This is a genomic window from Thermodesulfobacteriota bacterium, from assembly GCA_040753795.1.
Lineage (GTDB): Bacteria > Desulfobacterota > Desulfobacteria > Desulfobacterales > Desulfosudaceae > JBFMDX01.
Map to the genome: position 1 here is coordinate 1 of JBFMDX010000016.1, position 57,671 is coordinate 57,671.

47 protein-coding genes (1 of these 47 running past the window's edge) are annotated in these 57,671 nt (G+C 58.9%); 21 read left to right on the forward strand and 26 right to left on the reverse strand.

Annotation, left to right across the window (positions count from 1 at the left end; genetic code table 11):
* The 7 genes from AB1724_15790 to AB1724_15820 all read left to right on the forward strand — a co-directional run.
* The coding region (locus AB1724_15790) for an IS3 family transposase (GenBank protein MEW6079269.1) at nucleotides 1–122 on the forward strand (122 nt) is incomplete at its 5' end.
* A 402-nt stretch (nucleotides 123–524) separates the two neighbouring features.
* The gene (locus AB1724_15795; GenBank protein ID MEW6079270.1) at nucleotides 525–938 is read left to right on the forward strand and encodes a DUF6794 domain-containing protein; all 414 of its coding nucleotides are present in this window, start codon (nucleotides 525–527) and stop codon (nucleotides 936–938) included.
* 203 nt (nucleotides 939–1,141) lie between these two features.
* Complete coding sequence (locus AB1724_15800; GenBank protein MEW6079271.1) at nucleotides 1,142–1,384, forward strand: type II toxin-antitoxin system Phd/YefM family antitoxin; 243 nt, start codon at nucleotides 1,142–1,144, stop codon at nucleotides 1,382–1,384.
* On the forward strand, nucleotides 1,384–1,644 hold the full coding sequence (locus AB1724_15805) for a Txe/YoeB family addiction module toxin (GenBank protein ID MEW6079272.1): 261 nt from the start codon (nucleotides 1,384–1,386) through the stop codon (nucleotides 1,642–1,644). The genes AB1724_15800 and AB1724_15805 overlap by 1 nt, the downstream gene beginning before the upstream one ends.
* 125 nt (nucleotides 1,645–1,769) lie before the next feature.
* Entirely contained in the window at nucleotides 1,770–2,114 is a 345-nt protein-coding gene (locus AB1724_15810) for a toxin HicA (protein ID MEW6079273.1), read from the forward strand.
* Nucleotides 2,089–2,427, forward strand: a complete 339-nt coding sequence (locus AB1724_15815; protein MEW6079274.1) for a toxin-antitoxin system HicB family antitoxin — start codon at nucleotides 2,089–2,091, stop codon at nucleotides 2,425–2,427. Before AB1724_15810 ends, AB1724_15815 begins: the two co-directional genes overlap by 26 nt.
* Nucleotides 2,428–2,579: 152 nt before the next feature.
* A complete protein-coding gene (locus AB1724_15820; GenBank protein MEW6079275.1) occupies nucleotides 2,580–3,083 on the forward strand; it encodes a hypothetical protein in 504 nt (167 codons plus the stop codon).
* A gap of 41 nt (nucleotides 3,084–3,124) precedes the next feature.
* Here AB1724_15820 and AB1724_15825 read toward each other — a convergent pair whose 3' ends face one another.
* From AB1724_15825 to AB1724_15840, 4 genes are all read right to left on the reverse strand, one after another.
* A complete protein-coding gene (locus AB1724_15825; GenBank protein ID MEW6079276.1) occupies nucleotides 3,125–4,645 on the reverse strand; it encodes a hypothetical protein in 1,521 nt (506 codons plus the stop codon).
* A 12-nt stretch (nucleotides 4,646–4,657) separates the two neighbouring features.
* Nucleotides 4,658–5,566, reverse strand: coding sequence for a hypothetical protein (locus AB1724_15830; protein MEW6079277.1), 909 nt, complete (start codon nucleotides 5,564–5,566; stop codon nucleotides 4,658–4,660).
* A 6-nt stretch (nucleotides 5,567–5,572) separates the two neighbouring features.
* Complete coding sequence (locus tag AB1724_15835; GenBank protein MEW6079278.1) at nucleotides 5,573–5,968, reverse strand: hypothetical protein; 396 nt, start codon at nucleotides 5,966–5,968, stop codon at nucleotides 5,573–5,575.
* Between the two features lie 89 nt (nucleotides 5,969–6,057).
* Nucleotides 6,058–7,038: a BtrH N-terminal domain-containing protein gene (locus AB1724_15840; protein ID MEW6079279.1), complete on the reverse strand. Its 981-nt coding sequence runs from the start codon at nucleotides 7,036–7,038 to the stop codon at nucleotides 6,058–6,060.
* Between the two features lie 261 nt (nucleotides 7,039–7,299).
* Between AB1724_15840 and AB1724_15845 the strand changes: the two genes are divergently transcribed.
* From AB1724_15845 to AB1724_15855, 3 genes are all read left to right on the forward strand, one after another.
* Nucleotides 7,300–7,590, forward strand: a complete 291-nt coding sequence (locus tag AB1724_15845) for a putative quinol monooxygenase (protein MEW6079280.1) — start codon at nucleotides 7,300–7,302, stop codon at nucleotides 7,588–7,590.
* A 110-nt stretch (nucleotides 7,591–7,700) separates the two neighbouring features.
* Nucleotides 7,701–10,577 carry an insulinase family protein gene (locus AB1724_15850; protein ID MEW6079281.1) on the forward strand — a complete coding sequence of 959 codons (2,877 nt, stop codon included), beginning with the start codon at nucleotides 7,701–7,703 and terminating at the stop codon, nucleotides 10,575–10,577.
* A gap of 99 nt (nucleotides 10,578–10,676) precedes the next feature.
* A complete protein-coding gene (locus tag AB1724_15855; GenBank protein ID MEW6079282.1) occupies nucleotides 10,677–11,870 on the forward strand; it encodes a PLP-dependent aspartate aminotransferase family protein in 1,194 nt (397 codons plus the stop codon).
* Between the two features lie 15 nt (nucleotides 11,871–11,885).
* Here the strand turns inward: AB1724_15855 and AB1724_15860 are convergent, their stop codons facing one another.
* The 8 genes from AB1724_15860 to mnmG all read right to left on the reverse strand — a co-directional run bounded on the left by AB1724_15860 (nucleotide 11,886) and on the right by mnmG (nucleotide 21,545).
* Nucleotides 11,886–12,884: an oligopeptide/dipeptide ABC transporter ATP-binding protein gene (locus AB1724_15860; protein ID MEW6079283.1), complete on the reverse strand. Its 999-nt coding sequence runs from the start codon at nucleotides 12,882–12,884 to the stop codon at nucleotides 11,886–11,888.
* Nucleotides 12,868–13,875, reverse strand: coding sequence for an ABC transporter ATP-binding protein (locus AB1724_15865; protein ID MEW6079284.1), 1,008 nt, complete (start codon nucleotides 13,873–13,875; stop codon nucleotides 12,868–12,870). The genes AB1724_15860 and AB1724_15865 overlap by 17 nt, the downstream gene beginning before the upstream one ends.
* A gap of 5 nt (nucleotides 13,876–13,880) precedes the next feature.
* Entirely contained in the window at nucleotides 13,881–15,779 is a 1,899-nt protein-coding gene (locus tag AB1724_15870) for an extracellular solute-binding protein (protein ID MEW6079285.1), read from the reverse strand.
* Between the two features lie 497 nt (nucleotides 15,780–16,276).
* The gene (locus AB1724_15875; GenBank protein MEW6079286.1) at nucleotides 16,277–17,323 is read right to left on the reverse strand and encodes an ABC transporter permease subunit; all 1,047 of its coding nucleotides are present in this window, start codon (nucleotides 17,321–17,323) and stop codon (nucleotides 16,277–16,279) included.
* A complete protein-coding gene (locus AB1724_15880; GenBank protein MEW6079287.1) occupies nucleotides 17,320–18,339 on the reverse strand; it encodes an ABC transporter permease subunit in 1,020 nt (339 codons plus the stop codon). Before AB1724_15880 ends, AB1724_15875 begins: the two co-directional genes overlap by 4 nt.
* Nucleotides 18,340–18,622: 283 nt before the next feature.
* Nucleotides 18,623–19,015, reverse strand: coding sequence for a 30S ribosomal protein S9 (gene rpsI / locus AB1724_15885; protein MEW6079288.1), 393 nt, complete (start codon nucleotides 19,013–19,015; stop codon nucleotides 18,623–18,625).
* Nucleotides 19,016–19,044: 29 nt separating this feature from the next.
* Nucleotides 19,045–19,479, reverse strand: a complete 435-nt coding sequence (gene rplM, locus AB1724_15890) for a 50S ribosomal protein L13 (protein ID MEW6079289.1) — start codon at nucleotides 19,477–19,479, stop codon at nucleotides 19,045–19,047.
* Nucleotides 19,480–19,634: 155 nt separating this feature from the next.
* Nucleotides 19,635–21,545, reverse strand: coding sequence for a tRNA uridine-5-carboxymethylaminomethyl(34) synthesis enzyme MnmG (mnmG, locus tag AB1724_15895; GenBank protein MEW6079290.1), 1,911 nt, complete (start codon nucleotides 21,543–21,545; stop codon nucleotides 19,635–19,637).
* 153 nt (nucleotides 21,546–21,698) lie between these two features.
* On the opposite strand from mnmG, the gene AB1724_15900 reads away from it, so the two are divergent.
* Entirely contained in the window at nucleotides 21,699–22,688 is a 990-nt protein-coding gene (locus AB1724_15900) for a TIGR01212 family radical SAM protein (protein MEW6079291.1), read from the forward strand.
* A gap of 93 nt (nucleotides 22,689–22,781) precedes the next feature.
* On the opposite strand, the gene AB1724_15905 is transcribed toward AB1724_15900, so the two are convergent.
* Complete coding sequence (locus AB1724_15905; GenBank protein MEW6079292.1) at nucleotides 22,782–22,991, reverse strand: dodecin family protein; 210 nt, start codon at nucleotides 22,989–22,991, stop codon at nucleotides 22,782–22,784.
* Nucleotides 22,992–23,359: 368 nt separating this feature from the next.
* On the opposite strand from AB1724_15905, the gene guaA reads away from it, so the two are divergent.
* The gene (gene guaA, locus AB1724_15910) at nucleotides 23,360–24,889 is read left to right on the forward strand and encodes a glutamine-hydrolyzing GMP synthase (protein MEW6079293.1); all 1,530 of its coding nucleotides are present in this window, start codon (nucleotides 23,360–23,362) and stop codon (nucleotides 24,887–24,889) included.
* A gap of 3 nt (nucleotides 24,890–24,892) precedes the next feature.
* Nucleotides 24,893–25,789, forward strand: coding sequence for a hypothetical protein (locus AB1724_15915; protein MEW6079294.1), 897 nt, complete (start codon nucleotides 24,893–24,895; stop codon nucleotides 25,787–25,789).
* 59 nt (nucleotides 25,790–25,848) lie between these two features.
* On the opposite strand, the gene kdsB is transcribed toward AB1724_15915, so the two are convergent.
* Nucleotides 25,849–26,586 (reverse strand): 3-deoxy-manno-octulosonate cytidylyltransferase, encoded by a 738-nt coding sequence (gene kdsB, locus AB1724_15920; protein MEW6079295.1) that lies wholly within the window; start codon nucleotides 26,584–26,586, stop codon nucleotides 25,849–25,851.
* Between the two features lie 345 nt (nucleotides 26,587–26,931).
* Between kdsB and larB the strand changes: the two genes are divergently transcribed.
* From larB to AB1724_15935, 3 genes are all read left to right on the forward strand, one after another.
* On the forward strand, nucleotides 26,932–27,681 hold the full coding sequence (larB, locus tag AB1724_15925; GenBank protein MEW6079296.1) for a nickel pincer cofactor biosynthesis protein LarB: 750 nt from the start codon (nucleotides 26,932–26,934) through the stop codon (nucleotides 27,679–27,681).
* A gap of 332 nt (nucleotides 27,682–28,013) precedes the next feature.
* On the forward strand, nucleotides 28,014–29,618 hold the full coding sequence (locus AB1724_15930; GenBank protein MEW6079297.1) for a hypothetical protein: 1,605 nt from the start codon (nucleotides 28,014–28,016) through the stop codon (nucleotides 29,616–29,618).
* Nucleotides 29,600–30,238, forward strand: a complete 639-nt coding sequence (locus tag AB1724_15935) for a CPBP family intramembrane glutamic endopeptidase (protein ID MEW6079298.1) — start codon at nucleotides 29,600–29,602, stop codon at nucleotides 30,236–30,238. The genes AB1724_15930 and AB1724_15935 overlap by 19 nt, the downstream gene beginning before the upstream one ends.
* Nucleotides 30,239–30,554: 316 nt before the next feature.
* Here the strand turns inward: AB1724_15935 and AB1724_15940 are convergent, their stop codons facing one another.
* The 12 genes from AB1724_15940 to AB1724_15995 form a co-directional block, all read right to left on the reverse strand.
* Nucleotides 30,555–31,415 carry a TIGR00266 family protein gene (locus tag AB1724_15940; GenBank protein ID MEW6079299.1) on the reverse strand — a complete coding sequence of 287 codons (861 nt, stop codon included), beginning with the start codon at nucleotides 31,413–31,415 and terminating at the stop codon, nucleotides 30,555–30,557.
* 216 nt (nucleotides 31,416–31,631) lie between these two features.
* Complete coding sequence (locus tag AB1724_15945; protein ID MEW6079300.1) at nucleotides 31,632–32,864, reverse strand: HD domain-containing phosphohydrolase; 1,233 nt, start codon at nucleotides 32,862–32,864, stop codon at nucleotides 31,632–31,634.
* Nucleotides 32,865–32,986: 122 nt separating this feature from the next.
* Nucleotides 32,987–34,117 (reverse strand): ABC transporter permease, encoded by a 1,131-nt coding sequence (locus AB1724_15950; protein MEW6079301.1) that lies wholly within the window; start codon nucleotides 34,115–34,117, stop codon nucleotides 32,987–32,989.
* A gap of 12 nt (nucleotides 34,118–34,129) precedes the next feature.
* Nucleotides 34,130–35,233: an ABC transporter permease gene (locus tag AB1724_15955; protein ID MEW6079302.1), complete on the reverse strand. Its 1,104-nt coding sequence runs from the start codon at nucleotides 35,231–35,233 to the stop codon at nucleotides 34,130–34,132.
* Nucleotides 35,233–36,003: an ABC transporter ATP-binding protein gene (locus AB1724_15960; protein MEW6079303.1), complete on the reverse strand. Its 771-nt coding sequence runs from the start codon at nucleotides 36,001–36,003 to the stop codon at nucleotides 35,233–35,235. Before AB1724_15960 ends, AB1724_15955 begins: the two co-directional genes overlap by 1 nt.
* The gene (locus AB1724_15965; GenBank protein MEW6079304.1) at nucleotides 35,984–36,937 is read right to left on the reverse strand and encodes an ABC transporter ATP-binding protein; all 954 of its coding nucleotides are present in this window, start codon (nucleotides 36,935–36,937) and stop codon (nucleotides 35,984–35,986) included. Before AB1724_15965 ends, AB1724_15960 begins: the two co-directional genes overlap by 20 nt.
* Nucleotides 36,938–37,046: 109 nt before the next feature.
* Nucleotides 37,047–37,949 carry an HlyD family efflux transporter periplasmic adaptor subunit gene (locus tag AB1724_15970; protein MEW6079305.1) on the reverse strand — a complete coding sequence of 301 codons (903 nt, stop codon included), beginning with the start codon at nucleotides 37,947–37,949 and terminating at the stop codon, nucleotides 37,047–37,049.
* A gap of 210 nt (nucleotides 37,950–38,159) precedes the next feature.
* Nucleotides 38,160–39,542, reverse strand: a complete 1,383-nt coding sequence (locus AB1724_15975) for a TolC family protein (protein MEW6079306.1) — start codon at nucleotides 39,540–39,542, stop codon at nucleotides 38,160–38,162.
* Nucleotides 39,539–40,168 carry a TetR/AcrR family transcriptional regulator gene (locus tag AB1724_15980; GenBank protein MEW6079307.1) on the reverse strand — a complete coding sequence of 210 codons (630 nt, stop codon included), beginning with the start codon at nucleotides 40,166–40,168 and terminating at the stop codon, nucleotides 39,539–39,541. Before AB1724_15980 ends, AB1724_15975 begins: the two co-directional genes overlap by 4 nt.
* Before the next feature lie 154 nt (nucleotides 40,169–40,322).
* Entirely contained in the window at nucleotides 40,323–41,768 is a 1,446-nt protein-coding gene (locus AB1724_15985; protein MEW6079308.1) for an HD domain-containing protein, read from the reverse strand.
* 18 nt (nucleotides 41,769–41,786) lie between these two features.
* Nucleotides 41,787–42,146, reverse strand: coding sequence for a DMT family protein (locus AB1724_15990; protein MEW6079309.1), 360 nt, complete (start codon nucleotides 42,144–42,146; stop codon nucleotides 41,787–41,789).
* Nucleotides 42,147–42,419: 273 nt separating this feature from the next.
* Nucleotides 42,420–42,656, reverse strand: a complete 237-nt coding sequence (locus tag AB1724_15995) for a type II toxin-antitoxin system prevent-host-death family antitoxin (GenBank protein ID MEW6079310.1) — start codon at nucleotides 42,654–42,656, stop codon at nucleotides 42,420–42,422.
* 414 nt (nucleotides 42,657–43,070) lie between these two features.
* On the opposite strand from AB1724_15995, the gene AB1724_16000 reads away from it, so the two are divergent.
* The 5 genes from AB1724_16000 to AB1724_16020 all read left to right on the forward strand — a co-directional run.
* Nucleotides 43,071–43,523 carry a GspH/FimT family pseudopilin gene (locus tag AB1724_16000; GenBank protein ID MEW6079311.1) on the forward strand — a complete coding sequence of 151 codons (453 nt, stop codon included), beginning with the start codon at nucleotides 43,071–43,073 and terminating at the stop codon, nucleotides 43,521–43,523.
* Nucleotide 43,524: 1 nt separating this feature from the next.
* A complete protein-coding gene (locus AB1724_16005; protein MEW6079312.1) occupies nucleotides 43,525–44,277 on the forward strand; it encodes a PilW family protein in 753 nt (250 codons plus the stop codon).
* Nucleotides 44,278–44,306: 29 nt separating this feature from the next.
* Nucleotides 44,307–44,870: a prepilin-type N-terminal cleavage/methylation domain-containing protein gene (locus AB1724_16010; protein ID MEW6079313.1), complete on the forward strand. Its 564-nt coding sequence runs from the start codon at nucleotides 44,307–44,309 to the stop codon at nucleotides 44,868–44,870.
* Between the two features lie 24 nt (nucleotides 44,871–44,894).
* A complete protein-coding gene (locus AB1724_16015) occupies nucleotides 44,895–45,443 on the forward strand; it encodes a pilus assembly PilX N-terminal domain-containing protein (protein MEW6079314.1) in 549 nt (182 codons plus the stop codon).
* 71 nt (nucleotides 45,444–45,514) lie between these two features.
* Nucleotides 45,515–57,671, forward strand: partial view of a PilC/PilY family type IV pilus protein gene (locus AB1724_16020; GenBank protein MEW6079315.1) — the 5' portion only. 1,139 nt of this gene lie beyond the right edge of the window; the window shows 12,157 of its 13,296 coding nt (coding positions 1–12,157); its start codon is at nucleotides 45,515–45,517; the stop codon falls past the right edge of the window.

Genomic DNA, 57,671 nt, shown 5'->3' on the forward strand with positions numbered 1-57,671 from the left:
TATTTGAATATATCGAAATGTTCTACAACAGGCAGCGGCGCCATTCTGCCATTGGCTATGTCAGCCCGCATGAATATGAACAACGATACAACCAATTAACCGTGTCCACTTTTTGTGGGTAAGACCAACCTTTAAAGAATGTAGGATATGGTGCCAATAAACATCTCGATGATACTATTTTTTATGGGTGGCATAATTTATTATGTGCTTATTTACACAACTTATAAATACTTGAAAAAACAAGGCTACAAACCGCCAGGTTTATTAGACCCGCCCAGATTTGCATTTTTTAAATTTTGTTCTGAGCAATACAAGTCAACGGGGGATAAAAAATTAAAAAAATTATACTTCTCAATCAATATTTGCTTTGCATTTTGTGTTGTCATTTTGTTGTTAGGCGTACTCTAACTGGTATAACATGTCATTGGTGTGGGACCGCCGGGGCCGGCGGTCTTCGTTATTATTCAGTGGAGCGCCCGGCGGCCCCACAATTCCGGCGTTAACCCTCGGTATAGCGAATGCACATGCATAGAACGAAATTTAGTATTTTGTTTCTTTTGATCATATTTACAGGTTGTGCTGCTTCGACAACGCCGACTAAAGAACTTGCACAACCGGCCGATACAATGAAACAAACAAAATTGAGTGCGGAGAAACAGACACTCGGTCCAGACAATTGGCCGACCACAGTTGATGCAACTGTGAAAGATATCATTTCGTCCCTGTCCGACAAAGACAAGGAAACCGTGCGCAACACTAAAAAAGATGATCTTATTCTGTTTCATCATGGATGGGGAACGGGAATCAGAAACCACTATGGTCTTTGGCGGGGAAATGATCAGTTGCGAGAAGATGCCTGTGGAAATAGATGCCACCCGGATGATGCTTCAATGGTAATCATTGAAAAAGTCTGGGAGGCGTTGCAAAATGAGGGCTAACAAAGAAGCTCAAAGGGACAACCAGGGTCGGCTTTTTTGTACAACCGGTGGGATTGAACAATAAACATCTTTAAGGAAGTCGGTGGAAACCCTGGTCGCCCCTGGCAGCCGACGTTATACCAGCATCTTAAAAAAGCTTGACAAAGCGTACGCAATAACGTACATATGGATAGGCTCGAAAATTTTATTATAAGAGGTAAATCATGCCGACATTAACTGCCACAGAAGCAAGGTCAAAACTCTATGGCCTGATCGATGAAACCACTGCGTCCCATGAGCCAATAATTATTAAAGGCAAACGCGGTAATGCAGTGCTTATCTCTGAGGATGACTGGCGCTCTATACAAGAAACAATTTATCTCCTGAATATTTCAGGTATGCGGGAATCAATACGAGACGGTTTAGCCACCCCCGTCGAGGAGTGTACAGAGGAACTTGATTGGTAATGTGGCTGATCGTTTACACAAAGCAAGCGCAAAAAGATGCAAAAAAAATTTCCTCTGCTGGTTTAAGACCAAAAGCAGAGATGTTGATTGAGGTTTTGCGTGAAAATCCTTTTATGACACCTCCTCCCTATGAAAAGTTATTGGGTGATTTATCAGGGGCGTATTCCCGGCGCATCAATATTCAACATCGTCTTGTCTATCAAGTTCTTGAGGCTGAAAAAACAGTTAAGATTATACGAATGTGGACTCATTACGAATAATTTTTTGGCATAACAACGCCACTCACACGGACTCGCAGGGGCGGGCCGCCTTGGTTTTGGCATAGTTTGTTGTTGAACTCACTTTAGCGAAGTCCGCAAACCCTGCTCGCCGGTGGTGGCCGCCGTTGTGTGGAAAACAAGTACCGTCCCCAAATCAATCAACTCTTGACAATGATATCAATAGTGATACTTTAATAGAAATGACAAAAATAGATGACATACTGAAGCAAATGCAACAGAACCCGAAAGATGTTCGATTTTCGGAACTATGCAAAATTTGGGATCATTATTTCGGTGAGGCGCGGCAGAAGAAAAGTAGCCATCGAATTTATCGAACACCATGGCAAGGTAATCCAGGGATAAATATTCAAAACGATAAAGGTAAAGCCAAAGCCTACCAGGTTAAGCAGGTGCTTTTGGCTCTTGAAATGCTGGAGGTGAATTATGGCACAAAAAGCACCAAAGAATGATAAATATACATATCGAGTGACATGGTCCGAAGATGACGGTGAGTATGTCGGCTTATGTGTTGAATTTCCAGGTTTAAGCTGGCTTGAAGATACACCTGAAAAGGCTCTGAAAGGGATTAGGAACCTGGTATCTGATGTTATACTGGATATGAGCGGAAATAATGAACCCGTTCCTGAACCTATCGCAAATAAACATTTCAGTGGGAAGTTCATGGTCAGAATTCCGCCAGATGTCCATCGGAAGTTGGCTATTCAAGCAGCCGAATCCGGCGTCAGCCTTAATCGTGTTGTCAGTTCTAAGCTAAGTCAATAATCGAAGACGTACGCCACACAAGCAGTCAGCCCAAAGGACAGTCAGGACAGTCGGATTTTGAAAAGTAGGGGGAACCCGCACATTAATCATCTTTAAGAAAGTCAATGGAAGCCCTGGCTCCCATTGGCGGTCGCCCTTCGACCGGCAGGACGATGAAGATAAAAATAACCGTCAATGATCTGATGCAGAAAGATTATTCGTATGACCTGACGGCTCCTGCCGGGGACAATTTTCATCCGGATTTTCTTCCCCAGTTGACGCCGAAGCAGATGCTGGCAATGGGGGTTTTCGGCGGCAAATACATGACCGATTGCGGAGAAGAGTTCCCGAAAGACTGGTTCATCCATGCCAGACTGTGCCGTGAGCGTCATGACCCCCGGTTGAATTTCTTTGGCGTCAATGCTTCTCAGCCGCTGTCCGTCTGGCGGGAAAAAGGCTGGATCTATCATGAAGATCCCCGCGGCTGGTTTCAATGGTATTGCCGGTACTACATGGGCAGAAGGTGCCCGGATGATGACCGCCAGATAAAACGGTGGAAGGCAATGAAGCGGCATGTGGCTCAGATTACCAGACATTGCGGCCCGGGAGATTCAGACTGCCGGCCGAAGCAGAGACAGGCGTTACTGAACTGGGCCTACGACAGCAGAAAAATTTAGCGGAACACGAATCGGGTGCCGCCTGCCGGCCGCTTCCGGCGCTAAACCTCCATTGACTGGAGATCCTGCGCAAATGCCTCCATGCCGGCTGATATCAGGTGCCGGAATTCGTCGAAGGTTTTTTCATCCATCAGGAACATGCGGGCGAAGAACTTCATGCCGATGCGGATGAAATCATTGTCCGGCAGTTCCGTCTGCGCCTTCCAGCAGAGGCGGCCGCTCTGCGGTTCCCGCATATCCCACTGGGCCTCGAACAACGTCCCCTGACCCCGGTTGGCCTGGAACATGACCGTGTTAAAATCATTGGCCAGTCCATTCACCGTTTCCGGAATGACCAGGTCGATGACGCTGATGGGGATGATCCCCAGCACGGCGCCGGATATCTCGACCTCCGGTTTGTTGATCATTTTATGCGCCAGGCGCATGGTCGATCCGTCGGTGGCGTATTCGCCGCTGATGATCTGGTCGGAAATGGCGATTTTCAACCCCAGGGCCCGGCCGGTCATGTTGAGGCGGGGCTCCCAGGCATAGTTCGCCAACTGGTGGACGGCAAAAGCCTCGGCCGGGAAGGGCGCGTCCGCGGCTGTGTCCACGGGGATGACCATGCCGCCGCGGGTACGGACCCGGAGCCGGAAGAAGTCCCGCTGGGCCCCCAGGAAAAGCTCCAGCAGGGTCCGGCCCTGCTTGTCTTTCAGGACCAGTTCGGCGTATCCGTGCTTGTTCATTTTTTCCATGAATTTGGCCACCAGGGGAAAGCGGGCCTCGATGCCGTCGGGGTCCGAGCCGACATTAAGGGTGAAGTCCGTGTAGCGGCAGCCGTCCGCGGTTTTGACGACCGCCGAACTGGACAGTTCCAGCACTTTCATGTCGACGAACAGTCGGGGAAAGGTTTCCCGGAACACGTCCGTCACATCAAACGACGCGCCCGGTTTGATCCCCCGCTGCCGCCTCAGCAGGTCCAGGTTGTCCGGATCGATGACCATCATCAGGTTGTCCAGCAGCCGGGTGATGTGGACCCAGCTGATATCACCGGAAAGCCAGGTCCCATTGGCGGTAATGGTATCCGACAGGCGGCCGGCGGGCGGATTGAGATTCTTCCGGATGGCGAATTCGCCGGTAAAGCTGCCGAAACCCTTGCCGTCCAGGCAGGCGTCCCCCATTTGTTCATGGGGGATGGCGGCCAGATCGATCCGCTCCGGACAGATGTCCCCCAGGACGGAGATGCCGTAAAACCCGTTTTCCCACTGGGTGAAATAATCGCTTTTATAGAGCCGGGACAGGTCAAAGTTCATGAAGGCTTCGCGGATCAGATGAAAAACGGCCCGGGCGTTTTCATCCTTGTCGGCCAGGCTGACAAACCGCTGCAGGAAATGGATGTACCGGATGGAAACGTCCCGGCCTTTCCCTTCCGGGTCCAGGTCCCGGACGGCATCGGCAAAATCGTAGGCCATGGCCTGGCCGGCCAGCAGCATGCCCAGAATCAACAGGGCGGCGACATGAATGACGCCGCTTTTCAAACCGGCGGCGTTGAAATGGCGTCTGTCAGTAACCTCTGTGATCATAATCTTTCCCCCTTATCTTTCCAGGGCCGCTGCCGCGGCGTCGGCCATCCGGTTCAGCAGGACCTCGGCCTGTCTTAAGGCCGCCAGGCCGGGCAAGGCCGACCAGAGGGCGGTCAGCACCGGCGCCCAGGGCGAGCCGTCTACGCCCAGCCCTTTGAAATCGATGGCCGGCGGCTGATAATCTTTCTTGTCGAAAAAGAAGTTGGCCGCGCGGAACCGGTCGGGATCACGGAAGGGCCAGGTGGCTTTGACCGCCAGGAATTCTCTGATCCGGCCGCAGGCGTCGGATTCCGGCCTGGAATCGGCGTCGTCCAGCGGCCTGCCCAGCCGGTTTTCCACCTGGTCGAAAAAAGCGTCCAGCAGGTCGGTCTCGGTGATCATCAGCCCGTAGTCGTACCAGTTGTCGGCCGCCTGCCGGATCAGCCGTTTACGGGCCGGGGCCAGATCACGGCAGGCGGGGCAGAAATAGGTGGCGCAGGCATAGGCCCCGTAGTAGCTCAAGCCCCGCCAGTCGATGCCGGCATTACCGTCGGCCAGGGGGTGGAGCAGGCAGCCCACGGTGCCCTTTTCAGAGCCGATCAGACCCAGGAAAGGACAATGGTGGAAGTCTTTCATGGGCCGCCTTTCATCTTCGGCGTGAAGCATGTCACCCCCGAACCGGTCAATGGCCTCGATGGTCCGCGGCACCTGGGAAAACCGTTCGGTCCGCTCGGCGAGCATCCGGGTCAGGCTTTCCCGGGACAGGTCCCTGACATTGTAAAGACCGCAGCAGGCCCCGCAGGAAACCGCCGGGCCGACCTGGCAGAGGTAGACGCCCCCCGGTGTGCGGTCGTCAAGGCCGGCCGCTTCGGGGGGGATTTCTCCCGGGGCCTCTTCCATTCTACTGTATCTGCCCACGGACGCTGCCGCTTTTCCGTTCAAATCCGTTCATCCTTCCTGCCGGTCGGGGGCCCGCAGCATCAGGATAGCGCCGGCGCACAGGCCCGCGTACATGGCCATGACGATCCAGAAGGAAAGCGCTTTTTCCACCGGCCCGTCGCCGGCATATTCAAATAATTTCAGGACATACCAGTTGGCTGTTTCGCCGGCCAGGAAGAACAGGAAGGCCAGGGCGATTGGCGCCGGGGCCGGGCGGTTTTTGAGCACCCGCTCACAGGCCAGAAGCCACAGGAAGCCGGCCAGGTGCACGGGCAGGCTCCACTTCCAGGCGGCAATTTTTTCAAAATACCAGACATTCAGCGGAAAGGCGCGATTGCCGAAGGTCAGCTCGCCGGCGGCGACCGCCAGCCCGAAGAGGACAGCGGTGACGATTATCCGTTTCAACGAGGGCGCTGCTTGATTAACCGGCATGACGTCCATTTTGAGAGGTGGCCTAAAGTCAAAAAGGTTTTAATACACGGAATCGGATGGCATCATTGCAGTCTGACGGCGGATTCATGATAAGCCGCTTCACATTCCCGCACCTGGCTTAGTCGTTCATTGACCTCCGAAAAATCCGGGGCCTCTTTTTCCGAAGACGCTTTCAGGGCAGCGGCCAGGGCCGTCCAGGCCAGGGCTGTCTGTTCCATCCGCTCGACCAGTTCGGACGTTATGACACCCGGAAGCAGGGCCCGGGCGGCGGCCAGAAAATCCCGGTACATCAGCCGGAAACCGCCGCCGCCGGTACCCCGTTTTTCGATGATCTGGTAGGCCAGACGGGCGGTCCACTGCCAGTCGTCAAAGCCGGGCCAGTGGTCAAGGTCTTCCTGCCAGGCGGCCAGTGCCCGCAGCCCCTGCAGGTCACTGCCGTCATCCAGGAGCACGCGGCTGTTGAAAACAATGGCCCGGCGGATAACATCCGGCAGGTCGGCCGGCGGGGCGATCGTTTCCGGCGCGAACAGGTTTCCCCGCAGATCAAAAATGCCGCCGCCGGAAAAGCGGGCCTCCTTCATGTTGTCAAAGGGAACCTCCTGGATTTCCGGACGCTCCGTGTCGGTAACGAAAAAAAGACGCCGACCGTCATCATACCCCCAGGCGGTTATCAGGTGCCCGGGAAAGTGAGTACTGGAGCCGTAGTAGGGCAGATGAAAGATGTCGGTCTGAATGATCGCCGGCAGTCCCCTGTCCAGGCATGAGCGCAGGGCGGTTTCGCTTTCAGCCCCGTCGGCATAATACTGCCACTCAAAAGGCGTCCCGATACGGGTGAAAAACTGGTTTTCCAGATCCAGGGAGCGGACATGGATCATGCGGGAGGCCGGCAGACGGCCGCTTTTGAGATACCACAATCCCATGCCGGCGCCGATGCCGAAACAGAGGGGTTCATCATAATCAAGGCCGTGAAAATTGACCAGGTCGCGGATGCCGGTGCTGCCGCAGTGTCTGCCGGGGGTGTGTCTGACCGGGAGCATTATCATAAGACGTGATCCGTACGGGCGCCGCTGAATTTTCAGCTTTTCATGAGGCCCTTAGGTGTAACCGTTGGATGGTGGTTGTTTTTCCCTGTTCTTGTCATATATTATGAATTATCTTTCAAAAAGGTTACGGTATCGCATCGTGACCGGAACCTTTTTATAATGGTATTATTGAATGATACAGACAAAAAGGCAAGTTGGATCATCACCGGCTTAAGGACGGTGTTGATTAACCGCAAGAAAACCGGAAAGGGAGGTTGTCCAATGGTCGTTATCGCGAAACTGAAGGCTCAGGCGGGAAAAGCGGAAGAAGTGGCCGGGATTTTGAAGGGGTTGATCCCGAAGGTGAAGAATGAAGAGGGTACGCTGGTCTATACCCTGAACCGGAGCCAGCAGGATCCGTCCGTGTTCCTGTTTTATGAAAAATACACCGGGGTCGAGGCCCTGGTGGCCCACAGCTCCACCGATTATTTCAAACAGGCTTTCAAGGCACTGGCGCCCCTGCTGGACGGGCCCGCCGCTATTGAGATGTATGATGAAGTGGACGCGATTTAACGACAAGGGGCAAGGTCCAAGGTGTAAGGTTTAAGGTACAAGGTTTAAGGTGTAAGGTGCGATAAGATGCCGGGTTTGTTGCCATGAAACAATTGACTGACCTAAGACAAATGACTGCCAGGCGGGTTGCCCTGGTTTTTCTGCTGGTGATGTGGGGCGCGGGTTATGTCGCTGTTCCCGGCTGCTGTCCGGATCTCTGTCGGGTTGACCGGTCAGCCGCTCCCGAGGCGGAGCCCGGTGATCTGCCGCCGGATCCGGCGCTGGTTACCGGAGCGCTGGAGAATGGTTTCCGCTACGTACTGATGAAAAACAGCCGGCCCGAAAACCGGGTTATTCTGCACCTGATGATTGAGGCCGGTTCCATGCACGAAGCCGATGATCAGCAGGGCCTGGCCCACTACCTGGAACACATGCTGTTTAATGGGACGACGCATTTCCCGCCCGGCGAACTGGTCAAGTATTTTCAGTCCATCGGCATGGGGTTCGGCAACGATGCCAACGCCCAGACCGGGTTTTTCCGGACGGTGTATGATCTGAATCTGCCCTCCGGAGACGTGGAACATTTGCGGCAGGCCATGCGGGTCATGGTCGACTATGCCCAGGGCGCCCTGCTTCTGGAGTCCGAGGTGGAAAAGGAGCGCGGCGTCATTCTGGCGGAAAAGCGTGAACGGGATACGGTCTCTTACCGGACGTTCACGGCCTCGCTTGGCTTTGAACTGGCCGGTTCCCGACTGGTCAGGCGCTATCCCATCGGTGTTGACGAGGTTTTACAGACCGCCGGCCGGGATCATTTGAAAGTTTATTACGATACCTGGTACCGTCCGGAACGGATGACCCTGGTCATGGCGGGTGACTTTGACCCGGACACGGCCGTAACGGAACTCAGGGCCGCCTTCGCGGCCATGAACACCAGGGCGCCGGCAGCGCCCGTTCCGGATATCGGAACCACCGCGCATAAGGGCGTGACGGCCCTGTATCATTATGAAAAAGAGGCCGGCGCCACGGAAGTGTCTCTGGAGACGCTGATTCAGGCGCCGCAACCGCCGGACTCGGCGGAAGAGAAGAAAAGACGGTTTGTCCGGGATATGGCCTATCGCATCGTCAACTACCGGCTCAATGAGCTGGAGGAAAGCCCGGATCCGCCGTTCACGTCGGCCGTGGCCTCGGCCGGCCGGGCGATGCAGCATTATGAATATGCCTCGATATCGGCTACGGCCGCGCCGGATCAATGGGAGAGCGCCTTGACCGCGGTGGAACAGGTGATCAGGGCCGCGCTGGTCCACGGGTTTACGCGGTCCGAAGTGGACCGTGTCAGGCGGGAGTCCCTGGCGGAAATGGACCGGGCCGTGCGGCAGGCGCCGACCCGGGAAAGCGAAGCCCTGGCCGGCCAGATTGTCATGAGCCTGGCCCAGGAACGGGTGTTCCAGTCACCGGAACAGGAGCGGGATCTGCTGGCGCCGGTGGCCCAAGCCCTGACACCGGAGATGCTCCATGAGGCGTTGGTGAAGACCTGGGAGCCGGATGCCCGGCAGATTCTTGTCACCGGCAACGCAGTCATCGGCGGAGACGCCGGGCCGGAGGAGAACATCCGGTCGGTTTATGAGGCCAGCCTGAAAACGTCCGTTCAGAAGCCGGAGGAAAAGGCCGTGCAGGCTTTCCCCTACCTGCCGGATCCGCAAACAAAAGGCCGGGTATCCCGGGAAGTTACCGACGCGGATATCGGTGTTACCCGGGTTGATTTTGAAAACCAGGTCCGCCTGAACATGAAGAAGACCGATTTTAAAGTCAACCAGGTCGTGGCCGAGATCCGTTTCGGGCGGGGTGAATCGGCCGAGCCGGAGAACCTGCCGGCCCTGTGCGAACTGGGCGAAGGAACAGTCAACGAGAGCGGCTTCGGCGGCATGAAAAAGGAAGAAATGCGGCTGGCCCTGGCCGGTAAAAAGGCGGGCATCGCTTTTTCCGTGGAGGAGGACCGGTTCCTGGTCACCGGCTCGTGCGCTTCGGACGAAGTGCGGCTGCTGTTTCAGCTGTTTTACGCTTTTTTTAACGACTGGACCTGCCGGGAGGAGGCTTACCTGTTGACCCTGGACCGGTTCCGGCAGGAGCATGACGAGTTGCGGCAGACCATTGCCGGGGCCATGCCCCTGGAAGGCGACCGGTTCCTGGCCGGGGGTGACTCCCGGTTCGGGCTGCCGCCCGATTTTACCGCCTTTGAAAAGGTCAGCCTCAATGACATCCGGTCCTGGATGGCCGAAGCCCTGAAGCAGTCGCTGCCGGAAATATCCGTGGCAGGGGATTTTGATCCGTCCCAAGTCGAGGAGGCCGCGGCGCTTTATTTCGGCGGCCGGACGCAGCCGGTCCACGCCAACCCGGGACCGGATTCCCGTAAAAACCCGGCGGTCCCGGCCGGCGAAGCGAAAACCCTGACGGTGCCGACGAAAATTCCCCAGGCCTATGTCGAAGTCGCCTGGCCCACCGATGATTTCTGGGATATCGGGCGGACACGGCGGTTCATGGTGCTGTCGCACGTTTTTTCCGACCGCATGCGCCGGATTATCCGGGAAGAGGACGGCCAGTCTTACAGCCAGTATGCCTATCATGACCCCTCCCAGGCCTACCCGGGTTACGGCGTGTTCCACGCCGCGGCTGAAATCAAGCCCGGGGCGGAAGAAGCGGTCATTGACCGGATCCGGGCCATTGCCGCCGATCTGGCCGACCACGGGGTCACGCCGGAAGAACTGGAGCGGGCCCGGGAGCCCATTCTGACCGGCATCCGGGAACTGGTCAAAACCAACGACTACTGGCTGCGCAGCGTCCTGTCCGGGTGCCGGTCTCATCCGGAGCGACTGGATTGGAGCCGGAATTTCATCAATGACTACCAGTCGGTGACGACGGATGAAATGACGGGCCTGGTCCGCCGGTACCTGGCTGATTCCCGGTGCGTTCGTATTATTGTCCGGCCGGAGGAGGCCCAAATTAATCCTTGAGGGAAGGCACGGTTTCAGTTATATTTCCAGGGAATTGATCGCTCCGGTCGCCGGAATCCCGGCAGGCCGGTCATCTGTCGCAAGAAGAAAGGGGTATCCATGGGAAATACGAATAAACAGGGGATATCGACACTGTCCGTCCATGCCGGCGAAGTCCGCTACAATGAATACGGATCGGTGACCACGCCGATTGTGCAGTCATCCACTTTTATCTTCAGAGGAGTCGAGGAGGTCCGCAAGCTGGCCGAAGGGGTTATCGGCCGGTTTGAATACGGCCGCTACGGCCATCCCACTGAACTGGCGGCCGAAAAGAAACTGGCGGCCCTGGAAGACGCCAAAGATGCCATCCTGTTTTCATCCGGCATGAGCGCCATCACCACCACCCTGTTCGCGCTGCTCAAGACCGGTGATCATATCATCATCACCGATGACGCCTACCGCCGGACCCTGGAATTCTGCCTGACCTGCCTGAAGGACTTCGGCATCGAGTGCACTATCGTCAAGATGTGTGATTACGAGGCCATGGAAAAGGCGATCAAGCCGAATACCCGGTTGTTTTTCTCCGAGTCACCGACCAACCCCTACCTGAACATCATGGACCTGGAACGGCTGATGGGGATTTACAAGAAGCGGGGCATCCTGGTGATTTCCGACAGCACCTTTGCCACGCCTTACAACCAGAAACCGCTGGAGTTCGGGGTCGATATCGTCATCCACAGCGCCACCAAGTATCTGGGCGGGCATAACGACCTGCTGAGCGGAGTGGTGCTGGGCAATAATCTGGAACTGACCGGCCGTATCCGTGAATACCTGAAAATCACCGGCGGGGTGATCGATCCCAACTCCTCCTACCTCCTGATCCGGGGGTTGAAAACCTTTGAACTCCGCATGGAGCGGCTGAACCGGAGCGGGCAGATCGTGGCCGAGTACCTGGAAAAACACCCCCAGGTCCGGCGCGTTTACTATCCGGGGCTGCCCAGCCATCAGCATCACGATGTGGCCAAACGCCAGATGAAGGGTTTCGGCGCGGTGGTGACCTTCGAGGTCAAAGATGACAAGGAGTATGTGCTCGATTTCCTGGGCCGGCTCCAGATCGCCAGCATCGGCCCCAGCCTGGGCGGGGTGGAAGCCCTGATCACGCATCCGGCCACCGTCAGCTATTATGACAAGACCCAGGCCGAGCGCCAGGAACTGGGCATCAAGGACGGGCTGATCCGTTTTTCCGTCGGCATTGAAAACGTGGAAGACATTATCGCCGATTTCGAGCAGGCCCTGGCCGGCGCCGGGGAATAGGCCGGCCGTTTCCCTCTATATCTCTCCGGCCCGGTGGCAGGCGACCAGGTGATCCGTGTCGTTTGCGGCGGCGTCCGCCGGCAGCAGCATCGGTTCTTCAATCCGGCAGCGATCGATGACGTGGGGACAGCGGGTGTGAAAGCGGCAGCCCGGCGGCGGAGCCGACGGCGAGGGCACGTCTCCGGTCAGGACCTGCTTTTTTCCGGAAACGGCCGGGTCCGGTACCGGGATGGCCGATATCAACGCCCGGGTGTAAGGATGGCGGGGGGCCCGGTAAATGGCCTCGGCGTCGGTCAGTTCCACGATTTTCCCCAGGTACATGACGGCGATCCGGTCGGAGATATGCCGGACCACGGCCAGGTCGTGGGCGATGAACAGGCTGGTAAACCCGGCTTCGCGCTGCAGCTCCAGCAGCAGGTTTAAAATCTGTGACTGGATGGAGACATCCAGGGCCGAGACCGGCTCGTCGCAGATGATCACCCGAGGGTTCAGGGCCAGGGCCCGGGCGATGCCGATCCGCTGGCGCTGACCGCCGCTGAACTCGTGGGGAAAACGGTCGGCCGCGGCCGCGGGCAGGCCGACCCGGTCGAGCAGCGCCCGCACTTCCCGTTTTCGGGAGTTTCTATCCCCCACGGCATGGATCTTCAGCGGTTCTTCCAGTATATACCCGACGGTGTGACGCGAGTTGAGGGATTCGTAAGGATCCTGGAAAATGGCCTGGATGTGCCGGCGCAGGCGCCGCAGGTCGGCGCGGCTGACGGCCGCCATGTCCTGTCCGGCAAAAAGGATGCGGCCGGCCGTCGGCTTGTGGAGACGCAGCAGGCACCGGCCCAGGGTGGTCTTGCCGCAGCCGGATTCGCCCACCAGCCCCAGGGTTTCGCCGGGAAAGATGGAAAAGGAGACACCGTCCACGGCGTGAACGGCGCCGATCCGGCGCAGGAACAGGCCGCCGTGAATGGGGAAATGCATTTTCAGCCCGGAGACGTCGATGAGGGGGTCAGGTCGCGGCGGCATGCTGTTTTCCTTCCGGTACGGCGAAATGGCAGGCGGCGAAATGGCCGTCGGCCACGGTGATGACGGGCGGTTCAGCGACGCGGCAGATGTCTTCCGCCCGGAAACAGCGGTTCTGGAAGCGGCAGCCCGGCGGCAGTTCGGACAGGGCGGGGACCATGCCGGGGATGACCGCCAGGGGCGTTTTCCTTTCGCTCTCCAGCCTCGGAATGGACGCCAGCAGCCCCTGCGTGTAAGGATGGGCCGGAGCGCGGAACAGGGCCAGCACGTCGGCGGTTTCCACGATTTTCCCGGCATACATGACGCAGACCCGGTCGCAGGTCTCGGCGATGACGCCCAGGTCGTGGGTGATCAGCAGCACCGACAGGTTCCTCTGTTGCCGCAGTCCCCTGATCAGGTCGAGGATCTGGGCCTGGATGGTCACGTCCAGGGCGGTGGTGGGTTCGTCGGCGATGAGCAGTTCCGGATCGCAGGCCAGGGCCATGGCGATCATGACCCGCTGGCGCATGCCGCCGGATATCTGGTGCGGGTATTCCGAGAGCCGCCGCCCGGCATCGGGAATGCCCACCTGCTTGAGCAGGCCGGCGGCTTTTTCATCGGCCCGGCGCCGGTCCCGCAGGTTTTCATGAAGCCGGAACACCTCCCGCAGCTGCCGGCCGATGGAATGCACCGGGTTCAAGGCCGTCATGGGTTCCTGAAAGATCATGGAGATCCGGCCGCCCCGGATATGCCGCATCTCTTCGGCCGGCAGACGGATCAGGTCGATGTCGTCCAGCCGGATCCGGCCGCCGTCGATGCGGCCCGCGGGTTTGGGCAGCAGCCGCATGACCGACAGGGCGGTGACGCTCTTGCCGCAGCCGGATTCGCCGACCAGTCCCAGCATTTCTCCCCGGTTGACACGGAAAGAAACGTTGTCTACGGCGGGAAGGCGGCCGGCCTCGGTTTCAAAGGAGGTCGTCAGACCGTCAACGGTCAGGAGCGGTCGATTTTCCAAGGACGTTATTTCTCCCCGGCCAGGAAGGTCTTGTCGACGATGGTCACGGGCGGCAGGGGAAGGTTGTCCTTCATGGTCTGACGGGTTTCCTCGTATAGTTTCTGGTCGAACCAGAACAGGCCGCCCGTGACGTCGTTAAACGGATCAAACAGATCCTCGGTGTGTTTTGTCCCCGGCGGCTGGGGCAGGCGCCACCAGCGCCAGCAGGCCTGCCGCACGTAAGGCACCATGAAGGTCGGCACAAAGCAGCCGGCGTCGTTAATGAGAACCTGGATTCGCCTGGACAATTCCTGCCGCTCCCGGGCGTCCAGGCTGTTGCGGTAGGCTTCGATCAGCCGGTCCATTTCCGGGTCGGCGGTGTTGGTAATATTGTTGGTCTGGGGCTGGTGGGCGTTGACCGAATGGAAATGCTCCCAGTACTGGGGCCGCAGGGAGGTGCTCCAGCCCATCCAGGCCACGTCGTGCTTTTTCTCCAGGACCTGCTTGTAGGCGGCGGCGGGATCCAGCTGACGCAGGTTCAGCTCCACGCCCGCTTTTTTTGCCTCTTCTTTCAAAACCACCAGCCGCGGAGTGTGATCCTCGCTGCTGTAAGTGACGTCCACGGAAAAGCGGTTGCCGTCCTTCTGCCAGATGCCGTCGCTGCCCCGTTCCCAGCCGGCCTGCTTCATGCAGGCCGCGACCTTTTCCAGGTCATACCGCCGGGCCTTGACATCCGGGTTGGTATAATCCCCGTACCCCACAAAGCCCTGCTCCAGGCGGAAATAGTCGCCCCGCAGCACCGTGTCGATGACCTTTTCGATGTTCATGGCGTGGGCAAAGGCGTATCGGACGTTTTTATCCGCGAAGATCGGTTTGTCCTGGTTGAGCCACAGGCCGGAAGCCGATCGCGGCGTGTCGTTGAAGAACCAGATTTTATTCACATAGCCGTTGTCCACCACCGGGGTTTTTGACTTTTCATACCAGTAGTCCGGCACGGTGAGGCCGAACACGTCCACCTGCCCCTTTTTGAAATACTCCCAGGACATGCTGTAGTCCTTGACCACGGTATAAACGACCTTGTCGACGTTGAAGCGGTTTTGGAAGTAGCGTTGGTCTTTGCCCCACCAGTCCGCCTTGCGGGTGAATTCGACAAACTTTCCTTTTTCAAAATTGGTTATCTGGTATGGGCCGGTGTTGGGCGCGATTTTCCAGTTGAAGTCCTGGGTAAAACCCTCGTTCAACTCGCCGTAAAAATGGCCGGGCGTGGGGGACAGGGCGATGGACAGGTGGAGATCGGGCTGGGCCTTGGTGGAAACAACCGCCAGGGTGTGGTCGTCATACACGATTACCCGGTCGATCTCCTGGGTGTAATAATCGTTATACCAGGGGGCGACGATGTGTTTGGAGCGCATGAACTCCAGGGTGTAGGCGAAGTCGTGGGCGGTCACCGGTACGCCGTCGGACCAGCGGGCTTCCGGGTTGAGCTTGAAATACATGGTTTTCTTGTCGTCGCCGAAGGCCCAGTGGGTGGCGATTTCCGGGATGATGTTTTCCGTGTTGGGGTGGACCGAGATCAGGGAAAGCTGGTTGTCCAGGATGGCGCTGCGGAAACTGCTGTTGGAATCGGGTCCCACCACCCGGAAGGTCAGGGGAAAGGCGGTGACGGCCAGGTGCAGGACGCCGCCCTTGGCCGCTTCCGGCGAGGCGTAAACCGGATCGCTTTCGTTGGTCAGCCACTGGAGGCCCGGCGGCGGGCCGGCGGGGTCGATGGGCGCCCGGAAAGGGGCCGGAACGGACAGCAGGGGCTTGGGCGGTTCCGCCGGCGGGGCCTGGGCCTGGGTTTTGTCCTTGTCTGTTGAACAGGCGCTGATCAGCGTCATGGACAGTGCCAGCAGGATGAGTAAAAGGATTCTGGGCTTCTTCATATCAGTTGTCCCTTTCAACGTATTATCCCGTTTCGTTCGTTTTTGTTAACTGTCCGGAATAACTTTAGTGGTTTCATGGGAGCCACTCTGGTTCGCGCCGTGACCCTTTTGGGGTCGGTTACAACCGGCCGCTGAATTTCTCGAACTCGGGCTTCGCCCTCAAACAGCGAGAAATTCTTGACGCACCCGGTTGTAACCGACTATTTCCCAACAGGCTCAAAAGGCGCTCACCGGAGCGGCTTCCCATGAAGTCATTATGTCGTCAATTTGTGATTTACTGATTATCATCAGGACATCCTAAATGACATTCAGGATCGTTTTATATTATTCCTCACAAGTCTTTACATCGTCATTCCGGGCTTGACCCGGAATCCAGTGTAAAACTGATATTCTTTATCTTTCCTGGACCCCGGCTCGGGGGCCGGGGTGACGAAACAATGTCGGCCCCGGAAGGGTCGGGGCGCGAACAAAAACACTTTTCCAAAGCCTGCTTACTTCTATTCATAAACCGTATGCATCCGCGGGTCAAAGGCTTCCCGCACCGCCTCGCCGATAAAGGTCACCAGGGTCAGGGTGAGAATCATGGCCCCTACCACCGAGCAGACGATCCACCAGGCGCTCAGGTTGGCCCAGCCCTGGTGCAGCAGTTCCCCCCAGCTGGGCGTGGGAGCGGGCAGGCCGAACCCGAGGTAGTCCAGGGAGGTCAGGGCGATGATGCCCTCGGCCACTGAAAAGGGGGCGAAGGTGACGATGATGGAAACGGTGTTGGGCAGGATGTGGGAGAAAATGATCCGGGCATCGGACGCGCCCAGGGAGCGCGCGGCCAGAACATAATCCCGTTCCTTTTCCCGGTAAGTGACGGTCCGCATGATCCAGGTGCGGCCGGCCCAGTCAAAGGTCACCATGATGATCAGCAGCATGAAGAAGCTGGGCACGACCACCGAAGAGATAATAATGATGACATACAGCAGGGGCATGTTGCTCCAGATCTCGATGAGCCGCTGGACAAACAGGTCGAACTTTCCTCCAAAGTAGCCCATGGCGCTGCCCAGGGCCACCCCCACGACGTAAGAGGCGGCCAGCAGGGCAAAGGAGAAAAACACGGCGATGCGGAAACCATAGACCAGCCTGGCCAGCACGTCCCGGCCGGCGGTGTCCGTGCCCAGGAAGTGTTTCCGGGCCAGTGACGGCGGGTACGGAGGGTAATGACCGGCAATAAAGTCGTTTTCATAGGGGCTGTAAGGCACCGGCGGCATCAGCACCCAGTTGCCCGACTTTTCGCTGGCAAAGCGCTCGGCCAGCTGCCGGTAACTGGTTTCATAGGCATAGTCCAGACCGAAGACCGTCCCGGGAATCATGTCGCCGTAAGTGGGGAAAAAGAATTTTCCTTCGTAACAGACGACCAATGCCCGGTTGCTGATGACCAGCTCGGCCGCCAGGGAGAGCAGGATCAGCCCGCCAAACAGGATCAGGGAGCCGTACCCCCGCCGGAGGGACTTGAATCGCCTGATTTTTTTGGTGGTTAACGGGCTGATGGTGATCATTGGAAACGCACCCTCGGGTCGACCATGGCGACGCAGATATCGGACAGGATGTTGCCGATCAGAAACAGCAGGGACGAGATGACCAGGATGCCCATGACCACCGGGTAGTCCCGCTCCAGGACCGATTCATAGCCCAGCAGGCCCATGCCGTTGATATTAAAGACGCTTTCAATGAGAAAGGAGCCGCTCAGTATAACTGAAATGTTATTGCCGAAACTGGTGGCAATGGGGATCAGGCTGTTTCTCAAAGCATGGCCGAAGACCGCCTGCCTGAACGACAACCCCTTGGCGATGGCGGTGCGGACGTAATCGGCCGAGAGGTTGTCCATGAGGGTGTTTTTCATCAGAAAGGTCATGACCGCGAAGGATCCGATGACGTAGGCCGTCAGGGGGAGAACCGTGTGCCGGGCGATATCCAGGATTTTCTCCGCCGGGGACAGGCCGGCAAAGCCATGACTGGTCAGTCCGCCCAGGGGAAGAATATCCCACCGGGAGGCGAACAGCATCAGCAGCAGAATGCCCAGTACCCATCCGGGAACGGCGTACCCCGTAAAAACGGCCAGGGAGGAGATGTTGTCGAACCCGCTTTTATGACGGACGGCCTTGGCCATGCCCAGGGGGATGCAGACCCCGTAAATCAGGATCAGGGAAAGAATACCAAAATAAAGGGAGATGGGGATGCGTTGCCGGATCATTTCCCAGACCGGATCGTAGTATCGGGTGGAAGTGCCCAGGTCGCCCCGGAGCACCCTGCTCATCCAGAGGCCGTAGGCTACCAGCACCGGTTTGTCAAACCCGTAATATTGTTTCAGGTACTCGATCTGTTCCCGGGACAGGGGCTGGCTGCCGTCCCGGCGTCCGGGACCGGCTTCCATGCTTTGCAGGCGGTAGGATTCGGCGATCATGCGTTCCACCGGCCCGCCGGGCACAAAGCGGGTGACGCAGAACACCAGGACGGTGACCCCGAAAAAGGTCGGGACCACCAGCAGCAGTCGCCTGATAAAGTACGTGGTCATAACGTTATTTTGTGACTCCGATTCACTTTTTATAACGCAAATCCGGCTCGCGGACAAGGAAGAACGGAAAGAAACCGAACAATGTCATTCCGAGCGTAGCGAGAAATCTCTAAAATATAACATATTGGACAGATGAGATTTTTCCCTTTGGTCGAAATGACAGGACGACCAACCCCGATTTTTTACGACGGCAATAAAACTGGAGATGAACCGGCAAAGGAAATAAAAAAGGGCGATGGCCGGAGCCGTCGCCCTTGGTGGCGATAAATAATAGTAAGGGAAATTAGCGCTTGGAGAACTGGTACCGCGCCCGGGGACCGCGCTGGCCGTACTTTTTCCGTTCCTTGACGCGGGCGTCGCGTTTGAGGAATCCGGCTGCCTTGAGGGGCTGCCGCAGGTCCGCCTGGAAGATGGTCAGGGCCCGGCTGATAGCGTGCCGGGCGGCACTGGCCTGCCCGGTGATGCCGCCGCCCGTCACTCTGACGTCTATGTCGAATTTGTCGGCGTTTTCGGTAAAGGTCAGCGGGGAGCGGAGAAGCTTCTGAACCGCAAAGATAGGGAAATACTCATCGGCGGTTCTGCCGTTGACGGTGATTTTCCCGTTGCCGGGCTTGAGCCAGGTTCGGGCGATGGCGGATTTGCGTTTGCCTGTGGCGTAAATTATGTTCTCTTGCATTGTTTCCTCAAAAAGAAAGATTGCGGCAATTAGATTTCCAATGGCTTCGGCTGCTGCGCTTCATGGGGATGGTCGGGCCCGGCGTATACCCGCAGCTTTTTGAGCAGGTCACGGCCCAGGCGATTCTTGGGCAGCATCCCCCTGACGGCGTTAATGACCAGATCTTCCGGTTTCTTTTCCAGAAGCTGCCTGGCGGTAACGGATTTAAGGCCGCCGATATAACCGCTGTGGCGGTAATAGATCTTTTCGTCCCATTTCCGGCCGGTCAGGGTGATTTTTTCCGCGTTGACGACGATAATGGAATCCCCGGTATCCACATGCGGGGTAAACAGGGGATTGTGTTTTCCGCGGAGACGGCGGGCGATTTCCGTTGCCATTCTCCCCAGACCGCGGCCGTCCGCGTTTACTACATACCAGTTGTCCGAATTGTCCGATGCTTTTGCGCTGTAAGTATATTTTTTCACGTTCATTCTCTCCTGCTGTCAGAATAATCTGGCTATAATATTCTCATGCTCATATATGTCAAGAAAAAAATCATTAAAAAGGTCGGGCAGGGCCGAAAGGCTCGCATTTTCCCGAAGAGCAGGCTTTTTTGGCATCCCGGGCCGCGAGTCCTCTATCAATCCCCGGATGCTTTTGACGGCCGCGTTCTGGATACCGTCTTGAGCACCATCATCAGCACCGACAGGGCCGCCGGGGTCATGCCGTCGAGGCGGGAGGCCTGCCCCAGGGAAACGGGCCGGACGGTCGACAGTTTTTCTTTTAATTCGGCGGACAATCCAGGAACGGCGGCGTAGTCGAAATCACCCGGGATTTTCTGTTTTTCCATATCCCGGAATTTTTCGATTTCCCGCAACTGCCGGGAGATATACCCTTCGTATTTAATTTCGATTTCGACCTGCCGGGCGACCTCCCCGGAGACCGGTTCCGGGGGCGGGGCCAGGGCGCTGATGTCGGCATAGGTTAGTTCCGCCCGCTTGAGCAGCTGTTCCAGAAACGTGCCGGTCTTTAAGGCCGGGACGCCGCGCGCCGCCAGGTGCCGGTCGACTGTTTCCGAAGGTTTGATCACGGTTTTGCGGACGCGGGAAATTTCCGCTTCCATTCGCCGCCGGTTTTCATTTACCTTCCCCACGGTTTCGGCGTCTACCAGTCCCAGGTCGTGTCCGATTTCAGACAGCCGGAGTTCGGCGTTGTCTTCCCGCAGCATCAGCCGGTATTCGGCCCGGGACGTGAACATGCGGTAAGGCTCGATGGTCCCCCGGGTCACCAGGTCATCGACCATGACGCCCATGTAAGCCTGGGACCGGTCCAGAACAAAGGGCGGCCGCTTCTGGATCTTGCAGGCGGCGTTGATCCCGGCCCAAAGCCCCTGGGCCGCGGCTTCCTCATAACCCGAGGTGCCGTTGACCTGCCCGGCCAGATAGAGGCCGGAGACCCGTTTGGTCTCCAGGGTCGGCCGGAGTTGAACGGGATTGATGTAATCGTATTCGATGGCGTAGGCCGGCCGCATGATAACGGCCTCTTCCAGCCCGTCGATGGAGCGGACGACCTGAATTTGAATTTCCAGGGGCAGGCTGTTGCCCAGTCCGCTGGCGTAGACTTCTTTTGTCTCCAGCCCTTCCTGCTCGAGGATGACGTGGTGGGTTTCCCGTTCCGGGAAGCGGACCACCTTGTCTTCAAAAGAGGGGCAGTACCGGGCCGGTACGCCGGTGATATAGCCGCCGTAAAGGGACGAGAGCTTGAGATGCCGCCGGACCAGGTCGGCGGTCTCCGGCCGGGTGTGGCCGAGGAAGGTGGCGATCTGGGGCATGACCGGTCCGGACCCGGAAAATGAAAAGGCCCGGGACGAGAGGTCGGATTGCTGGCGGTCGAACCGGGAAAAATCGATACTGTCCCGGTCCAGCCGGGGCGGGGTCCCGGTTTTCATGCGGCCGGTGGAAAAACCCATGTCGCGGAGCTGCCGGGCCAGTTCCACGGCGGCGAATTCGCCGGCCCGCCCGGCGTCGTAGGAAACCGATCCGATATGGACCCGGCCGCCCAGAAAGGTGCCGGCGGCGATGATCACGGCCGAGGACGGATAGGCGTGTCCGGACAGGTCGACCACGCCCCTGACGGCGCCGTCCTCCACCATCAGGCGGACGACCATGGCCTGCTTGAGGTCCACGCCCGGGTGGTTTTCCACGGCCGATTTCATGACGGTGTGATAGCGGTGCTTGTCGTTCTGGGTGCGGGTGGACTGAACGGCCGGTCCTTTGCGGGTGTTTAAGGTCCGGTACTGAATGGCGGTCAGGTCCGCGGCCCGGGCCATCATGCCGCCCAGGGCGTCGATTTCTCTGACCAGCTGTCCTTTGGCCGTGCCGCCGATGGAGGGACTGCAGGGCATGACCGCCACCTTGTCCAGGTCGATGGCCAGCAGCAGCACACTGCATCCCATCCGGGCGGCGGCAAGTGCCGCCTCGCAGCCGGCGTGGCCGGCGCCGACGACGATGATGTCATGGCGTTTAGGCGCTATATGTTTTATAGTGGACATTTAAAGAAATGATTCAGCCTCAATTCAGTTGGGAAAAAGGGTTCCAGGATTCAAGGGGCCAAGGGTTCAAGTGAAACACCACACCCTCGACCCCTCGGCCCCTTGAATCCTTGAACCCTGTGTGCCGATTTAATCGGAGAAGAGCCTCAAAATATGGGTAATAACCTATACGGGAATCAGGGGCAGGTCAAGCAGATGACGGAGAATAAGCGCTATTACGATCTGAATACCTATTTCCGGTCCGTGTTCGGGTGCCGGATCCACAAAATCACCATCGACGCCGGGTTTTCCTGCCCCAACCGCGACGGCACCCTGTCGTCATCCGGCTGCATCTTCTGTAATAACCGCGGGTCGGGAACCGGCGCCCATGCCGCCGGCCTGTCCATCGCCGAGCAAATCCGAAACGGACGGAAGGTGCTGTCCCGGCGGTTCGGCGCCCAGAAATTCATCGCTTATTTTCAGGCCTATACCAACACCTACGCGCCCCTGGAAAAGTTGAAGGCCATGTATGACGAGGCCCTGGCCGAAGAGGACATTGTCGGCCTGTCCGTAGGCACCCGGCCGGACTGCATCGATCCTGACGTTTTGGCCCTGCTGGAGAGCTACACGGACCGCTTCCTGGTCTGGCTGGAGGTCGGGGTGCAGTCCGCGTGCGACCGGACCCTGGCCGTGATCAACCGGGGGCATGATTTTGCCTGCGCTCAAAAAGCCATCGCCATGTCCAGGAACCGCGGCATCAGAATTTGCGGCCACATGATTCTGGGCCTGCCCGGGGAAACGGCCGCGGACATGATCCATACCGCCGAGGCCATCGCGGCGCTGGGAATCGACGGTATCAAGATCCATCTGCTCTACGTGGTCCGTGATACCCCCCTGGCGGCCATGCTGGCCGGCGGTGATTACCGCTGCCTGGAACAGCAGGAATACGTCGACCGGGTCTGCGATGTGCTGGAGCGGCTGCCCGCCGGCATGGTGGTGCAGCGGCTGACCGGCGATCCCCATCCGGCCGAACTGGTGGCGCCGCTGTGGGCAATGCGGAAACAGGAAACCCTGACCGCGATCCATGACACCCTGGCGGCCAGGGACACGTGGCAGGGGAAGTGTTGCCAAGCCGGCGCTCATTCCGTTCCCGGCAAGTCATGAACCGTGACTTCGTAAACTGCTGGAGCAGCCGGCATAAAAAACCCGGGCCGGAAAATTCCGGCCCGGGTTTCATTTCCGCGTTTTATCCGCGGATCATTCTCTGTACTTGAAGGACACCTTGATGCTGGCCCGGTAGGCGACCACCTTGCCGTTTTCGATTTTCATATCCAGTTCACTTACTTCCGCGACTCTCAGGTCTTCCAAAGTTTTTGAGGCGCGCTCCACGGCGTTTTTGGCCGCGTCTTCCCAGGAAACCGTGCTGGTGCCCACCAGATTGATGATTTTGTAAACACTTTCGCCCATGATTGTCTCCTTTTGTTACGGGTTGAAGGGAACGGGCCAGGGCCCGTTTGAAAAATAAACATACGCCGCTTGCTAAAAGGTCATGACGTATTCTGAGCCGAATGCCGGTTAATGATTATTGAACATGGAAACGGTTTTTGCGGATACAAAAAAGCAGGCTTCTTTATATCCCCATGACGCCCTCAAGTCAAGCATAACCTTAAATCCTGGCAAAAAACAGCCGCCATCCAACCCGGCGGCCGATAAAAAGAACTTGAAAAAATCAAATCATTTTGAAATATTCAACCGCAAATGACGCCCCCCGGAAAAACGGGCGGCAGGTCTTTTGAAATCAAGGCCATTTTTAACAATTAGACAGGCGGATAAACATGATTCTGATTATCGATTTCGGTTCTCAATTCAACCAGCTGATCGCCAGGCGGGTGCGGGAGTCCCGCGTCTATTGCCGTATCGAGCCGCCGACCATCGACATAAAAGAGATCCGGGAACTCAATCCCGAAGGCATCATTCTTTCCGGCGGACCGGCCGGCATTTACGAAAAAGGCAGCCCCAAGGTTACGCGCAAGATTTTTGACCTGGGCATACCGGTACTGGGCATCTGCTACGGGCTTCATTTCATGGCCGACGCCCTGGGCGGGAAAGTAGCGGCGACCGGCAAGCGGGAGTACGGGTTCGCGGAGCTGTGCGTTTCCTCGGCCTGTGTAGTTTTAGACGGCGTCAGCAAAAAGACCGTCTGCTGGATGAGCCACGGCGATTCGGTCAAGAAGCTGCCGCCCGGGTTTGCCGTTATCGCTTCCACCGAAAACACCAACGCCGCGGTCATTGCCGACACCTCCCGCAATTTCTACGGGCTCCAGTTCCACCCGGAAGTCGTTCATACCCGGGAAGGCAAACGGATGCTGGACAATTTCCTGTTTGATATCTGCCATTGTAAAAAAACCTGGTCCATGAAGACCTTTGCCCGCGAGGCCATCGAGGAAATCCGGACGGTCACCGCCGGGAAAAAGGTGTTGCTGGGCTTGAGCGGCGGGGTGGATTCGTCGGTGACGGCCCTGCTCATTCACCGGGCCATCGGCGACAACCTGACCTGTATTTTTGTGGACAACGGCCTGCTCCGCAAGAACGAGGCCGAAAAACTCAAAGCGGTTTTCACCCGCAATCTGAACCTCCGCATCCGCTATGTCCAGGCCGGCCCGCGGTTTTTAAAAGCCCTGGCCGGGGTGGCCGACCCCGAGAGAAAACGAAAGATCATCGGCAAGCTCTTCGTGGACGTGTTCAACGAGGAGGCCGGCAAGGTCAGGGACGCCAAGTTCCTGGCCCAGGGAACGCTCTATCCGGATGTCATCGAGTCCCGGTCGGCCTTTGGCGGACCGTCGGCGGTGATCAAGTCCCACCACAACGTGGGCGGGTTGCCGGCCCGCATGAAACTCTCCCTGGTGGAGCCCCTCCGGTTCCTGTTCAAGGACGAGGTGCGCGCCCTGGGCAGGACCCTGGGGCTGGATGAGGACATGATTCACCGCCAGCCGTTTCCCGGCCCCGGCCTGGCCATCCGGGTCATCGGTCCGGTGGACCGGAAGAAACTGGATCTGCTGCGGGAAGTGGACGCGGTGCTGCTGGAGGAAATCCGCAAGGGCGGGTACTACCGCAAGCTGTGGCAGTCGTTTGCCGTGCTCCTGCCGTTAAAGAGCGTCGGCATCATGGGCGACAAGCGGACCTATGAACATGTCGCGGCCATCCGGGCCGTGACCAGCCGGGACGCCATGACGGCCGACTGGGCCCGGTTGCCGCACAAACTGCTTGGCCGGATCTCCAATCGAATTATTAATGAAGTAGCCGGTGTCAACCGGGTGGTCTATGACATCAGTTCCAAACCGCCCAGCACCATTGAATGGGAGTAGATCATGACGGATTTTTCGGATGAACGGGATTTTGATTTTTCCTTTGGCGGAAACAAGGGCCCGGGCAGGAAGGAACCTGACCGAGACGACGCCTTCGGCCGGCCCGATGAGGATGATGATAGAGACGATGCCTTTGTCAAAAGCGTCAAAGCCCACGAACGGGAGTACGCCCGGGAGGACGAGGCGTCGGACGGCGAAGGGCTGGATTGGAAATTCATCCTGCCGGCCATCCTGATTCCCTGTCTGATCGTCGGGGTCATGGTCGTGGCTTATATCAGCCTGTCCCGGAAGGTGGCCGCCGTGCAAAGCACAGGTTCGGCCGCGGTCGAGGAGTTTGTTCATATTTATGACGCCAAACTGGGGGAGATCCAGAAGACCCTGACGGCCCAGGACGAAGCGGTCAGGGGGATTCAGGATAAACTGTCCGGAGTCGCCCAGAACGCGGCCGCCATCAAGGAAATTCATGCCGGTGTCAAAACACTGACCGGAGCCGACGGCAAGATGGCTGCCGCCATTGAGAGCATGAATAAGGAAGTAGACAAGCTGACGGCCGCTGTCGGGGAGACCTCCCGTCAGGTTCTGGCCCTGGGCCAGAAGATAGAGACGGCGGAGACCAAGGTGTCCAGCCTGGCCGCCGCGGCCGCCGGCAAAGCCGACGCCGAGGCCGTGCGCCGGATGGTGGCCGATGCGGAGAAAAAACTGCAGGCGTCCATCGACGCTTCGGCCAAGGCGATAAAAAGTGATGTGAAGGCCCTGGACACCCGGGTGGGACGGGTGGAACAACAGCGGACCAAGGCGGCGCCATCTACCTCGACAGGCACCGCCCCGGCCAGGAAACCGGCCACCGGTTCCACTTCCCCGCCGGCCGGTGACCAGGACTTTATCGAAGAGGATCTGTAATCCCGCTTCGCGTCCCGCGCCTTGCGGTTGAGGCCAAATCAACTCGTGAAATATGTGGGCTACCGGGACGCCAGCAGCGCTTCGATGTGGCCTATATCCTCAGGCAGATCCACGGACGGGGAGTCCTGACGGGTGACGACCACCCGGATCTTGTAGCCGTATTCCAGGGCCCGCAGCTGTTCCAGTTTTTCTATTTCCTCCAGCACCCCCGAAGGCAGGCTGGCGTAAACTCCCAGGAATCTCCGGGAAAAGGCGTAGACCCCCAGGTGTTTGTAAAACGTGCAGGGCGTGCCCGGGTCACGGACCAGGGGAATGGGCGATCGGGAAAAATAGATGGCGAAGCCGCCCCGGTCGATAACGGCCTTGACGTTCTTGATGCTGCGGATTTCCGCTTCGTCGCTGACGGCGACCACCGGGGTGGATATGCCGAAATCAACAGGCGACAGCAGGGGGGCGACGGCCTCCTCTATGGTTTCCGGCGCGATCAGGGGCTGGTCGCCCTGGACATTGACGACGATGTCGTCGGGGGCCAGTTCCAGCAGCCGGGCCGCTTCGTCGGCCCGGTCCGAGCCCGTGCGGCATTCGGTCGGGGTCAGCACGCAGTTGCCGCCGAATTCCGCCACCGCGTCGAAAATGCGCTCGTCGTCCGTGGCCACGGCGATGTCCGTGACGCAGGAGGCCAGGCGGACGCGGTCATACACGCGTTTGATCAGGGGGACGCCGGCGATGGGCGCCAGGGGCTTGCCGGGGAAACGGGTGGATTCGTACCGCGAGGGGATGATGGCCACGACTCTCATAACAATATGCTCCTTGGTTGTCTTTCCATTTTATCAGGTACCAGTTTTTTGTTTTCGTAAAACGATGGTATAGTACAAAAGACTATTGTTTTAAATAGAAATCAGTGGCTTCGCTGGAGGTCATTGCCGTTCCCGACTTGATCCTTTCGGGGCCGGTTGAAACCAGCCAAGGGCTTTGAGACCGCCCAAAATGATCGGGGAGCGAACAAAACGGACTTTACGAGGATGTCGGTTGTTGCGAGGAATGGAACGTACTGCTTATTTGTGACATTCCGAGGGCCGCAGTGACAAGGCTGAGGGAATGAAGACGCATACCAGTAACTTCAATGTCAGCAAAAGGTGACTATGAACGCTGAACAGTTAAAACAAATCCTGGCGGCGGTGGCCGGCGGGGGAAAAACCGTGGACGAGGCGGCCGACGAGCTGACGCACTTTTCTTTTGAGGCCATGGGGTATGCCCACGTGGACCATCACCGCAGCCTGCGTCACGGGTTCCCGGAGGTCATTTTCGGCATCGGCAAGACACCGGCCCAGATCATCGGCATCATGGAACGGCTGATGGAAAGAAGCGGGGTGGTGCTGGTCACCCGGGTGGCGCCGGAAGCGGCCCGGCAGGCGCTGGAGCGGTTCCCCGAGGCGGTCTTCCACGAGGACGCCGGCATGATCGTCTGCCGAAAGGAGCCGCCCGCTATCGTCGGCCGGGGCACCATCGTGGTGGTGTCGGCCGGCACCTCGGATATCCCCGTGGCCCGGGAAGCGGCCCTGACCGCCGAAGCCATGGGCAACCGGGTGGAGACCCTGTTCGACGTGGGCGTGGCCGGGATTCACCGCCTGTTCGCCCACCGGGAGCTGATCACCCGGGCATCGGTCCTGGTGGTGGCGGCCGGCATGGAGGGTGCTCTGCCCTCGGTGGTGGCCGGCATGACCGGCCGGCCGGTCATCGCCGTGCCCACCAGCGTCGGTTACGGCGCCAGCTTCAAGGGGCTGACCGCCCTGCTGGGCATGCTCAACTCGTGCAGCTCCAACGTGGCGGTGGTCAACATCGACAACGGGTTCGGGGGGGGCTATATGGCGGCCTGTATCAATCGGACGTGATAAGTGGTTAAGTATTAAGTGTTAAGTATTAAGTGTTAAGTTTTAAGTGGCGGAAGGATTCGGCCTTCCAAAGCGTTAATGTGGTCAGGGTTTTATGGCTTTAAGCGTTCCAGCCGCGCCGGACCCGGGACCAAACCGATAACTATCAATGACTTGCAGTGTTAATTAGAAGTGACTACAATTGATAAATTTGTAAAGGTTCCCACCCTCCCATACCCTGAAACTTTAACCACTTAAAACTTAACACTTAATCACTTAACCACTTAACACTTAAAACTTAATCACTTAAAACTTAACACTTAATCACAATCAATCTAACCGGGAACAAATCGTTGAAATCTGTCTTTCACTTTAAAGATACTTTGCGCCTGCTCTATCCGGTGCGGGTACTGGCTCTGGGCCTGGCAGTTTCCCAGGTGATCGCGACGGTGCTGGTGTATCTGTCCAACCGGGCCCTGGCGGCGAAAATCGCCGCCATCCAGGCCGCCGGATACGGCCCCCTGCCCGGCGTCAATATCGACCCTTCCCTGACCAGTTTCGAAGCCGCCTTTGCCGGGGGCTCTTTTTTCACTTTAAGCACGGGCGCCGGGGTGACGATGCTGACTTTCGGGGCGACGCTGCTTTTTTCGTCCCTGGCCCCGCTTTACCGGGCCTGGAAAACCAAGTCGCTTAAAGCCGGCTGGCGGATTCCGGCCTTGCTGGCGTTTCTGCCGGCGACCGTGGCCGCGGCTATCCTGATCATCGCATGGCCGGTCCTGTTGATCTGGGCCAACCGCCACGGGCTCTGCCCCGGCATGACCGCCTTCCTGGTGCTGGTTCCCCCGCCCGTAATCTGGGCCGCCACAAAATGGTCGCCCCGGAAAAGCGGATACACCCGTCTGCCCTGGCGCACCCCCATCCATTTTATGTTGATCGCCTTTCTGCTGGCCCTGTGGGGATGGCAGGTCAACAAGGACGTGTTTATCAATTTCAGGGACAATCTGTTGCTGACCTCGGGCCCTGGAACCCGGATCGTTGATTTCTATTACCGCTACACCCTTTATCCGGCCGAGGTGTTCAAACGTCTGGCCGACCGGCAGCTCAAGGCCTGCGTACTGGAAGGCTTCGCTGACCCCGCTGAATCCGGGCGTCTGGAAACCGTCCTGCGAGCCCATGATTATTTTGTCGTGCCGGCGGGTGCCGTAAAACCCGATCTGACGCTGATCCGTCAGGGGAACGGCCTGGCCCTGGCGCGCGGCGGGAAACCGGTGATAACCGTGGAACGGGAACGGTTCATGCGTCTTGCCGGCGATATTCTCGACGGTTTTTCCGAAAAAGTCGACCATCAGTTCGTGTTCCGGCGGTTCACCCTCGTTTCCCTGGCCGGCGTTGCCCCGCTGGCCCTCTACCTGGCGGTCTACGGCCTGTTCTGCCTGGTACCGGGAATACTGATCAATGTCCGGATATCCTCGTTCCTGGCGCCCGTACTCTGTTTTATCTTCTGGGCCGGTGTTATCCTGTACCTGGGCCCGCCGCCGCCGGCCAGGATCGACGCTGACCGGGCCGCGGCCGCCATCCGGGAGGGATCCCGCAAGGAGCGTATCGCGGCCCTGCGGTATATTGACGGGGAAAAACTGGATATCGGACGCTTTGAGGGCTATCAGCGGCTGATCGATACGACGGATCCGGCCCAGCTTTACTGGCTGGCGCGGACCCTCGGCAGCAGCCGGGACCCGGCCGCGGGCATCGCGCTCTTCCGGTTTTTGAACTCGGATTCGGCTTATATCGTCTGTAAAGCCATGTCGTCAATCGCCCGGCAGGCGGAGAAGCAGGGTGATCCGGCCCGGCGGCGGACCCGGAACATGCTGGTCCGAAAAATGGAGATGGCCGACAACTGGTATATTCAGTTTTCCGCTTATAAGGCGGCCAGGAGCCTGGGATGGATGCCGGGAAAATAAAAGTAACCACGATAGCGTTCGCAATGGTTACGGTGATGGCGGCTGAAGTCGCCGGACGGGCTGCGGTTCTTTCCGGCCTGTGCTCTCCGGGAGCCGCGATCCTGGGGGTACGCCTGGCCGAGGCCGTCCTGCTGACGGTCGTGATCCGGCTCTGCCAGGGGAGCCTGGCCGTTGTTGGCCTGGGAAAGGGCGATATTGTCCGGGGGATAACGGCGGGCGCAGCCTGGGCAATTGTTTTCGGGGGCGCGGTCGCCGTTGCCGGCGCTCTGCTGCTGGCTACGGGCGCCGATCCCCTGCCGTTGTTCCGCATGCCCCTGCCCGAAGGGCATGGAGAACTGGCCTTTTTTCTGCTGGCCGGCGTGGTGGTCTCGCCCCTGGCCGAGGAACTCTTCTTCCGGGGGCTGCTTTACGGCCTCTTCCGGCGCTGGGGAACGGTCGCGGGCGTGATCCTGACCACCATCGTTTTCGCCGGACTCCATCTGCCCGGCATCCCCATCCCCCAGGCCGTGGGCGGCATTGTTTTCTGCCTGGCCTATGAAAAGGAAAAGAGCCTGATGGCGCCCTACGTCATTCATGCCCTGGGCAATGCGGCTATCTTTGGACTGGGAATGGTTAGCTGACGGTTTTAGGCGTTATGGTCTTAGAGTGGTTAAGTGATTAAGTGTTAAGTATTAAGTATTAAGTATTAAGTGGTTAAGTGTTAAGTGCTAAGGTGTTAAAGTTTCAGGGCATAGGAGGTTGGGGAGCCTTTACCAATCCATCGGTTGGGACGCTTCTAACCAACAAGAATGCAAGCCATAGCTATCGGTTTGGTTCCGGGCCCCGCCCGGTTGGGACGCTTAAAACGATAAAACCATAACCCCTAAACCACTTAATACTTAACACTTAATACTTAACCACTTATAGGTAACTTCACTGATCGCACACTCTAAAATCTTACTCCTTCGCTCCCTCGGTTTCTTGAGTCTTTGCCGTCTCCTTGACCCCTTGAGCCCGCGACCTCTTGAACCCTTTTAAAAGCTTTTCGAAGGCATCCTTCATCGCCCTCCAGCCCCCGATCTGCCGTTTTCCCCCGGCCGGGGCCGTGTGCCGCAGGGCCCGTTCCGCCAGCCGGGAAAAGGGCATGGTCTGGAGCAGAACCGTGCCGGTGCCGCTCAAGGATGCCAGCAACAGCCCCTCACCGCCGGAAAGCATGGACTTGAGATTGTCGGCCCGTTCAATGCTGTAATTCAGGCCGGAGGTAAAGGCCGCGATGCAGCCGGTGTCGACCCGGATGACGTCATGTTTGAGCACTTTCTGGACCACGGTGCCGCCGATGTGGAGAAAGGCCGTTCCGATGCCGGACAGCCGCAGCAGGATAAAACCATCGTTGCCGAAAAACCCGTCTTCCATGCGCCGGGTGAAAGCGATTTCGACCAGGCAGTCGCTGGTGACGCAGAGAAAGGCGTCCCGCTGGCAGAGGATTTCCCCGTCGAAGTCGGACAGGTTAACGGCGATGACCCGGCCGGGGTAAGGCGCGGCAAAAGAGATGCAGCGGGTGCCCAGGCCGCTGTTGGTAAACTGGGTCAGGAACAGGGCTTCGCCGGCGACCATTCGCCTGCCGGCATCGGCCAGTCTGGCCATCATGCCTTCCTCGACCGGTGAGCCGTCTCCCATTCTGGTTTCAAAGGCGATGGCGCTGTCCATGTAGTTCAGGTCGCCGGCCTCGGCCATAACGCTTTCCCCGGAGCCCAGCACGATCTCCACGGACTGCATGTCGTCACCGATAATGCTGTATTTTATCTGCTGCAATTGCATATCATAATCCCTTCATATCTTCACGGACATTGTCCGATCTTTCCACTATCATTCCGGAGGGGGTTTTGTAAACCGGTTATCTTTTTATTCGTGCCGGTTGCGCCAGAGGGGCAAGACCAAGGCGCGTAAATCCCGAGGAATGAGGCGTACTGTAGTACGCCGCAGTGACGAGGGATGCGGCGCAACGCCGGGATTGCGCCTCCGGCACAACCGGCGCTATTCGTCTTTGTAGCGCTGCTGAATACTCCGCATCACATCCAGGCTGCCGAGGAAAATTTCCACCAGCTCGGGATCAAAGTGGGTGCCGGCGTCCTTTTCCAGGGTTTCCAGAACTTTCGCTTCGTCCCAGGCGGGCTTATAGACCCGGATGGAGGAGAGGGCGTCGAACACGTCGGCCAGGGCCACGATGCGGCCGAAAACCGGGATGTCCTCGCCGGCCTTGCCGGACGCCCGGCCGTCAGGACGCCTGTACTCCGGCAGCGGTTCGCCGGTGGTCACGTCGATGTAGCCGGGATAACCGGATCCGTTCCATTTTTCATGGTGATTCAGGGCCACGGCCGCGGCGGTGTCGTCGAAATCCGACTGGCTGCTGGCAAAAAGGCGCGCGCCCATCATGGAGTGGTGTTTCATGATCTCGTATTCCTGCTCGTCGAGCTTGCCGGGCTTTTTCAGGATGGTGTCGGAAATGCCGACCTTGCCCACGTCGTGCAGCATGGCCGCCATTCTCAACAGGTCCCGTTTCTTCTGGATTTCATCTTCCGGGATATCCCGCCGCCGGGCCCATTTTTCGTAAAGTTCCACGGCATAGCCGCCGACGCGGTTGACATGGGCGCCGGTTTCCTTGGGGTCGCGCATTTCCGCCATCTTGATCATCCGCAGCAGCAGGGCGCGGGTCATCTGGGCCCGCTCCAGGGTGACCGAGGCGATGCCGGCAAAATGCATCATGACCATCACGTCCCGGTCGGAGAAAGGGATGGCCCGTCCATCCGGGTCCCGGGCGTTGATGACCTGCAGCACCCCCAGGGTTTTTCCCATGGGCGTAGTCAGGGGGATGGTCAAGGCCGATTGCGTCCGGTAGCAGGCGGTCTCGTCGAACTGGCGGCCGAACTGAAAGGGGCTGGCCGGGTCGATGGAGTACACATCATCCAGATTAAGGGGTTGGCCGGTCAGGGTCACGTATCCGGCCAGGGTTTTCTTGTCCACGGGCATGCTGAAGGTGGAGTAGATGAGCTTTTCTCCGGGTTTGAGCCGCTGCTGCAGGGTGTCGTTCTGGGTATAGGTGAAGCGCAGCCGGTCGTTCTCCATGATGTAGATGGAACCGGCGTCGGCATTAACGAACAGCCGGGACTCGGTCAGGATTTTCTCCATCATGATATCCAGGTCCTGGATATGGTTCAACTCGGTTCCCAGGAGGGTCAGCTTGTCGATTTTTTCTTTTTCCGTCAGCATGGGCGACCTGCCTTTACTTGTGCCTGCCGGTGAAGAGATGGCTCGAGACAACGACATTGATTTCTATTTTATTATTATAAGCGATTTTATATGGCCGGCACAACCGATAAAAAGATTTGACATCAGGCCGCGGCGCGGCGGGAGAAGCGGACCGTGGCCAGGGTGAAAATGGTCAGTCCGATGGCCAGCAGCGACAGCAGTTCCGGCCAGAGTACCGTCAGGCCGGCGCCTTTGAGAAACAGCTCCCGCAGGATTTCGATAAAATACCGCAGGGGATTGGCCAGGGTGATAATCTGGACCCAGTCCGGCATGTTGGCGATGGGGTAAAAAAATCCGGACAGCAGGATAAAGGAGACCAGAAAGAACCAGGCGATAAACAGGGCCTGCTGCTGGGTGTCCACCAGGGTGGAGATGAATATGCCCAGCCCCAGGGTGGTGAAGATGAACACCGCGGCCAGGACCGCCAGCAGGGGCAGGCTGCCGACGATGGGCACCTTGAACCAGAGCACCCCGAAGGTCATGGCAAACCCCATTTCCAGAAAACCCAGCAGGGCGAAAGGCAGGGTCTTGCCGGCGATGATCTGCCAGGCTGACAGCGGCGTCACCAGGAGCTGGTCCAGGGTGCCGATTTCCCGCTCCTTGACGATGGCCATGCCGGTCAGCAGCATGGTGATGATGGTCAGCAGGATGGAGATGATGCCGGGAATCATGTAATAGACGCTTTTCAGTTCCGGGTTGTACCAGGCCCGGCTGACCGGCTCGATGAAGCGGACCGACCGGACCAGCCGCGGATCGCGGCCGGTGTCGCGCGCCATTCTGTCCCGCATGAACTCCAGCAGGATGCGGTTGCAGTACCCCATGGCCACGGCGGCGGTGTTGGAGTTCTGGCCGTCCAACAGGATCTGGATCTCGGGGCTGTCCCGGGCTTCCAGGTCACGGCCGAAATATTCGGGAATGACCAGGGCCAGCACGGTCTCTCCCCTGAAAAGGAAACGCTCCGCCTCCCCGGCCCGGCAGGGCTGCTGTTGGACGATGAAATAATCGGTGTGGGAGAATTGTTCGATGAGGCTCCGGCTGATGGCGGAGTTGTCCTGGTCGCAGATGAGAATGTCCAGGTTCTTGATATCGGTGGTGATGGCGTGTCCCAGGATCAGCAACTGGATCATGGGCACCACGAAGATGACCCGCAGCATGTTGGGGTCCCGGACCACCTGCCGGAGTTCTTTGATGACCAGGTTCAGGATTTTTTTCATTTTATTCCATCCTCATTGCAGTTTCAGCTGGAACCGCCAGATGGCCAGGGAAATGAAGAACAGGCCCACCGCCACCATGGCCGCCACCGCCGGCCACAGCTCCAGCGGACCGTTGCCCTTGAGCATGATGCCCCGGATGATCTTCAGAAAATGGGTGGCCGGGATGATCTGGGAGACGACCTGGAGCGGCCGGGGCATGGAGCTGATGGGAAAAATAAAGCCCGACAGCATGACCGAGGGCAGCAGGGTGGCGGCCAGGGAGAGCATCATGGCCACCTGCTGGGTGGCCACCAGGGTCGAGATGAGCAGGCCGATGGCCAGGGCCGTGAACAGGTAGAGCAGGCAGAAGACCATCAGCCAGGTCCAGGATCCCAGCATGGGCACCTTGAACCAGAGGTGGCCGAAGATGATGATGAAAACGGCGATGAGAAAGGCCAGAATGAGATAGGGCAGGGCCTTGCCCAGCACCACCTCATAGGGCCGGATAGGGCTGGTCAGAATCTGTTCCATGGTGCCGGTCTCTTTTTCCCGGGCGATGGTGACCGAGGTCAGCAGGGCGCCGATCATGATCAACAGCAGGGCCACGATGCCGGGCACGACAAAGTGGGCCGACTCCATGTCCGGATTGTAGAAGATCCGGGTCTTGACCCGGACCGGCAGGCCGACGCCGCCGGCCGACAGGGAGCGGCTCAGGAACAGGCTCTCCAGGTAGTTCTGGGCCAGGGTGGCGCTGTTGGCGTCGGTGCCGTCGGTGACCAGACCGATGACCGCGCTGCCGGCGCCGCCCAGATTGCGGCTGAAGTCCGCGGGAATGATGACCGCCGCCCGCACGGCCCGTTGCCGGAAGAGGCCTTCCGTCATCCGGGGATCGTCATAGCGCCGCACCACGTCAAAATAGGATGAGGCGTCCACGGTTTCGATCAGGTCACGGCTGACCGGGGTCCGGTCAAGGTCGCATACCCCCACGCGGATGTTTTTCAGGTCCATGTTGATGGCATACCCGAAGATGAACATCATCAGCAGGGGCATCATCAGCAGGATCAGCACCGACCGGGGGTCCCGGCGGATGTGGATGAACTCTTTACGGGTCAGGGGCAGAAAACGGGAGTTGATCATTACCGGTCCACCAGATAAATGAAGACATCCTGAATGGATGCGCGGTTGTATTTTTTCTTGATGGCCGCCGGCGAGTCCATCTCGACGATGCGGCCTTTGTACATGATGGAGAGCCGGTGACAGTATTCGGCCTCGTCCATGTAATGGGTGGTCACGAAAACGGTTGTGCCGGCCGCGGCCATGGCGGCGATCAGGTCCCAGAAGTAGCGCCGGGCAATGGGGTCGACGCCGCCGGTGGGCTCGTCCAGGAACAGGATCGGCGGCCGGTGCAGGATGGCGCAGGCCAGGGCCAGGCGCTGTTTGTACCCCAGGGGCAGGGAGGCGGTCCGGCGGCCGCGGATCCCGGACAGGTCCAGGATCGTTTCCAGTTCGGCCAGTCGGGCGTTGATCTGCGGCCGGTTCAGTCCGTAAACCCCGCCGAAAAAGAAGATGTTCTCCTCCACCTTCAGGTCGTCGTACAGGGAGAATTTCTGGGACATGTAACCGATGCGGGAGCGGATGGCTTTCCGCTGCCGGGCGATGTCCAGGCCGTCCACCGTGCCCTGGCCGGCGGATGGCCGCAGCAGGCCGGTCAGGATCTTGATGGTAGTGGTTTTACCGGCGCCGTTGGCGCCCAGAAAGCCGAAGATCTCGCCCCGGCCGACGTCAAAGGAGATGTCGTCCACGGCGACAAAATCCCCGAAGCGCCGGGTCAGGTTGCGGACCGTCACGGCCGTTGCCGGGGGCCCTGCCATGGCCGCATGATTATCGTTAGAGCCGGGCATTGTCATGGCGTCTTTCTTCTCCGGCGATCATGGCCACAAAGGCGTCTTCCAGCCCAGCCGGTACCATTTCAGCCGACCGGATGGACAGGCCGTTTTCGGCGGCAGCGTGGCGCAGGGCTTTCATGTCCTGCGCGGCGTTTTCAAACAGGCTGACCTGGACCCGGTCGCCCAGGATGCGGACCTGCTCCGGGCTCAAGGCTTTCTTGAACCAGGCGGCCAGGGCCGTGATGTCCGTGCCGTCCACGGCAAAGACGGTGCCGGGAAAGCCGGCGGCGATGTCCCGGGCCCGGCCCGTGGTCAGCACCCGGCCCTTGTGCATGAGGGCGACCCGACCGCAGCGTTCCGCCTCTTCCATGTAGGGCGTGGAAACCAGGATGGTGACCCCGTCCAATCGGAGCTTTTCCAGGATGTCCCAGAATTCCCGCCGGGAAACCGGGTCCACGCCGGTGGTCGGCTCGTCCAGCATCAGGACCCGGGGGGTATGGATCAGGGCGCAGGACAGGGCCAGTTTCTGCTTCATGCCGCCGGAAAGCTGGCCGGCGCGCCGCTTGACAAAAGGCGTCAGGCGGCTGAACTCCAGCAGTTGCCCGGTCCGCTGCTGCCGTTCGGCTTTGGGCACCCGGAACAGGTCGGCGAAAAAGCGCAGGTTCTCGGCCACCGTCAGGTCCGGGTAGAGGGAGAAGCGCTGGGGCATGTAGCCGATGATGCTGCGGATTTTCTCCGGCTCACGATCCACGGGAATGTCAAGGACACGGCACTGTCCGGCGTCCGGGTCCAGGAGGGAACAGAGGATCCGGATCAGGGTGGTTTTCCCGGCGCCGTCCGGGCCGATCAGGCCGAACATCTCGGCCCGGTCGACCTCAAACCCGACCGAGGCCAGGGCCACCGTGGGCCCGTATTCCTTGCGCAGTCCGCTGATATGGATGGCGGGGTTGTTCATTTCTTGCGTTGTCCTTCAATTCAGCCGGCGCATAGGGTTCAAGGATTCAAGGGGCCGAGGGGTCAAAGGTTTGTTATGGAAACAGGCAATCGGGAGATGAATCATGTTATCAGTTCCTCGCGACCAGATAGACTTCGGCCGGCATGCCGATTTTGAGTTCCGGCCTGTTTTCCTCCAGGGTCACCTTGACGGCATAAACCAGTTCCGACCGGGCCTTGCGGGTCTGCACGTTTTTGGGCGTGAACTCCGCCTCCGGCGATGTCCAGGTGATCCGGCCGGCCAGCGGGGTTCTCACGGCGTCCACCCGGACGGTCACGGCCTGGCCCAGGGGAAAAGCGCCCAGGTCGGTCTCCGCCAGGTATATGTTCAACCAGAAATTTTTAAGGTCGGCGATTTTGTAAATCTTTTCCCCCGCCGTCACCACCTCTCCGGGCTCGACATATTTTTCCACCACCTCTCCGGCCAGTGGGGCCGTCACCGTGCCGTCGGCGATCTGCCGGTCCAGGACCGCCAGGGACGCCTCCAGCTGGGCCTGCCTGGCATCCAGCAGCGGGCCCTGGGACTGGGCCGCGGCCAGCTGGTTCCGGTCCACGATCAGTTTGGTGGAGATATCGTCAAACTGCTGCCGGGTGGCCGAGCCTTTGGCGAACAGTTCTTTGGTTCTTTTATAACGGGTTTCGGTATTGGCGAAGTTTTCCCGGGCCTGGGCCACGGCCGCTTCGGCCGCGATCCGGCTGGCGGCCACCTCCTGAAGTCCGGCCGCCACCTGGGCCCGCTGCAGGGTCAGTTTTTCCACGTCGATCCGGGCCAGAAGGTCTCCGGCAACAACGGTCTGGCCCTCCTCACGGGTCATTTCCAGAACGGTCCCCGTGGCCAGGGAGCTGACGTTCACTTCCGTGGCCTCCAGCGTACCCGATCCGGCGAACCCCGGGGCCATTTTCTCTCCGCAGCCCAGGAGGCCGAACAGCAGGAAGACGGTCACTCCCCATCCAGCGCGGTGCAATTTTTTCATATGATTATCTCCCTTATTCCGAATTTCTGTCGTTATTCCCGCGAACACCGGCTTGGTTTCTCCGTCATCCTCCGACTTGATCGGGGGATCCAGTATAAAATTGAACATATTCATCTTATGCTGGATCCCGGCTAACGTTCCGCTTCGCGTCACGGGCCGGGATGACAACGACGCAGCCAGCACAGCGAGCGCTTTGATTTGGAATTGGTATCACTCTATCCCCAACGCCCTCATATAGTCGGCCCACGCGATTCTGACCCTGGCGCAGGTGATGGACAGGTCGATCTCCGCGGTCATCAGTTCCGTGTGAGCGTCCAGGTAGTCGCTTCCCGTGGCCGTACCGACCCGGTAATTATCTTCCCGGGTTCGATAATTCTCCCGGGCGGCCAGAACCTTTTCCTCACCGATGATTCGCCGCCGGCAGGCTTCCTCATAGGTCAGCCGGGCATTGAGACGGTCCAGCGCGACCCGGCGGTCGATGGCCTCCCGGTCCTTTTCCAGACGGGTTTTTTTCGTCCGGGCGGCCTTCTGCTCATTGCCGCGCCGGCCCATGTCAAACACGTTCCATGTCAGGTTGACGCCCGCCTGCCACCAGGTGTCCCAGTCCGGTTCGTTGCCCTTGAACCCCGGCCAGCCATAATGGGTCGATGCCGTCAGACCGACCCTGGGCAGGCGGGCGCCGCCGGCGATGGCCTCCTCGGCCGCGGCCATCTCCACCTGTTGCCGGGCGATCTTCTGTTCCTGCCGCTCCGGCGGCGCGGCCGTCAGGTCTTCGGGAACGGGCCAGGGCGGCGGATTTTTCCAGTCTACGGCAATGTCGACCGGAGTGTCCGGCGACAGCCCCATGATTTCGGCCAGAGCGGCCCGGGTCTTGGCAATGGCGTCTTCGGTCTGGATAATCTGCTGCTCTGTCTCCAGACGTCGGATTTCAATGGGGTAAAGGTCGTTTTTGATGATCATTCCCTGGGCCAGGAGGTTGCGGGCGTCCTGGAGATGGCTGTCGATCTGGTTTTTCGCGGCTTCGGCGATCTTTTTTGACTCCACGGCCATGGCCAGTTCGTAAAAGGCGGTGGTGACCCGCTTGCGGATATCGCTTTTTTGAAGCGCCGTCTGGCTGACCGCCGCCGACAGGGCCGCTTCGGACATTCTCACGTTGTTTTTGATGCTGCCGCCGGCATAAAGCGGCTGCCACAGGGCCAGGGAAAGATCCCTGTTCTGCTCATCGCCGATTTCTATTGCCCGGCCGGGGATGGTGATCGGCGGTTGACCCGGCGTCAGGGTGACGGTGACGTCATCCGGCCGGGTCTGATTGACCTGCGAGATATAGCCGGCGGAAGCGCTGACGCCCATTTCAGGAAAATAGCCGGCCTCGGCTTTTTTGAGACGGTAGGCGGTTTCTTCTTCTCCCTTTTCCGCCCGGACAATATCCGGATTCCCGGCCGCGGCCATATCCAGGCATTGCTCCAGCGTCAGGGGGCTTTCGGCCGCCGCAAGGGGCGCGGCCATAAGAACGACAAAAAGGGCCGGGAGAACCCATCGCCATTTGGCGGGGTGGTGCCCGGCTTTCCTTTTGACGGGCTTTATCGTTTTCATGTGGATTTCCTTTCCGGTTTGGCCAATCCGTACAGCACCAGGTCGGCGATGGCCTCTTTCCGCTTTTCCAGAAACCCGTCTTCGTCAACGGGTTTGCCCCAGATATGGTTGACCAGCGGCCTGGCCACAAAGTACATGAGGCACATGCCGATGACGCTGATGGCGGTCTGCCGGGGGTCCACCGGCCGGATCAGTCCGTCGGCCGCCGCCTTTTCAATAAACGGCGCGATCAGGTTCGGCGGCGATATGCCGATTTCGGAAGCAATCCGGTCGGCGATGGCCATCATGTGACTGCCGCCCCCGATGATTTCCGAAACCATCAGGCGCGGCAGGTCGGGATTGCCTTTGAGGATGTCCATATAGACATTGATAAAGCCGCGCAGGGCCGCTTCCGGCGAATCGTATGTTCCGAAATGATGGGCCAGTTGCTTGAGAACGCTGGAGAAAAATCGGAACAGCACCTCTTCATACAGGTTTTCCTTGGAGCTGAAGTAGTAGTGCAGCAGGGCCTGGTTGACCCCGGCCTGTCTGGCGATCTGCTGCATGCGGGCGCCCTTGAACCCTTCCCTGGAAAAAACCGCCGTGGCTGCTTCCATTATTTTTTTGGGTGTTTCCGCTTCCGGCATTTATCCTCCCGGATAAATTTAATCGTATAGTTTAATTAACTGAATAATTAAACTATACGATTAAGGCGTGGTTGTCAAGGGGTTTTTTAAAAAAGTTTTAAGTTTTAAGTGTTAAGTTTTAAGTATTAAGGTCCAGGGCTTAAGGTTAAAGGGGTCAGGCGGAGGGATCGGTTGACGGTGACGTTATCATGGCTTGGGCCAGGGCCAGGGCTTCTTCCCGGTCGGACAATTCTCCCAGATCCTGTTTTTCTCTGAGATCATTAAGGATTTTACCAAGTTTCGGGCCGGGTTTCATGCCCAGGGAGATCAGGTCCGTCCCGGTGATCAGGTTTTGCCGCGCGAAGGCCGGTTTCAGGCTTTCCATATAGTTAATGACGGACTGCCGGGCCCAGGAGAAAAATCGATCCTTGGCCTCCTTGGTCAGTTTTTCACCGGACTTGGCGGTCACGTCCGCCACGGACAGGACCATGACCAGCAGGGCGGTGTCCTTCATCTCTCTGAACCATTTGATAACGGTAGATTTTTTGACATCCGGTTGGGAGAGAATGACCGGCCGCATGTGTTGTCTGACCAGCGCATAAAGCAGGCTGCTCTGGGCGGAAGACAGGCGCAGACGATCGGCCACGCCAGTGGCCATGTCCGCTCCGAGTCGGGCGTGGCCGTGGAAAATCATCCGACCCTTGTCCGGATCGGGCTTTTTTACCAGGGGTTTGGCCGCGTCATGGAGTAAAGCGGACAGCTTGAGCAGGGGGGTGTGGGCATCCTGTTTCAGCATGTCCCGGACGGCTCCGCTGGCCGGGCCAAAGGCGCAGTCCGGATCGCGGATAATCTCTTCGCAGGCGGCCAGGGTTTCCAGGCTGTGACCCCAGACATCCAGATGATGATAGCCGTTCTGTTCGCATCCTTTGGCGGCGGTCAGTTCCGGCAGGATAACGGCCAGAGCGCCGGTCTCATCCAGTGTCCGGATGTGGGGCAGGGCCCGGGGAGCCTCCAGAAGCTTGAGCAGTTCGGCGGCGATCCGTTCCGGGGCGATCCTCGTCAGGCCCGCGGCGTTACGCTTCATGGCCGTCAGGGTTTCTGGCGCAATGGTGAAATCCAGCCCGGCCGCCAGACGGGCCGCCCGCAACACCCGCAACGGATCGTCGGACAGGGACTCGGCCGTGCACATGCGGATGATCCCGTGGCTGATATCCCGGCGTCCGTTTAAAAAGTCGATCAGTTCTCCGGTCCGGCCGCCGGGCGCGATCCGGAACGCCATGGCGTTGACGGTGAAATCCCGTAAGGTCAGGTCCGCTTCAATAGAGGGACCGCGCAGGTTGACCACATCAACGTAATTTCCCGGACGCCGGCTGTTCACCACGCGAAAGCAGGGCGCCTGTGGGTCTCTGGTAAACGGTACCACCGTGACCGGAGTGTCCTGACAGTCCGCCAGCAGGCGGGCAAACCCGGCCGCATCCCGGCAGGCCAGGTCCACGTCGCTCATGGGCCGCCCCATGAGGTGGTCACGCACGGCGCCGCCGACGGCATAAACCTCGGGCAGATCGTCGCTGACCGGGGCGAGCCACCGCTTGAGTAAGGCGTTCAGACCATCGGTTGTCATGGCCTCCTCATTAAATAATCAGGCGCTGAACAACCTGCTCCGGAACAGAAAGAAGACCGCGCCCAGAAGACAGCATCCCGCCCAGAGATAATCCATGGTAATCTTCTCTCTCATATAAAAAACGGAAAAAGGAACGAATATCACCAGGGTAATGACTTCCTGCATGATTTTCAACTGGGCCACGGGCATGACCGTATGGCCGATACGGTTGGCCGGCACCTGGAGCAGGTACTCAAACAGGGCGATGCCCCAGCTCACCAGGGCGGCGATCACCCAGGGCTTGTGGGACAGGTGCCGCAGATGCCCGTACCAGGCAAAGGTCATGAACACATTGCTGCAGCAGAGCAGCAGGATGGTAAACAGGATGCGATTGGTCATTTTTCATGCAGTCATTAAAAGTTCAGGTGTTATGCCGGCTTGTTCTTCTCGGCGAAGGCCGGTGTCAAGTATAATATTGATATTATTCATCTTTCCTGGACCCCGGATCGGGGTCTAGGGTGACGAGGAATATTATCAATTTTTATTGTATAACACCTCAGAGTTTTATCCTCGTTTAAACCGGCGGCACGACGGCGGGGCCGCTGGATTCTGGTGTTCGCCCGAATGACGAGGAAAAGATGAAGTTTCATACAAGTATAAAATGGATATTATTCATTTGTTTGTTCCGTAGAACATGGCGTTAATCGACTCGTCCTCTTCCATTATATTGTCCGGAACAGTGAATTTACCCGCCAACAATCCCAGCTTTCTTGCGTTTTCAGGTTTATGAACAACCAAATCCACCAGTGGCAGGTTGTTTTTGGCTATGACAACCTTTTCCCCGCGATAGACAAGCGCAACCAGTTTGGAAAAGTTTGTTTTTACTTCAGAGATGTTGACGATTTTCATATGTGCCTCCTGGCGGTAAGCCAAGCATAAACAGGATGTCTAGAGTCAAGTATTCCTGAAAAGACCAATCCGGGTCAAGTAAAATAAGGCCCGGGGGATTTCTCCCTTGGGTCGGAATAAGAAGCGGTCAGTCCCGGTTCTTTCCGGTGTGGTCAAATGGCTATTAATATATTTTATAGTTCGGCCTAAAATAATTTAATGGTAGTATCGAAAAATACAATTTTTATATGGTTGTAAAAAACGGGAAGCTACCTTACTTCGTCACCTGAAAAAATAAATAGTCATTTTAAATAAAGTTGTTGTGGATTCCAGCGAACGACGGAATGATAATGAGCGGCCGGTTTTGTTTGGCGGCATGTTTCTTGTATAGATTCTACTCAAAAGGAGTAAGGACTAACCTTCGAGGAGACGATCATGCGGAATAAATCCGGTTTTTCCCTGATGGAACTGATGGTGGTAATCGCCATTATTGGCATCGTTTCGGCCCTGACCGTTCCCAACCTGATTACCTGGCGCAACAACGCCCAGTTGTCCCGGGGCGCCCGCCAGATCTATTCCGATCTCCAGGACGCCAGAAAGATCGCCATCAAAAACAACACCGTTATCACGGTTAATTTTGACGCTGGCTCCGAAAGTTACACCATTTTGAGGGGAGGCTCCGTACTGGCCACCCGTAACATGCCGCCGGGGATCAACATTGAGGGTGCGGTTTTCACCGCTCTCGGCAATGTCGCCTCGTTTGACAGTCTGGGTTTTGGCCGGGATTTTTTCAGCGCCGACAACAGCGGCGCGGTTACCATCAGCCGGAGCGGCGGCCGGACCGTCACCATTGACGTCAGTTCCGGCGGCAGCATAAGGATACTGTAAAATGACAAACATGACCCCTGAAACAAGAGGCGACAGCGGTTTTTCACTGCCCGAACTGCTGGTCGGGATGGTACTCGGAACCATCGTCGTGGCGCTGATCGTAACCGCCTATTTTTCCCAGGCGAAAACCGGCAGTAATCAGCAGCAGATGGTGGCGATGCAGCAGAACGTCCGTTCCGGCCTGTTTTTCATGCAGCGGGATATCATGATGGCCGGGTTCGGGGAAAACACCTCGGATCCTTCCGACGCGTCTTTTACCACCGCCACACCGACCCAGGTGGCGTTTACCTTTGCCGATCCGATCTGCGTGGACGACAACATCGATAATAACGGCGACGGTAACGTGGATGAAGCCGAAGAAAAAGACGGCATCGACAACAACGGCGATGGGGATATCGATGAGTCCAACGAGCTGGAGACCGTCCAGTTTGATCTGCAGGGGACCGAACTGCACCGGATCCTGGGCGCTGGCCGGCAGGACGATATTATCGCCTACAATATCGATCAGTTGGAATTCCTGTATACCCAGGACGACGGCGATGCCGCCACCACCTATGGGAACCAGAATGACCGGGACGATATCCGCAAGGTCGGTATTTCGATTCTGGCCCGGAGCGAATTTCCTATAAAAGGGTACACCAATACCGAGACCTATACCACATTATCCGGAACCGTCTGGGGGCCGTTTAATGACCATTTCCAGCGGGAACTGGTCACGACCTCCGTCATGTGCCGGAACATGGTGAAGCCATAAAGCGCTATAAATAATAAGGAGACGGAAATATGATGGTCGATAGTCAAAAAACCAGGCCAGGATTCAGGAACGGGGCTTCGCCGGCAAATCAGGCGAAAAAGGCGCCGGCCGGCGCTTCCACGGGCGGGTTTACCATTATCGAGGTCATGCTGGCCCTGGTTATTTTCTCCGTCGGCCTGCTGGGCGTGGCCAGTATGCAGACGTCGTCGGTAACCGGGAATACCTCCTCCAAGCTGAACACCATGGCGGTGGAGTACGCTTCCGATTACATGGAGAACCTGCTGGCCCTGGGTGTCGACAAGGATATCGATGACATATTCGATACTTATGAACAACTGGATCCGGCAGATGCAGACGATCCTCACGAACCCGACGATTTTGTCGGTGATGACTTTGACGGCGACGACGCTGACGATCTGCCCTATTATCCCGAGCTGGACTCGCTGTTTGACCTGACCTGGACGGTGGCGGACGATACTTCCGGATCCGGGCTGGCGGCGGAAGGCCCGGTCAAGGTGATCTCCGTGACGGTGCGCTGGGCCAACGGAAACAGGGCCATTACCCTGAGCAGCATCAAGGGCGAGGCGCTGTAGAAGCCGATATACACAGGAGGCGTAATGAACAGAATCCTATCTCTCACTGACAATAGCCGGGGTTCGGTCATGGCCATCGCCCTGATGGTCATGGTGACGCTGACGATTGTCGGTCTCATGGCCGTCAAGGACACGGTCATGGAAAGCACCATCGCGCGCAACCATACCCTGTACCGGCAGACCCTGTATCTGGCTGAAGCCGCCGTCCGGCAGGCGGTCCAGATGATGGAAGACTACACCGACGATGCCGCTGTTTCCGGAGAGTTGATGGAAAGGCCCAGCGTTCTGCCCTGGATGCGGCACTACCTGGATTTTGATTTCGGCGACGACGCCGATTTCGGCGATTTCCGGGCCGGCAGTTACGGCAGCTTTACGCCGATCATGACGGCCAACGCCAACAACAACGCCGCCGGGTTCGTGGCCCGGTACGAGGGCGTTTCCCTGGGCTCCAGCATCGTCATGGGCCAGCCCACCAACAAGTATCAGTTTTCTATTTACGGACGGGCGGTCAGTCCCATGGCGGGCGACGCCGCCGAGACAATGGTTAAAGTCGGTTACACCATGCGGTATTAAATATTGCCGGTCGCGCCCGGCGCCGCGGCGCCGGTAAAGGACCGAACAGAAGGATCATAAGGAGGCAGGCCATGAAAGAAAATAAAACCAGAAAGATGGAAACCGGAGTGCGTGCCGGTGACACCCGGCCGGAAGGGGCCGGCGCCCGGGCCCGTTTCTTCAAACCGGTTCTGTGGCTGACGGCCCTGGTGATGCTGGGCCTGGCACTGGCCTCCCCCGCCCTGGCCGCCCGATGGTATCGCGACGCCGATAACGACGGTTTTGGTAATCCCGCCTCTTACTATAACGGCTCCTGGTCGGCCGGTTACGTCAGCAATAACACGGATTGCAATGACGCCGATGCCACCGTTTATCCCGGCGCACCGGAATTATGCGACGGCAAGGATAACGACTGCGACACGGTCGTCGACGAAAACTGCGTGCCCTGGTACCAGGACGCCGACGGCGACGGTTACGGTAATCCGGGGGTTTCCGTCATCGCCAGCACCCAGCCGGCCGGATACGTCAGCAATAATACGGATTGCGATGACGCCAACGCCGCCATCAATCCCGGGGCTACGGAAATATGCGATGATTTGAATAACGACTGCGACGGCTCCACCGACGAGGGGTGCGTTCTCTGGTACCGGGATCTGGACGGCGACGGCTACGGCAACCCGTCCGTCACCAAGGAAGATTTTGCTCAGCCCACCGGGTATGTGGCCGATTCCACCGACTGCAATGACGGCAATGCCGCTGTTCATCCCGGCGCCACGGAAGTGTGCGACGACCAGGACAATGACTGCGACGGCAGTACCGATGAGGGGTGCCAGATCTGGTACCGGGACGCCGACGCCGACGGTTACGGCAATCTGGCCTCCTCCCAGGAGGCCGTGATTCAGCCGGCCGGTTACGTGTCCAACAGCACGGATTGCGATGACACCAATGCCGCCATTCATCCCGGCGTGGCCGAAATCTGCGATACCGTGGACAACAACTGTAACGGCGCCGCCGATGAAGGGTGCCAGACCTGGTACCAGGATGCCGACGGCGACACCTTCGGCAATCCCGCCGTGTCCGTTTTGGATTTTGTCCGGCCGGCCGGTTATGTGGCCGATAATACGGATTGCGACGACGCCGACGCGACCATATATCCCGATGCCCCGGAAGTGCCGGCTGACGGTATCGACAATGACTGCGACGGCAGCGTGGACGAGGGCGAGGTCTGGTACCGGGATGCCGACGGCGATGGATACGGTAATGCCGCCGATACCAGCGTAGTCCCCGGTCCCGGCTATGTGTTGAACAAAAAGGACTGCGACGATACCGATCCCAGCGTAAATCCTGCCGCGGTGGAGGTCTGCGAGGACGGTATCGACAACGACTGCGACGGTGGGGTGGATGAGAACTGTTCCCTCTGGTATCAGGACGCCGACGGCGACGGTTACGGTAACGCCGCCTCCTCCGTCATGGCTTCTTCTCAGCCGGGCGGCTATGTGGCTGACAACACGGACTGCGATGATACCAGAAATACCGTAAATCCCGGCGCCATGGAAATTTGCGCGGACGCCTTGGATAATGACTGTGACGGCAGCACCGACGAAGGGTGCCAGACCTGGTATCAGGATGCCGACGGCGACACCTACGGTAATAGCGCTGTTTCTGTCGTTCTCGTGGATCAGCCGGCCGGATACGTGGGAAACAACACGGACTGTGATGACACCAACGCCGCTATCTTCCCTAAAGCCCCGGAACTTTGCGACGGCGTGGACAACAACTGCAATACGTTTACCGATGAAGGCTGCGTGCACAAGTGGTATCAGGACGCTGACGGCGATTCTTACGGCAATCCCGCCGTATTTGTTACCGAAAACCCGCCGGCAGGATACGTTCCGGTTCCGGGCGATTGCGATGACACCAATGCGGCCGTCAACCCGGGCGCAAATGAAGTTTGCGACGACGGGCTGGATAATAACTGCGCCGGCGGCGACAGCGAAGGCTGCCTGACCTGGTATCAGGACAGTGATAATGACGGCTTCGGCAATCCCGCCGCCACCACCATGGCCTTTACCCAACCGGCCGGTTACGTGTCCGTCCCTGGCGACTGCAACGACGCCAACGGGACAATTTATCCCGGCGCTCCGGAAATATGCGACGGTCTGGACAGCGATTGCGATGGAACCGTGGACGATGGCTGTCAGTCCTGGTATGAGGATGCCGACGGCGACAATTACGGCAACCCGGCGGTCTCCACCTCTTCCGCCACACCTCCTGTCGGTTATATTAATAATGACGGTGACTGCGATGATACCAATGCATCCATCAATCCCGGCGCCGATGAGGTTTGCGCCGACGGTCAGGACAATGACTGCGACGGCAGCACGGATGAAGGCTGTCAGGTGTGGTATGAGGACGCCGACGGCGATACCTACGGCAATCCGGCCGTTTCCATCCAGTCCAGCGACCAGCCGGCCGGACATGTCGAGCGGGCCGGCGACTGTGACGACGCCAATGCCGCCATTTATCCTGGTGCGGAAGAAGTTTGTGACGGTGTGGACAACAACTGCGCCGGCGGTGTGGACGAAGGTTGCGTGCAATGGTACCGCGATATGGACGGGGACACCTTCGGCGTCTCCGCTGATATGCTGATAGCCGTGAGCCAGCCGGCCGGTTACGCCGCCCGCGGCGGCGACTGCGATGACGCCAATGCCGCTGTCAACCCGGATGCCGTGGAAGTATGCGACGGCGTCAATAACGACTGTGACAGTGCCCTGGACGAGGGCTGCACCACCTGGTATCGGGACGCGGACGGCGATACATACGGCGCTCCGGCCGTATCCATGGCGTCCACTTCTCAACCGGCCGGCTACGTGGCCATGGCCGGCGATTGCGACGACGCTGATGCCGCTGTTCACCCCGGCGCCGCCGAAATCTGCGGCGACGGGCAGGACAACGACTGTGACGGCACCGCCGATGAAGGGTGCATCACCTGGTACCGGGACGCCGACGGAGACAATTACGGTAATCCGGCCGTTCCCCTGGTGGCTACCGGGCAGCCGGCCGGTTACGTGGGCGACAACTCGGACTGCAACGACGGTGATCCCCTGATCAACCCCTCTGCCGTGGAAGCCTGCGACGGTGTAGACAATAACTGCGCCGGCGGCGTGGATGACGGCTGCCTGACCTGGTATCGGGACGCCGACGGTGACGGTTACGGTAACGCGGGGGTTTCCATGGTGTCCATTGCCCAGCCGGCCGGTTATGTTCTGGACCAGGCGGACTGCGATGACGCCGATCCCCTGATCAATCCCGGCGCCATAGAAATCTGTGACGGTATTAATGATGATGACTGCGACGGCAGCGCTGACGAAGGCTGCACCACCTGGTACCAGGACGCAGACGTCGATGGCTATGGCAATCCGGGAGTTTCCACGGTGTCCATTGCCCAGCCGGCCGGTTATGTCCAGGACGGCACGGACTGCGATGATACCAATGCCGGCGTCAACCCCTCCCTGCCGGAAGTGTGCGGTGACGGACTGGACAACAACTGTTCCGGCGGCGCGGACGAGGGTTGTCTGACCTGGTACCGGGACGCCGATGGTGACAATTACGGCAATGCCGGTGATTCCATGGTGACCAATACCCAGCCGGCCGGTTATGTGCCGGATAATACGGACTGCGATGATGCCCATGCCACGGTTCACCCCGGTGCCGCTGAAGTGTGCGGCGACGGACTGGACAACAATTGCGCCGGCGGTGTGGATGAAGGCTGCCTGACCTGGTATCAGGACGCTGACGGCGACACCTATGGTAATGGCGGCGCTTCCGTGGTATCCGCGACACAGCCGGCCGGTCACGTGGCCAGAGCCGGAGATTGCAATGACACCAACCCGGCGGTGAATCCGGGCGCGGTGGAAATTTGCGGGGATGGCCTGGACAACGACTGCGCCGGCGGCGACGCGGCTTGTACGACCTGGTATCAGGATGCCGACGGCGATGGCTACGGCAATCCGGGTGTTTCCGTTGTTTCCGTTGATCCGCCGATCGGCTACAGATCGGTTTCCGGAGATTGCGATGACACCAATCCAAACATTAATCCCGGCGCCGTGGAGGTTTGCGGCGACGGCGTGGATAACGACTGCGCCGGCGGCGACGCGGCCTGCGCGACCTGGTATCAGGACGCCGACGCCGACGGGTATGGTAATAACGGCGTATCCATGCAGGCGGCGGCCCGGCCCCACGGGTATGTGGCCGACAACACGGATTGTAACGACGGTAACGCGGCGGTGAACCCCGGCGTGGCGGAAATCTGCGGCGACGGCGTAGACAATGATTGTGCCGGTGGTGACGCGGTTTGCGCGACCTGGTATCAGGACGCCGACGCTGACGGATACGGCAACAACGGCGTATCCATGCAGGCCGCGGCCAGACCCCACGGGTATGTGGCCGACAACACGGACTGCAATGACGCTGATGTGACGGTTAACCCCGGCGCCGTGGAGGTTTGCGGCGACGGCGTGGACAATGACTGTGCCGGCGGCGACGCGGCCTGCGCGACCTGGTATCAGGACGCCGACGGTGACGGGTACGGCAACAACGGCGTATCCATGCAGGCCGCGGCCAGACCCCACGGGTATGTGGCCGACAACACGGACTGCAATGACGCTGATGTGACGGTTAATCCCGGAGCCGTGGAGATTTGCGGTGACGGCGTTGACAACGACTGCGCCGGCGGCGACGCGGCCTGCGCCACCTGGTATCAGGACGCCGACGGTGACGGTTACGGCAACAGCGGCGCGACCCTCCAGGCCGAAAACCGGCCCCACGGGTATGTGGCCGACAATACGGACTGCGACGACGCTAACGCGGCCGTCAATCCCGGGGCCAGGGAAATCTGCGGTGACGGCGTTGATAACAATTGTGATGGATGGGATCCGGGTTGCTGTACCTACTATCGGGACGGCGACGGAGACGGACACGGCAGCGCGAACCCGGCCGATGCCGTTCAGAATGAGTGCGGGCCCTTGCCGGGCGGGTACGTGTGGAGCAGCGATGATTGCGATGACGCCAACCCGGCCGTTCATCCCGGGGCCGGAGAAATCTGCAACGGCGTGGATGACAACTGTATCGCCGGCATCGATGAAGGCTGCAACGCCTGTTATCATGATGATGACAAAGACGGCTACGGAGATGCTGCCGATCCGAGACCCTGCGCGGCGGGCTTGAGCGTTCCCAACGGTCTGGACTGCGACGACAACAATCCCGCCGTTTATCCCGGGGCCCCGGAAGTCTGCGGCGACGCCGCCTGGGACAACGACTGTGACGGTATCGGCGAATGGGATGAAGGCTGCCGGAACTGGTGCCGGGACGTCGACGGTGACGGTTTCGGCGGCTGGGCTGACTGCGTTTCCTCCATGACCCAGCCGGCCGGATACGAACTTAACTCCAGTGATTGTAATGACAATGACCCCACGGTTTACCCCGGGGCGCCGGAGATCTGTGACGGCAGGGACAACAACTGTAACGGTCAGAGGGATGAAACCTGTGATACCTGGTATGAGGACGCTGACGGCGACGGTTTCGGAAACGCTTCCGTGTCCGTCACATCCCCTGTCCGGCCTTACGGCTACGTAACCGATAATCGGGATTGCGATGACGCCAACCCCAATGTTAACCCCAAAGCCGCGGAAATTTGCAACGGCGTGGACGACAACTGCGTCAACGGCATCGACGAAAGCTGCAGCGACTGCTATGACGACGCCGACGGTGATGGTTACGGTAATCCCGCCATTGCCTGTGCCTGCGGCTCCTGCCCGTCGGGGAACAGTGCCGCCAATGGCCTGGATTGCGATGACACCAATCCCGGCGTTCACCCCGGGGCCGTTGAAATATGCTGGAACGGTTTAGACGACGATTGCTCCGGCGGTGACGGGTGTGCCAATACGTATTACCGTGACGCCGACGGCGACGGTCACGGCGACCCGGGCAATACGATTCTGGACGAGGACCGGCCCGACGGTTACGTATGGAACGGCGATGACTGCGATGACACCAACCCGGCCGTTCATCCCGGGGCGCCGGAACTCTGTAACGGGGTGGACGACAATTGCGTCGGCGGTATCGACGAAGGCTGCAACGATTGTTACGAAGATACGGACGGCGACGGCTATGGTAATCCCGGCCAGCCCTGTATCTGCGGCTCCTGCGCGACCTGGGCGGGAGCAGGTGTGAACAACGGCCTGGACTGTAATGACAGCGATCCCAGTGTTCATCCCGGGGCTCCGGAGATCTGCGGCGACGGCCAGGATAACGACTGCGACGGTCTCTGGGATTGGGACGAGGGCTGCCTGAACTGGCGTCCGGATTTTGACGGCGACGGTTACGGCAACGATAACTGGGCCCTGGCCATATCGTCAATGACGGCGCCGGCCGGTTATGTCCTCGACGCCTGGCCGTTTGATTGTAATGATGATGATCCCGCCGTCAACCCCGGCGCCACGGAACTCTGCGACGGTAAGGACAACAACTGTAACGGGTGGAAAGATGAAGGCTGCGACACCTGGTACCAGGACAGTGACGGCGACAACTACGGCGATTCTTCCATTGTCGTGGTTTCCCTTGTCCGGCCGTATGGTTACGTGGCCGTGAACGGCGACTGCGACGACGCCAACGCAGCGGTCCATCCGGGCGCGGTGGAACTATGCGGTGACGGTCTTGACAACGACTGCGCCGGCGGAGACGCCGCCTGTACGACCTGGTATCGGGACGCTGACGGCGATAATTACGGCAACAGCGCCGATTCCCTGGATACCGCCGATCAGCCGCCCGGATATGTGACGGCTTCCGGCGATTGCGATGACACCAACCCGGCGGTCCATCCCGGGGCGGTGGAGATCTGCGGTGACGGGCTGGATAACGACTGCGCCGGCGGAGACGCGGTTTGTACGACCTGGTATCGGGATGCCGACGGCGACAATTACGGCAACAGCGCCGACTTCATCGATGCCGCTGATCAGCCGGCCGGATATGTGGTTGACGGTACCGATTGCGATGACGCCGACTATTTCATTAATCCCGGGGCGGTGGAGATCTGCGGCAACTTCATCGACGAGAACTGCGACGGTCTTGACGCGGTCTGTATGACCTGGTACCGGGACGCCGACGGCGACAATTACGGCAACAGCGCCGATTCCCTGGATACCGCCGATCAGCCGCCCGGATATGTGACCGACAACACGGACTGCGATGACGCCAATCCGGCGGTCCATCCCGGGGCGGTGGAGATTTGCGGCGACACCCTGGATAATGACTGCGTCGGCGGAGACGCGGCCTGTACGACCTGGTACCGGGACGCTGACGGCGACAATTACGGCAACAGTGCCGACTTCATCGATGCCGCCGACCAGCCGCCGGGTTATGTGACGGCTTCCGGCGATTGCGATGACACCAACCCGGCGGTCCATCCGGGCGCGGTGGAGATCTGCGGTGACGGGCTGGATAACGACTGCGCCGGCGGGGATGCCGCCTGTACGACCTGGTACCGGGACGTCGATCATGATGGTTATGGAAATCCCGGCGTGTCCGTCCAGGCGGAAGACCGGCCGGATGGCTACGTGGCTGATAATACGGATTGCAATGACGGCGATGCCGCCATCAATCCGGCTGCCGTGGATATATGTGACGGCATCGATAATGACTGTAGCGGCGGCGCGGACGAAGGCTGTCTGATATGGTATCAGGACGGTGATGGGGACGGCTACGGTAATCCTGGCGTCACCCTGTCGCAATACTATCAGCCGGCGAATTACGTGTCCGACAACACCGACTGCAATGACGGCAACGCGGCCGTCAACCCCGGCCATGCGGAAGTCTGCAATGACGGTCTGGACAACGACTGTGACGGTAACGTGGATGACGGATGCGTGGTGTGGTATCAGGACGCCGACGCCGATAACTACGGCAACGCCGCTGTCTCAACCACGACGGTTATTCAGCCGGCGGGTTTTGTGCCCGACAGCACGGACTGCAATGACGGCGACGCCATGGTCAACCCCGGCATGCCGGAGGTGTGCGGGGACGGCCTTGACAACAACTGCAACGGTCTGGAGAGCGAAGGCTGCCTGACCTGGTATCAGGACGTGGACGCCGATAACTACGGCAACGCTGCCGTATCCGTCTGGTCCATTACCGAACCGGCGGGCTACGTGTCCGACAGCACCGATTGCGATGACACCCGGGCCACGGTCAACCCCGGCCACGTGGAAGTCTGCAACGACGGCCTGGACAACGACTGCGACGGTACCGCGGATGAGGGCTGCATGGTGTGGTATCAGGACAATGACGGAGATAATTTTGGTTCCGCCGTTTCCACCATTGCCGTGATCCGTCCGGCCGGATACGTTGCCGCCAGCGGCGATTGTAACGACGCCAACGCCGCCGTTCATCCCGGCGCGACCGAGATCTGCGGTGACGGCCTGGACAACGATTGCGACGGCGCCACGAATGAGGGCTGCCTGACCTGGTACCGGGACGCCGATGGCGACACCTACGGCACTTTTGCCGTGACCGTTATGGGCGTTGTCCAGCCGGCCGGTTATGTGGACCGCCGCGGCGATTGTAACGACGGCAATGCCGCCGTTCATCCCGGCGCGGTTGAGGTGTGCGAAGACGGTCTGGACAACGACTGCGACGGCCTGTGGGAAGAAGGTTGTCAGACGTGGTATCAGGACGCCGACGGTGACAACTGGGGCGACCACGCTGTTTCCACCGTGACCGTCATCCAGCCGCCCGGCTACGTCTCCCGGCGTGGAGACTGTAATGACAGTGATGCCGCCATCAACCCCGACGCCATCGAGATCTGCGACGGCGTGGACAACGACTGCTTCGGTGACGTCGACGAGGGGTGCGTGACCTGGCATCAGGACCTGGATAATGACTCCTTCGGCGATCCGGCCATTTCCATGCAGTCCGTTTCCCAGCCGTTGGGTTTCGTCGCTGACGGCACGGATTGCGACGACGGCAACGGCGACATCAATCCCGGCGAGACCGAGGTCTGCGACGACGGCATTGACAATGACTGCGACGGTGCCGTGGACGAGGCCTGCGTGATCTGGTACCAGGATACGGACGGCGACGGTTACGGCAACTCGGCGGTGACCGCCGTGGCGGTCAGCGATCCCGGCGGGTACGCGCCCGACGGCGGTGACTGCGATGACACCAACGCCGCCGTGAACCCCGGAGTGGCGGAGACCTGCGACGGCATTGACAACGACTGCGATGGCCTGGAAGACGAGGGCTGCGTGGACTGGTATCAGGATAACGACGGTGATGGTTACGGTTCCGTTTTCACTGTTTCCGATTTCACCCAGCCGGCCGGTTATGTCAATGTGCCCGGAGACTGCAACGATGCCGATCCGGCCATCCATTTCGGCGCCGTTGAGGTTTGCGACGGCGTGGATAACGACTGCGACGGCGAACTGGATGAAGGCTGCTTTGTCTGGTACCAGGATGCCGACAACGACCGGTACGGCAACACCGCCGTCAATCAACGGTCTATTGCCAGACCTGCCGGATACGTGGCCGCGTCGGGTGACTGCAACGATGCCAACGCGGTGATCCATCCTTACATGCTGGATCTGTGCGACCACCTGGATAACGATTGCGACGCCGAATACGACGAGGATGTACCGGCCGAGGAGTACCGGAAGTACTACGCCGACAATGACGGTGATGGGTACGGCAATGCCGCCGTGTGGGTGGAGGATTGCATGCTGCCGGAATTCGGTTTTGTCGAAAACTCGACCGATTGCAACGATAACAAAGCCGACATCCATCCCGGCGCCTTTGATATCTGCGAAAACGGCGTTGACGAGGACTGCAACGGGGAAGACCGCTTATGCGGAACGGCCACGGTAAGAGGTTGCGCTGATATAGCCAATACGCCGCTGGAAACGCTTGTCAATGCCGCTCCGCCCATTGTCCTGCTGCTGCTGGACGCCTCCCAGAGCATGTCCTATGACATCATGGTGCCCATCCAGCCGGATTCCCTGTACCGCGGTGAATACGACGTGATCAGCGCCGTGGACAAGGGATACTGGCAGGCCTCGTGGTGTAAAATGAACACCATCTACTATGACCCGGATCAGATATATACGCCCTGGGACGGAATCAGTTCCGACACCGGTTTGCCTTATATCGACGCCGGTCTGGAAAAGGTCTCCGACCATCCCAATCAGCCGCCCAACATATTCCTGGACAGCGTGCTGAACAAGAAAATGGGCGTCAATATTATCCTGGCCCATTATTATGCCTGGTCTTCCCTGGAACAGCGGCCCTATCTGGTGATGATCGTCGATGACGGCGCGGGCTATGCCGTGAAATATTACCAGGTCAACCCGCCCGGGGACAACGTGCTGGTTAACGGCAGCATCGTTACCACCCCCACGACGACGGCCAATCTGCCTATTGACGTCGTCATTCCTCAGGCCTGGGCGGACGGCAACAAGGAATGCTCGGCCGCGGAGGCGATGGTCGCCCGGCAGAATTTCGCCAACTGGTATCAGTACTACCATGTCCGCATGCTGACCGCCCAGGCCACGCTGGCCAAGGTGGTGGCCCAGGTCTCGGGCATTCAGTTCGCTCTTAACACCGTCGGCGTCGTTACCACCTCCTTCCTGCCGCCGACGCTGGTGGATTCGACCCCCGAGGGCGAAATCAACCGGCAGGCGGTGATTACGGCTATATTCAAGGCCGGCTGGGCGGAGTCGAGTACCGACCTGCGCAAGAACTACGAGGAAATGGGCGAATACCTGGCGGGTGAGATCAATAAGTCAGGCCGGCCCGCGCCATGGGCCACCGAAGAGGACGGCGGCGCCTGTCAGATGTCTTTTGTCATCCTGATGACGGACGCCCAGTACAACAAATCTTCGGTTGCCAAGGCCGGGGACGAGGACGGTGACGGTAATACGGATTTTGACGGGCCGCCCTTTGCCGACGCCCATGGGCAGGAGAGCACACTGGCCGACATCGCCATGAAGTATTATGAGACCGATCTGAACCTCGATCTGCCGAACAGTGTGCCGACCACCGTCAAGGATACGGCCGAGCATCAGCATATGGTGACCTTCTCCGTGTCGTTCGGCGCCATCGGCACGCTGGATCCCAAGGGGTATATCTTCGACCAGTATTCATCCAACTGCGCTCCGGCCGACGATCCGGCCGAGAACTGCACGGTCGACGCCCCCTGCAATTGCGCGCCCTACTGGCCGGAAGTACCCAGCACCCAGGATAACGCGCGCGAGAAGATAGACGACCTCTATCATGCCGCCGTCAACGGCCGGGGTGAGTACTTTGCCACCCGGAACGTGAACCAGTTGGCCTATGCCCTGAAGCAGATCTTCGAGGCCATCAATGAACGCCGGGGTTCCGGCGCCTCGGTCGCGGTCAGCACCCAGGAACTGACGGAAGACACCATGCTCTACCGCGGCCTGTACAACACCTCCGGCTGGTGGGGTGAGCTGGGCTGCTGGCAGATCGATCCCGATACCGGCAATGTCAACGACACGCCCACCTGGCTGGCGTCGGAACTGCTGGATGCCCGGGATCTGTCCACCGATCCGCGGAGTATTTTGAGCTACAACCCGGATCTTGCTCAAGGCATCACTTTTGATCTCGGCAACCTGTCTGATGAGCAGAAACTCTGGCTGGGAGGCAGCAACGAGGAACGGCAACGGCTGATCGACTTTATCAAGGGCGACCGTTCCGAGGAAATAAAGAACGGCGGCTACCTGCGCGACCGCGTTTCCCGCCTGGGCGATATCATCCATTCGGCGCCGGTGCACGTTCTCTATAGCGACGGCACGGATTATCTATACGTGGGCGGCAATGACGGCATGTTGCATGCCTTTGACGCCTCTTCTTCCGGAACCGGCGGGCAGGAGATTTTCGCCTATGTCCCGAGCTACGTGTATGAAAACCTGGTTTCCCTGTCCGATCCGAATTATAGCCATAAGTACTACGTGGACACGACGCCGTATGTCGACAAGTCGGGCCTGCTGGTTGGCGGTCTGGGCGCGGGCGGCAAGGGCTATTTTGCCCTGGATGTGTCCGATCCGCGCAATTTCTCCACCGGCGATGTGCTGTGGGAATACCCCCCCGGCGTGGATGACGACATGGGCTTCTCCTTCTCCAAACCCATCACCGTGCCGCACGAGTCCGGGCGGGTGGTTCTGTTCGGAAACGGCTATGACA

Bases quoted from the DNA above. Each gene is read 5' to 3' on its own strand.
- AB1724_15795 (MEW6079270.1), top strand. From the start codon at position 525: ATGCATAGAACGAAATTTAGTATTTTGTTTCTTTTGATCATATTTACA.
- AB1724_15800 (MEW6079271.1), top strand. From the start codon at position 1,142: ATGCCGACATTAACTGCCACAGAAGCAAGGTCAAAACTCTATGGCCTG.
- AB1724_15805 (MEW6079272.1), top strand. From the start codon at position 1,384: ATGTGGCTGATCGTTTACACAAAGCAAGCGCAAAAAGATGCAAAAAAA.
- AB1724_15815 (MEW6079274.1), top strand. From the start codon at position 2,089: ATGGCACAAAAAGCACCAAAGAATGATAAATATACATATCGAGTGACA.
- AB1724_15820 (MEW6079275.1), top strand. From the start codon at position 2,580: ATGAAGATAAAAATAACCGTCAATGATCTGATGCAGAAAGATTATTCG.
- AB1724_15825 (MEW6079276.1), bottom strand. From the start codon at position 4,645: ATGATCACAGAGGTTACTGACAGACGCCATTTCAACGCCGCCGGTTTG.
- AB1724_15840 (MEW6079279.1), bottom strand. From the start codon at position 7,038: ATGATAATGCTCCCGGTCAGACACACCCCCGGCAGACACTGCGGCAGC.
- AB1724_15845 (MEW6079280.1), top strand. From the start codon at position 7,300: ATGGTCGTTATCGCGAAACTGAAGGCTCAGGCGGGAAAAGCGGAAGAA.
- AB1724_15850 (MEW6079281.1), top strand. From the start codon at position 7,701: ATGACTGCCAGGCGGGTTGCCCTGGTTTTTCTGCTGGTGATGTGGGGC.
- AB1724_15855 (MEW6079282.1), top strand. From the start codon at position 10,677: ATGGGAAATACGAATAAACAGGGGATATCGACACTGTCCGTCCATGCC.
- AB1724_15860 (MEW6079283.1), bottom strand. From the start codon at position 12,884: ATGCCGCCGCGACCTGACCCCCTCATCGACGTCTCCGGGCTGAAAATG.
- AB1724_15870 (MEW6079285.1), bottom strand. From the start codon at position 15,779: ATGAAGAAGCCCAGAATCCTTTTACTCATCCTGCTGGCACTGTCCATG.
- AB1724_15875 (MEW6079286.1), bottom strand. From the start codon at position 17,323: ATGATCACCATCAGCCCGTTAACCACCAAAAAAATCAGGCGATTCAAG.
- AB1724_15880 (MEW6079287.1), bottom strand. From the start codon at position 18,339: ATGACCACGTACTTTATCAGGCGACTGCTGCTGGTGGTCCCGACCTTT.
- rpsI (MEW6079288.1), bottom strand. From the start codon at position 19,015: ATGCAAGAGAACATAATTTACGCCACAGGCAAACGCAAATCCGCCATC.
- mnmG (MEW6079290.1), bottom strand. From the start codon at position 21,545: ATGTCCACTATAAAACATATAGCGCCTAAACGCCATGACATCATCGTC.
- AB1724_15900 (MEW6079291.1), top strand. From the start codon at position 21,699: ATGGGTAATAACCTATACGGGAATCAGGGGCAGGTCAAGCAGATGACG.
- AB1724_15905 (MEW6079292.1), bottom strand. From the start codon at position 22,991: ATGGGCGAAAGTGTTTACAAAATCATCAATCTGGTGGGCACCAGCACG.
- guaA (MEW6079293.1), top strand. From the start codon at position 23,360: ATGATTCTGATTATCGATTTCGGTTCTCAATTCAACCAGCTGATCGCC.
- AB1724_15915 (MEW6079294.1), top strand. From the start codon at position 24,893: ATGACGGATTTTTCGGATGAACGGGATTTTGATTTTTCCTTTGGCGGA.
- kdsB (MEW6079295.1), bottom strand. From the start codon at position 26,586: ATGAGAGTCGTGGCCATCATCCCCTCGCGGTACGAATCCACCCGTTTC.
- larB (MEW6079296.1), top strand. From the start codon at position 26,932: ATGAACGCTGAACAGTTAAAACAAATCCTGGCGGCGGTGGCCGGCGGG.
- AB1724_15935 (MEW6079298.1), top strand. From the start codon at position 29,600: ATGGATGCCGGGAAAATAAAAGTAACCACGATAGCGTTCGCAATGGTT.
- AB1724_15940 (MEW6079299.1), bottom strand. From the start codon at position 31,415: ATGCAATTGCAGCAGATAAAATACAGCATTATCGGTGACGACATGCAG.
- AB1724_15945 (MEW6079300.1), bottom strand. From the start codon at position 32,864: ATGCTGACGGAAAAAGAAAAAATCGACAAGCTGACCCTCCTGGGAACC.
- AB1724_15950 (MEW6079301.1), bottom strand. From the start codon at position 34,117: ATGAAAAAAATCCTGAACCTGGTCATCAAAGAACTCCGGCAGGTGGTC.
- AB1724_15955 (MEW6079302.1), bottom strand. From the start codon at position 35,233: ATGATCAACTCCCGTTTTCTGCCCCTGACCCGTAAAGAGTTCATCCAC.
- AB1724_15960 (MEW6079303.1), bottom strand. From the start codon at position 36,003: ATGACAATGCCCGGCTCTAACGATAATCATGCGGCCATGGCAGGGCCC.
- AB1724_15965 (MEW6079304.1), bottom strand. From the start codon at position 36,937: ATGAACAACCCCGCCATCCATATCAGCGGACTGCGCAAGGAATACGGG.
- AB1724_15970 (MEW6079305.1), bottom strand. From the start codon at position 37,949: ATGAAAAAATTGCACCGCGCTGGATGGGGAGTGACCGTCTTCCTGCTG.
- AB1724_15975 (MEW6079306.1), bottom strand. From the start codon at position 39,542: ATGAAAACGATAAAGCCCGTCAAAAGGAAAGCCGGGCACCACCCCGCC.
- AB1724_15980 (MEW6079307.1), bottom strand. From the start codon at position 40,168: ATGCCGGAAGCGGAAACACCCAAAAAAATAATGGAAGCAGCCACGGCG.
- AB1724_15985 (MEW6079308.1), bottom strand. From the start codon at position 41,768: ATGACAACCGATGGTCTGAACGCCTTACTCAAGCGGTGGCTCGCCCCG.
- AB1724_15990 (MEW6079309.1), bottom strand. From the start codon at position 42,146: ATGACCAATCGCATCCTGTTTACCATCCTGCTGCTCTGCTGCAGCAAT.
- AB1724_15995 (MEW6079310.1), bottom strand. From the start codon at position 42,656: ATGAAAATCGTCAACATCTCTGAAGTAAAAACAAACTTTTCCAAACTG.
- AB1724_16000 (MEW6079311.1), top strand. From the start codon at position 43,071: ATGCGGAATAAATCCGGTTTTTCCCTGATGGAACTGATGGTGGTAATC.
- AB1724_16005 (MEW6079312.1), top strand. From the start codon at position 43,525: ATGACAAACATGACCCCTGAAACAAGAGGCGACAGCGGTTTTTCACTG.
- AB1724_16010 (MEW6079313.1), top strand. From the start codon at position 44,307: ATGATGGTCGATAGTCAAAAAACCAGGCCAGGATTCAGGAACGGGGCT.
- AB1724_16015 (MEW6079314.1), top strand. From the start codon at position 44,895: ATGAACAGAATCCTATCTCTCACTGACAATAGCCGGGGTTCGGTCATG.